This window comes from Allobosea sp. 10L422 (assembly GCF_056395345.1).
The window spans coordinates 55,632-111,919 of sequence record NZ_JBFTJI010000002.1 but is presented as its reverse complement, the minus strand read 5'-3'; the positions used below and the strand labels follow the sequence as shown (position 1 = coordinate 111,919).

Here is a 56,288-nt window from a genome sequence, read left to right as displayed (position 1 = left end):
CCGATGCTCCAGTCGATCGTCGGCGACGGCAGCGCGACATAGAACGGCACGTCGTTGTCATGTGCGGCGAGCGCCTTGAGATAGGTGCCGATTTTGTTGGCGACGTCGCCTGTGGCTGTCGTCCGGTCGGTGCCGACGATCACCATGTCGACCGCACCGCGCTGCATCAGATGCCCGCCTGCATTGTCGGTGATAACGGTGTGCGGCACGCCATGCGCGCCGAGCTCATAGGCCGTCAGAGCGGCGCCTTGGTTGCGCGGGCGCGTCTCGTCGACCCAGACATGAACGGCGATGCCGGCATCGTCAGCCCGATAGATCGGCGCCAGCGCCGTGCCCCAATCCACGGTCGCGATCCACCCGGCATTGCAATGGGTCAGGATATTGACCGGCTGCCCCGCCGGCTTGCGCCCGGCGATCTCACGGATGAGCGGCAGGCCATGCTCGCCGATCGCGCGGCACAGCGCGACATCCTCGTCGCAGATCGCGGCTGCTTCGGCATAGGCAACCTCCGCACGCTTCTCCGACGGCAACCCCGCCAGGATGCGGCCCATGCGCTCCAGCGCCCAGCGCAGATTGACCGCAGTCGGCCGGGTCTCGCCGAGCAGCGTCAGCGCCGCCTTCAAGGCGGCATCCGAGGCATCCGCCCGCATCGCCAGCGCCACGCCATAGGCTGCCGTCGCGCCGATCAGCGGCGCGCCGCGCACCACCATCGAGCGGATCGCATCGGCCGCCTGCTCGGCCGAGCCGAGTGACACCGTCTCGAAGCGGAAAGGCAATCGCGTCTGATCGATGACCACGACGCGCCAGCCATCCTGCGCGAGCCAGATCGTCCGGTAATGCTGGCCGTTGATCTTCATGGGCTCAAGGATCGGTGAAGGATACCAGCGTCCGCACGGGCACGCCGAGCCGGCGGATCTTGTCCGCACCGCCCAGATCGGGAAGGTCGACGATGAAACAGGCGGCAACCACTTCAGCTCCCACCCCACTCAGCAGATTGACGGCCGCTTCGGCCGTGCCGCCGGTCGCGACGAGATCGTCGACCAGCAGGACCCGCTCGCCCGGTTGGACGGCATCACGATGGATCTCGATCTCGTCGGTGCCGTATTCGAGCGCATAGGTCGCTCGCAGCGTCTCGAGCGGCAGCTTGCCCTTCTTCCGGACGGGGATGAAGCCGGCCGAGAGCTGATGTGCCACGGCGCCGCCGAGGATGAAGCCGCGCGCTTCGATGCCGGCAATCTTGGCAATCTTCAGCCCCGCGAAGGGCTGCACCAGCTCGTCCACGGCGCGGCGGAAGGCCCGCGCATCGCCGAGCAGCGTCGTGATGTCGCGAAAGACGATGCCGGGCCGAGGATAGTCCGGAATCGCGCGGATGCTGTCGGCAAGGTTCATGGGCGTCGTCTCGGATAGGGTGACGGACGCCTTGGTCGGACGTCGAGCCGGCTTCGTCAAGGGCGCGGCCATCATTCAGGCCCTGAGCACGCGCCCGGCGACCGCGTCGAGCTTCGCCAGCAGGGCGGGATCGCGGAACGCGGGCGCGGTGATGATCGCATTGTCGAGGGCGTTGTGCGAGCCGGCTGGGCAACGCTCCCGCTCGGCCGGGAAATCGGCGGCGAGCCGGGCAATGAGGCGACGAGCCTTGTCGGCGTTCTCATGCAGCACCGCCACGACCGAGGCAACGTCCACGGCGCCGTGCAGCTCATGCCAGCAATCGTAATCCGTCACCATGGCGACGGTGGCGTAGGTGATCTCGGCCTCGCGCGCGAGCTTGGCCTCCGGCATCGCCGTCATGCCGATGAGGTCGTAGCCGAGGCCGCGATATGTCATCGATTCCGCATAGGTCGAGAATTGCGGCCCTTCCATCGTCACAAGCGTTCCGCCGCGCACGAAGGGCAGCTCCTCCGCTTCCGCCGCCGCCGCGATGCGCCCCTGCAGCGCCGGGCCAACCGGATGAGCGACGGAGACGTGGGCGACGCAGCCCTTGCCGAAGAAGGAGCTTTCGCGACGCGTGGTGCGATCGACGAACTGGTCGACCAGGACGAACAGTCCGGGATAGAGCTCGGCCTTGTAGGAACCGCACGCCGACAGAGAGACGAGATCGGTCACGCCCGCGCGCTTGAGCACGTCGATATTGGCGCGATAGTTGATCTCGGAAGGCGGAATGGCATGGCCGCGCCCATGCCGCGGCAGGAAGACGATCTTGGTCGAGCCGATTCGGCCGATCCGCAGCGCATCCGAAGGTTCGCCCCAGGGGCTGTCGATGCGCTCCTCGCGGAGGTCGCTGAGGCCCGGCAGATCGTAGATACCCGATCCGCCGATGATTCCGAGAACGGCTTCGCTCATGGCTGTTTCCCTGTTGCGGGCGCGGAAAGGACCATCTTTCGATGACGGTCGCAACACAGCGCAGAGAGTTCCGGCGGCACCGTTGCCCGATAGCAAAAAGGCCCCGTCTCCGGGGCCTTTCGCAAGATCGTCATTCCCGGCTCAGTGGGCGGGCGAGCCGTCCGGCATGCGCGACCACACCTTCTTCTTGGTGTAGTAGAGCAGGAACGAGAAGGCGACGAGGAAGAGCATCACCTGCATGCCCAAGCGCTTGCGCGCTTCCAGATGCGGCTCGGCCATCCAGACCATGAAGGCCGCGACGTCGCGCGCATACTGGTCGACCGTTTCCGGCACCGGCGACTTGCCGTCCGGGCCCTTCGGATACTCGACCTGCCCGTCGCTCAGCGGCTTCGGCATCGCGATCAAGTGACCGGGCATATACCGGTTGTAGTTCTGCCCCGGCAGAAGCGTCACGCCGGCCGGCGGCTCCTCATAGCCCACCATCAGGGCATGGATGTAGTCCGGCCCCTGCTCCTGATACTGGGTGAAGATGTCGAAGATGAAGGTCGGGAAGCCGCGCACATAGGTGCGGGCCTTGGCCAGAACCGAGAAGTCCGGCGGATAGGCACCGCCCTGGGCCGCGCGGGCCGCCTGCTCGTTCGGGAACGGCGACGGGAAGCGGTCAGCCGGCCGGCCCGGCCGGTCGAACATCTCGCCCTGCTCGTTCGGGCCGTCCTTGATCTGATAGGTCGCGGCAAGCGCGGCGACCTGGCCGGGCGTGAATTCGGGACCGCCCGGCTGCGACAGGTTGCGGAAGGCGACAAGGCTGGCGCCGTGACAGGCCGCGCAGACTTCCTTGTAGACCTTGAAGCCGCGCTGAAGCTGGGCCCGGTCGAACTTGCCGAAGGGGCCGGAGAACGACCAGCTCAGCGCCGGCGGCTGGAACCCACCTTCGGCCGCCTGTGCCGCCGGCTGGAACAGCGCCAGCGACAGGCCGGCAGCGAGCCCGGTCAGGGCAAGACGAAACGATGTTTTGCTCATGGTTCCGTCAGCCCTTGACGTTCGGTTCGGCAGCGGTGGCGGTCGCGATGCGCGCCGCCGAGCCGTTCTTGGCGGAAGCAGCGAGCACGGCATCGGCGATCGAGGTCGGCAGCGCCTTGGGCCGCTCGAACAGGCCGACGACGAAGAGCGCGACGAAGAAGCCGAAATACAGCACGGTGAAGATCTGCGAGGCGATGACGTAGCCGCCATCCGCCGGCATGGCGCCGAGATAGCCCAGGCCGATGCAGACCAGGACGAAGGCCCAGAAGAGCTGGCGCGCGATCGGGCGGTAGCTCATCGACTTGACCTTGGAGGTGTCGATCCAGGGCAGGAAGGCGAGCACGACGATGGCCGAGCCCATGGCCAGCACGCCGCCGAGCTTGTCGGGGATGGCGCGCAGGATCGCGTAGAACGGCAGGAAGTACCATTCGGGGACGATGTGCGCCGGCGTCGCGGCCGGGTTCGCCACGATGTAGTTGTCGGCGTGACCCAGGAAGTTCGGCTGGTAGAACACGAACCAGGAGAACAGGATCATGAACACGACCATGCCGAAGATGTCCTTGACGGTCGCATAGGGCGTGAAGGGCACGGTGTCCTTCTCGACGTTCTTCACCTCGACGCCGGTCGGGTTGTTCTGGCCGACGACGTGCAGCGCCCAGATATGCAGCACGACGACGCCGAAGATCATGAACGGCAGCAGATAGTGCAGCGAGAAGAAGCGGTTCAGCGTCGGGTTGTCGACCGAATAGCCGCCCCACAGGAAGGTGACGATCGTCTCGCCGATCACCGGCAATGCCGAGAACAGATTGGTGATGACGGTGGCGCCCCAGAAGGACATCTGACCCCAGGGCAACACGTAGCCCATGAAGGCCGTCGCCATCATCAGCAGGAAGATGACCACGCCGAGGATCCAGAGCACCTCGCGCGGTGCCTTGTACGAACCGTAATAGAGCCCGCGGAAGATGTGCACGTAGACGGCGATGAAGAACATCGAGGCGCCGTTCGAGTGCAGATAGCGCAGCAGCCAGCCATAGTTCACGTCGCGCATGATGTGCTCGACGGAGTTGAACGCCAGCAGCGAGTTGGCGGTGTAATGCATCGCCAGGATCACGCCCGTGATGATCTGCGCCACCAGCATGAACACCAGGATGCCGCCGAACGTCCAAAGATAGTTCAGGTTGCGCGGCACCGGATAGGAGACGGCCGAATCATGAGCCAGGCGGATGATCGGCAGGCGGGCGTCGAGCCAGCGTTCGATGCCGGTCTTCGGAACGTAGGAACTGTGACCACTCATGAAGAATGCCTCAAGGCTGTCTCATCTTGGCGGGAAAGCGTCGAGCGCATTGCTCAGCCGATCTTGATCTTGGTGTCCGCGGTGAAGGCGTAAGGCGGAACCGGCAGGTTGAGCGGTGCCGGGCCCTTGCGGATGCGGCCGGAGGAATCGTAGTGCGAGCCGTGGCAGGGGCAGAACCAGCCGTCGTAGTCGCCCTTGGGCTCGCCAGGCGCGGTGCCGAGCGGGATGCAGCCGAGATGGGTGCAGTTGCCGAAGACGATGAGATACTGCTCATGGCCGGCCTTCGTGCGCTGCTGGTCGGTCTGCGGGTCGCGCAACGTGCTGACATCGACGGCGAGCGCCTCGTCGATCTCCTTCTTGGTGCGATGGCGCACGAAGATGGGCTTGCCGCGCCAGAAGATCTTGATTGCCTGGCCTTCGGCGATCGGTGCCAGATCGACGTCGACCGGCGCGCCGGCCGCGACGGTCTGCGCATCGGGAGCGAGCTGGCTGATCAGGGGGACGATGACAGCGCCGATGCCGACGGCGCCTGCAGCCCCGGTCGTAAGCATCAGGAAATCGCGGCGGGTTGTTCCGGTCGATGTATCGGTCGCGTTCGCCACGATCCAATCCTCTTACACGTCTTGCGAGCTGGAACAGCTCGAAATTGTCGCCTCTCGCCCTCATAGGGGCGCGCCACGACCGCCGCAATGCGGCGGTGCGTCACCTCGGGCTCTTTGACATGCAGATTGGACGAAGTCTACTGTCGCGAACCTCCCGCCCATGCATGGCGCACAGTTCGCAGGCGAGGACCTCAGACGGCGAGCTTTTCCGGATCGGCGGCGGCAAGGAAACCACCCGATTGCCGCGCCCACAGCCGGGCGTAGAGCCCGCCTCGCCGGATCAACTCCTCATGGCTTCCGGTCGCCACGATCCGCCCCTGATCGAGCACGATCAGCCGGTCGAGCGCGGCGATCGTCGATAGTCTATGCGCGATCGCGATCACGGTCTTGCCTTGCATCAGCGCGGCGAGCTGCTGCTGGATGGCCGCCTCGACCTCTGAATCCAGCGCCGAGGTCGCCTCGTCGAGAATCAGGATCGGCGCATCCTTGAGCAGCACGCGCGCGATGGCGATGCGCTGGCGCTGGCCACCCGAGAGCTTCACGCCGCGCTCCCCGACGCGCGAATCAAAGCCCTCGCGCCCGTCCTGGTCGCCGAGCCCGAGGATGAAGTCATGCGCCTCGGCCTGTCGCGCGGCGGCGATGATCTCGGCTTCGCTCGCGCCCATCCGGCCATAGGCGATGTTGTCGCCGATCGAGCGGTGCAGCAGCGAGTTGTCCTGCGTCACCATGCCGATCTGCGCCCGCAGACTGTCCTGCGTGACATGGGCGATGTCCTGCCCGTCGATCAGGATGCGCCCGCTTTCGAGCGGGTAGAGCCGGAGCAGCAGGTTCACCAGCGTCGATTTGCCGGCGCCCGAGGGGCCGACGAGCCCGATCCGCTCGCCCGGCTTGATCTGAAGATCGAGCCCCTCGAACAGCCCGGCGCCCCGGCCGTAGTTGAAGCGGATCTTCTCGAAGCTGATCGCCCCCTTGTCGACGACGAGCGGCTGGGCGTCCGGCATATCGCGCAGATCATGCGGCTTCGCGATCGTCTCCATGCTCTCCTGCACCGAGCCGATATTCTCGAAGATGCCGCGCACCAGATGGATCAGCCACCCCGACATCTGCACGAGGCGCAGCACGAGGCCGATCGCGGCGGCGACCGCGCCCGGCGTCATCTCGCCCTGGCTCCAGAGCAGCAGGGCGAGCCAGGCGGTCGCCACGACGAGCAGGCTGTTCATCGTCTGCAGGATCACGCTCACGCCGGTGATCAGCCGCGACAGGTTGAGGAAGGAGGCGTTCCACCGCGTCAACGAGTCGCGGACGGCGGAGCGCTCGGCATCGGCCCGCGCGAACAGTTTGACCGTCAGGATGTTCGTGTAGGAATCGACGATGCGCCCCGTCGTCGTCGAACGGCCGAAGGAATTCGCCTCCGAGCGCTTTTTGGCGCGCGGCACGAAGTAGATCAGCAGCGCGACATAGGCGCCGAGCCAGACGATGACCGGCAGGGCGAGCCAGAGACTGGTCTTGCCGAAGAAGCCGATCGCCACCGTGGCGAAGACCAGCGCGTACCAGAGGTCGTCGATAACCTCGATCGTCGCGCCGCGGATCGACTGCCCGGCCTGGATGACGCGCGCTGAAAGCCGTCCTGCGAAATCGTTCTGGAAGTAACCCAGCGCATGGCCGAGCGTGTAGACATGGTTGCGCCAGCGGATTTGGTTGGTGATCTGCGGCACCACGACCTGATCGACGATGGCGTGGTTGGCGAAATAGATCAGCGGCCGGACGACCACGAGCAAAAAGGCGGCGCTCGCAAGCAGCCAGCCATGATCCCGGAAGATCGTATCGGGCGACTGCGTCGAGAGAAGGTCGACGAACCAGCCGACCATCAGATACATCGCCGCCTCGATGCCGCTGAAGCCGAGGCCGGTGATCATGATCGCCGCCATCCAGCCCTTCACACCCTTGATGTGGTGCCACATGAAKGGCCASACGCCATGCGGCGGCGTCTCCTGCTCGTCGAAGGGAGCGAAGACGTCGATTCGGCTTTCGAGCCAGCGGAAGAGCGGAGCGAACATGTCTGCCTTCCCTGGAGCGGCATCGCGACGGTTTCGAGGCATATGGCCCCCGCCTGTGCGAATGGCCAGCCTGCTTGACGCATATCCGGGCGTCACCGCATGACAGGGCCATGTTGCGTCTCGCCCTCTTCCAGCCGGATATCCCGCAGAACGCCGGCACGATGATCCGCATGGCGGCTTGTCTCGGCATCGCGGTCGATATCGTCGAGCCCGCCGCCTTTGACGTGTCGGACCGGCATTTCCGCCGTTCGGGCATGGATTATCTCGAGCGCGCTGCCGTCTCCCGCCACGATTCCTTCGCGGCGTTCGACCAGTGGCGGCGCGAGGCCGGGCACCGCCTCGTCCTGGCGGAGACGGACGGCGCGACCCCGCTGCCGGATTTCGTCTTCCAGCCCGGCGATATCATCCTTGTCGGACGCGAATCGGCCGGCGTCACGCCCGCGGTGCAGGCTGCGGCCGATGCCAGCCTTCACATCCCGATGCGCCCGGCTTTGCGATCGCTCAATGTCGCGCTTGCGGCGGCGATGGTAATGGGCGAGGCGTTGCGACAGACAGGCGGCTTTCCGCGCCGCGATGGACATGACCATGAACAAGCCCAAGCCCGCTGAAGCTGCGCCCGCCGATCCGGCTGTCGTCGAGGCGATGAAACCCCGCGCGGCGGCGTGGTTCGAGAATCTCCGCGACCGGATCTGCGCCGCCTTCGAGGAGATCGAGGACGAGGCTGCGGGTCCCTTCCCGTCTGAGACCGACCGGCCCGGCCGCTTCGTCCGCACGCCCTGGCAGCGCACCAATCACGACGGAGTTCCCGGTGGCGGCGGCGTCATGTCGATCATGAAGGGCCGTGTCTTCGAGAAGGTCGGCGTTCACGTCTCCACCGTCCATGGCAGTTTTCACCCGGATTTCGCCGGCCAGATCCCCGGCGCCTCCGACGATCCGCGCTTCCACGCCACGGGCATCTCGCTGATCGCCCATCCCTGGAACCCGCATGCGCCGACCGTGCACATGAACACCCGCTTCGTCGTCACGACGAAGCCCTGGTTCGGCGGCGGCGCCGATCTGACGCCGGTGCTGGATGCCCGGCGCAATCAGGACGATCTGGATTCGCGGGATTTCCATGCCGCGATGCGCCGGCCCTGCGACAACTTCCCGGGAGTGGCGGATTATTCCCGCTTCAAGGAGTGGTGCGACGAATACTTCTTCCTGAAGCACCGCAACGAGCCGCGCGGCATCGGCGGCATCTTCTACGACTATATCTGGACCGGCGATCCGGACGCCGATTTCGCCTTCACCAGGGCGGTCGGCGAGGCCTTTCTCGACATCTACCCCAATGTGCTCTGCCGCAATATCGGCAAGCCCTGGACCGAGGCGCAGCGCCAGGAGCAGCAGGTCCGGCGCGGCCGCTATGTCGAGTTCAACCTGCTCTACGACCGCGGCACGATCTTCGGGCTGAAGACCGGTGGCAACGTCGATTCGATCCTGTCCTCGATGCCGCCGACGGTGCGCTGGCCCTAAGGCAGCGCCTCCCGGCTGGCGACGTCGAGCAGTTCGAACTGCGCAGCCCGATCGGACGGGCACCCGGCTTCGATCCAGAGCCGGCGTGCCTCCGCGAGGACCCGTCCGATGCGCTCGCCCTTCGGCACGCCGCGGGCGAGAACATCCTGCCCACGCGGCAGGAAAGCGGGCGTCCGGCCCAATTGGCCGACGAGATCCCGCACGCTCCTGCCGGTTTCGTCATCCGCCGAAGCGGTGAGAAGGGCCAAAGCAGCGGCCGCGGCATCGCTTCCGGCGCGATCCGCGACATGGCGCAGCCGCGCGAGCGACGACAACTTCGCCTGCCCGGCGAGCCCCTCCAGCGCGAGCGCGATTCCGTCGATCCGGTCGAATTCCCCGTTCGAGAGCCGCAGCCGCGTCCGCAAGCGCGGCGCGTCCTCCCGAACCGACAACGCCAGCGCCGCCAGCCGAAAAGCCGGGTCGATGCGGTCGCTGTCCTCATCGGCGATGGCAGCAAAGCGCGAGCGATGCGGCACGCCACCGATCACGGGCATCAAGAGCCCTGCCCCGGCCATCGCTTCGAGCGTGGCGCCCGCGGCCGGAGCGACCAGAAGCTTCATCAACTCGGCCCGGACGCGCTCCCGCGACAGGGCTGCGAGCCCGTCGCGGCCTGCAATGCAGGCGCGCAGCCCTTCCGCGTCGGGCGCGCCCACGCCGTAGCGGGCGTGGAAACGGAAGAAGCGCAGGATCCGCAGATAGTCTTCGCGGATGCGCGTCTCGGCATCGCCGATGAAGCGCACGCGCCGCCCGGCCAGATCGGCAAGACCGGTGCTGTAATCATGCAGCTTGCCGCCGCAATCGAGCCCGAGCGCATTGATGGTGAAGTCGCGCCGCAGCGCATCCTCGGCAAAATCCCGCCCGAACAAGACCTTGGCACGTCGCCCGTCGGTCTCGACGTCGCGCCGCAGGGTCGTCACCTCGAAACTCGTGCCGCCCGAGACCAGCGTCACCGTGCCGTGTTCGATGCCGGTCGGCACGGCCTTGAACCCGGCCTTCCGGCCGCGCCGGATCGTCTCCTTCGGCAGGGCGGTGGTGGCGAGGTCGACGTCATCGGCCGGTTCGCCGAGCAGGAGATTGCGCACGGCTCCGCCGACGATGCGGGTTTCCTCCCCCGCCCCGTTCAGCGCGTCCAGGAGGCGGGCTAGAACCGGTTCGGCCAGGAAGCGGGCGATGGCCTGTTCGTGTCCCCCGGTCATTTGAAGCGGCCGGGCACCAGCACCCCATTCTCCATATGCGGCGGCTCGTAGGCCCCCTCACTGCGCGGCGCGATGAAGCCGGTATAGGTGAGCACCGAGATTGCCAGCACCAGGCCGGCCACAGCGAGCCAGAAGGCGTGCCGGCTCCAATGCGCGACGTCGAAAGGGTTGCGCCGCTGGACGATGAGATAGCCCGCGAAGACGCAGAAGGGCAGGACGAAGAGCAGGACCTCTTCGATGATCGCGCGCAGCATCGGCTTCGTCGTTCCCAGGCGCGCTTTCCGCGCAAGACAATCCTAACCTGCCAGCCGTTCGTAGAGGTTACGGATCATGCCGGCAGTCGCACCCCAGATATAGCGGCCCTCGAACGGCATCGCATAGTAGGTGCGGAAATGCCCCTTCCATTCGCGGCCCTCCCGCTTGTGATTGGCGGGATCGAGCAGGAAGGAGAGCGGCGTCTCGAAGGCCTCGTCGACCTCGTGATGGTTGATCGCCAGCGAGAAAGGCGGCTCGATCAGCGCCACCACCGGCACGATGCGATAGCCCGTTCCGGTCAGATAGGCATCGAGGAACCCCAGCGTTCGGATACGTTCCCGCGACAGGCCGATCTCCTCCTCCGTCTCGCGCAGGGCCGTCACGACCGGCGAACCGTCGACGGCATCGACCCGCCCGCCGGGAAAGGAGACCTGCGCCGAGTGATTGCGCAGCGCCGCGGCGCGCTGGGTCAGGAGCACGGTGGGGCCCGTCTCGCGCGGCACGATGCCGATCAGCACGGCCGCGGGGACAGCGCGCTTCACGTCCGGAATCGGCACCGGCTGCGGCTGGTTCTCGTGGTCGCCGCGCGGCCGGGCGATGAGATCGCCGAGCGACGGCGGCTCGGCGCGCAGCCGCTCGCGCGCCAGCTTGGCGAAAGCATCGGTGCTGAGGTTCAGAGCCTGGCCGTTCACGTCAAATCCCGATGCCTTCGATCTCGCTCGCCGGCAGCGCCGGGTAGAACCGGCCACCCGCCGCCACCCCGAACATCGCCTGCCCATCGGCCTCCCGCACCTCGCCGAGCGCGAGCAGATCATAGGTCAGCGCGCGCGTCAGCCGGGCCCAGAGGCCGCTACGGACATGCACATAAGGCTTCAGGCCGTCCTTCGCAGCCCGCTGGAAACGCAAGGGATGCTCCGGCCCGACGCAGAGCAGATCGTCGACCTGCGTCCGGAAGGCGATGCTCCGTTCGTCCCCCTCGCCGTCGAGCTGCATTTCGACAGCCTGAAACGGCGCATCGTCGACCTTGATTCCGACCTTTTCGACCGGCGTCACGAGAAAGTAATCGTCACCCTCGCGCTTCAGCACCGAGGAGAAAAGCTTCACCAGGGCCGGCCGGCCGATCGGCGTGCCCAGATAAAACCAAGTTCCATCGGCTGCGATCCGCATGTCCAGATCGCCGCAAAATGGCGGATTCCAGCGCTCGACTGGCGGCAATCCGCGCGCCTTCCCGCTGCCCAGCGCGGCCATCAGCCGGTCCATCGCATTGCCCGGAGCCGTCATCGAAAAGCCCGTCTCCACTTGCTGCGGCATATTGATTGCACCGCGTTTCTGCCTTGAACTCCACATAATCGTGAAGCCGAGATGATGTGCACCATTCCATTCGGCGCTTGAGCCGCCGGGGTGGCCCGTCCACACTCAAGGACGGAACACACCGATCGGTTCGGATGGCGGCGCAACGGCCCGCGACAGTGAAGGAGACCGACATGGCGGCGCAAGCCCGCGTGAGCGAGAGCACTTCCCCCATCGATCTCGACAGCGGGATCGTCGAGGCGGCCGAGGCCGCACTCGGCGCCATCGGCGCGGCCCGCAAGGAGATCGGGCAGGTCATCTTCGGTCAGCAGGCGGTGGTCGACCTCTCGCTCGTTACCCTGCTGGCGGGCGGACATGGGCTGCTGGTCGGCGTGCCCGGTCTCGCCAAGACCAAGCTGGTCGAGGCGATGGGCACGGTGCTCGGCCTCGCCGCCCGGCGTGTCCAGTTCACGCCGGATCTGATGCCGTCCGACATCCTCGGCTCGGAGGTGCTCGACGAGAGCGCCGATGGCAAGCGCCATTTCCGCTTCATCAAGGGCCCGGTCTTCGCGCAGCTCCTGATGGCGGACGAGATCAACCGCGCCTCGCCCCGCACTCAATCCGCGCTGCTGCAGGCGATGCAGGAGCACCACGTCACCGTCGCCGGCGAACGCTACGACCTGCCCGCCCCCTTCCACGTCCTCGCCACCCAGAACCCGATCGAGCAGGAGGGCACCTACCCGCTGCCCGAGGCGCAGCTCGACCGCTTCCTGCTCGAGATCGATGTCGGCTATCCCGACCGCGAGGCCGAGCGGCGGATCCTGCTCGAAACCACCGGCGCGACCGAATACAAGCCGTCCCAGGCGATGACCTCGGAGACGCTGATGTCGATCCAGCGTCTGGTGCGCCGTCTGCCGGTCGGTGAAGCCGTCGTCGACGCGATCCTCGATCTCGTCCGCTCCGCCCGCCCCGGCGAGGGCGATGCCACCATCACCGACAAGCTCGCCTGGGGGCCGGGTCCGCGTGCCAGCCAGTCGCTGACGCTCGCGGTGCGCGCCCGCGCGCTGGTCGAGGGCCGGCTCGCGCCGTCCGTGGACGATGTCGCCGCGCTCGCCCTGCCGGTCCTCAAGCACCGCGTCGCGCTGACCTTCGCCGCCCGCGCCGACGGCGAGACTGTCGAGGGCGTCATCGGCCGGCTCGTGGAACGGCTGGGATAGGCCGATGTTGCGCATGCGCGTCCTGGGCCTGAACGAGCGGAAGCCGGCCAAGCCGGTTCTGACGGAATCGCTCGACCTTGCCGCGCGCCTGCCCCGCCTGATCCTCGAAGCCCGCCGCGTCTCCGCCAGCGTCCACGGAATCCACGGTAGGCGCCGCTCCGGCCCGGGCGAAACCTTCTGGCAGTACCGCCCGCTGGTTGCCGGCGAATCCGCCTCGCGCATCGACTGGCGCCGCTCCGCGAGGGACGGCCATCTCTTCGTGCGCGAGCGCGAATGGGAGGCCTCGCATTCGATCTGGCTCTGGATCGACCGTTCGCCCTCGATGGGCTTCGCCTCCTCGCTGGCGATGGCGCCGAAGGTCGACCGCGCATTGGTCGCAGGCTTCGCCCTCGCAGAAACGATGGTCGAGGGGGGCGAGCGCGTCGGCCATATCGGCCTGACGCGGGCGCTGGCCTCGCGCCGCATCGTCGAGCTGCTGGCGCAGGCCATTGCCGCCGATAGCCGCAATGGCGAGGCCGACCTCCCTCCCGGCGCGCCGCTGCCGCGGCTGGCGGATGCCATCATCGTCACCGACGGGCTCTCGCCCTCCGCATCGCTGGCGCAGCGCATCGCCACGATGGCGTCGTCGGGCGCACGCGGCCATCTGCTGCTGATCGTCGATCCGATCGAGGAAACCTTCCCGTTCACCGGCCAGGCCGAGCTCTTCGATCTGGAGGACGGGCTGACGCTGCGCGTCGGCGATGCCGGCGCTTGGGGCGAGGCCTATCGTCAGCGCCTCGCCGCCCATCGCGAAGCGATCACCGAGGCCTGCCGCAAGGCCGGCTGGACCCTGACGCTTCACCGCACCGACCGTCCGGCGAGCGAAGCCGTTCTGCGCATCGCCAGCCTCGTCGCCGCTTCGCGCGGCGTCTCGGGCTTATAAGGGAGCCGCCATGTTCAGCGCCCTCCCCTTGACCTTCACCGCCCCGCTCGCACTGGCCGCGCTCGCCCTGCTGCCAGCGCTCTGGCTGATCCTGCGTGTGACGCCGCCACGGCCGCGCCGGATCGACTTTCCGCCGCTCAAGATCATGGCCGACCTCGTCGCCAAGCGGGAATTGCCGGCGCATACGCCCTGGTGGCTGCTCGCCATCCGCATGGCGGTTGCCGCGCTCGTCATCCTCGCGGTCGCCGGCCCGATCTGGAACCCGCCGCGCGAAGGCGCAGCCCTGCGCGGCCCCGTCTTGCTCCTCGTCGACAACGGCTTCGGCGCCGCCTCCGACTGGCCGGATCGCGTCACCGTCGCCGAGTCGCGGATCGCGGCCGCAACGCGCGAGGGCCGCCCGGTCGCCATCGTCGGACTGGCCGAGGCCCCGGCCGCCATCTCGCTGGCGGAGCCGCGCGTAGCGCTCGACCGGCTGCGCGCGCTGGCGCTCCAGCCACATGCGCCTGATCGAGCCGCGCATCTGCCGCGCATCGAATCCTTCCTCCAGACAGCACCGGAAGCGGAGATCGTCTGGATATCCGACGGCCTCGCGGTTTCCGACGACGGCAGCTTCCAGGCCAGGCTGAAGCAGCTCGCCGACGCAAGACGGCTTTCGATCCATGCCGGCCCCCCGAACCAGCTCGCACTCGCTGCGCCCGACAATCTAGCCGGCGCGCTCAGCGTGAAAGTTCTGCGGCCGACGGCGAGCGCCCCCGCCACCGGGCAGGTCCGCGCGCTCGACCTGAAGGGCCTGCCGCTCGGCGACGCACCTTTCATCTTCGAAGGTTCGAATCTGCAAACCACGGCGCGCCTGACCCTGCCGATCGAAGTCCGCAACGCGGTCTCGCGGCTGGAAATCCTCGGCGAGAACAGCGCGGGCGGCGTCGCCCTGCTCGACGATCGCGCCAAGCGGCGCCGCATCGGCATCGTCTCGGGCGCCACCGCCGACACGGCGCAGCCGCTGCTCTCGCCGACCTACTACATCTCGCGCGCGCTCCAGCCCTTCGCCGAGGTCCGCGAACCGCGCCAGGGCTCGACCGACCCGGTCGGTGAGCTCCTCGCGCAGAATCTCTCGGTCCTGGTTCTGGCCGATATCGGCGCGCTCGACCGCGACACCAGCGCCAAGGTCTCCGATTTCGTCACCCGCGGCGGTGTGCTGCTACGCTTTGCCGGCGCGCGCCTTGCCGCCTCTTCGGACGATCTCACGCCGGTGCGCCTGCGCCGCGGCGGACGGACTTTGGGCGGCGGCCTCTCCTGGGAGACGCCGCGCAAGCTCGCGCCCTTCACGCGCGAAAGCCCCTTCTACGGCCTGACGATCAGCGACGATATCCGCGTCAGCCGCCAGATCCTGGCGGAGCCGGAGGCCGATCTCTCGCGCAAGACCTGGGCGGCGCTGGAAGATGGTACTCCCGTCGTCACCGGCGAGCGGCGCGGCGACGGCCTGATCGCCATGGTCCACGTCACCGCCGACACGACCTGGTCGAACCTGCCTCTCTCCGGCCTCTTCGTGGAGATGCTGCGCAGGGTCGTGAACCTCGCCGGCACCGGCCCTGCCGCCGATGCCCAAAGCGACGAGGTCCGCGTCGAGACGCTCTCGCCGACCCGCGTCCTCGACGGCAGCGGCCGCTTCCGCACCCCGCCGGCCACCAGCCAGCCCGTGCCCCGCAACTATGCCGGCCGCGGCACGCTCGCCCATCCGCCAGGCCTCTACGGCCCTGCCGACGGCACGCTCGCAGTAAATGCTCTCACCCCGAACGACATGCTGGGTGCGCTCGATCTTGCCGGCCTCGGCGCTCCGATCCTGCCGATCGACGAGCCGGTGGCGCGCGACGCCCGCCCGCCCCTGCTGGCGTTGGCTTTGCTGCTGCTGATCGCGGATACGCTGGCGACGCTCTGGCTCGGCGGGCGGCTCGGCTTCGGCCGCGCCCGCAAAGCGACCGCGGCGGCCGCGATCCTCATCGCATTGGGCTTCGCAGGCGGCTTGGCGCCCGACAGCGCTCGCGCCCAACCCGCGCCGAGCCCGCAAGCGGACACGCGCCCGCCGATTCCCCGCGCGCTCCTCGCCAATGGGGCGGTGACGCGGCTCGCTTATGTCGTCACCGGCGACAGGGCCGTCGACGACATGTCGAAGGCCGGTCTCGCCGGGCTCAATATCGTCCTCGGCGCGCGCACCGCGCTGGAACCGGGCGAGCCGGTCGGCGTCAATGTCGAGCGCGACGAACTCGCCTTCTTCCCGGTGCTCTACTGGCCGGTGGTTGCCGGCCGGCCGATCCCCTCGGCCGAGACGCTGCGCAAGCTGGAAGCCTATATGAAGGGCGGCGGCCTCGTGATCTTCGACACGCGCGACGCCATGAGCGCCCGTCCCGGCGGCGGCACGACGCCGGAAGGCGACCAGCTCAAGCGCATGCTGCAGACGCTCGACATTCCCGAGCTCGAGCCGCTGCCGCGCGACCACGTCCTGACCAAGACCTTCTATATCCTCGACGAGCTCGTCGGCCGCTACGACAGCGGCACGACCTGGGTCGAGACGCTGCCGCCCGCAGACAGCGACGGCCGGCGCCCGGCACGCGCCGGCGACAATGTTTCGCCCATCATCATCACCGCCAACGACCTCGCCGCGGCCTGGGCCATCGACAAGCGCGGTGAAGGGCTGGTGCCGCTCTCCGGCGCCGATCCGCGCCAGCGCGAGATGGCGCTGCGCGGCGGCATCAACCTCGTGATGTACGCCCTCACCGGCAACTACAAGGCCGATCAGGTCCATGTTCCGGCTCTGCTGGAAAGGCTGGGCCAGTGATGCCCCTTCGTATTCCCTCAGCCCTCATCCTGAGGAGCCGCGAAGCGGCATCGCGAAGGATGCTCCAGACGTCTCAAGAACCTTCTGGACCATCCTTCGAGACGCCATTCCTCCTGGAATGGCTCCTCAGGATGAGGGCTGAGGGTCGGAAATCGGAAGGATCGCGCTGATGTGGAGCGTTTCCTTCGCCCCGCTCGTGCCGCTGCCGCTCCTGATCGGCCTCGCCGTGCTGGCGGCGCTGGCGGCCGGCGCCGCCCTCGCCCTCGCCGGCCGCAGCGCCATCCTGCGGGCCCTGGCACTCATCGTACTGACGACGGCTCTCGCCGATCCCTCGCTGGTCTTCGAGGAGCGTGAGCCGGTCAAGGACGTCGTCCCGGTCGTGGTCGATCGCTCGGCGTCGAACCGCCTCGCCGACCGTTCGGCCCAGACCAATGCCGCCGTGGCCAAGGTCGAACGGCAATTGCGCGGCATCCCCAATGTCGAACCGCGGATCGTCGAGCTGCGCGACGCACAGGGGTCGAGCGACGGCACCCGCCTCTTCGAGGCCCTGGCCTCGAGCCTCGCCGATGTTCCCTCCGAACGCGTCGCCGGCGCCATCGCCATCACCGACGGCCTCGCCCACGACACGCCGGCCAATGCCGAGGCTCTCGGCCTGCGCGCGCCGCTCCATATCCTGACGACCGGCCGCAATGCCGAGATCGACCGCCGCATCATGCTGGTCGATGCGCCACGCTTCGGCATCGTCGGCAAGGACCAGGTCATCCGCCTGCGGGTGGTCGACAAGAACGGATCGAGCCGCGCCGGCCTCACCATTCGCCGCGACGGCGAGATCATTGCCCGCCGCGACGTCGCGACCGGCCAGATCGTTCAGGTGCCGATCCGCATCGATCGCGGCGGACCGAACGTCGTCGAGATCGAGGCCGCGCCGCTCGACAACGAGCTGACGCTCGCCAACAACCGCGCTGTCATCACCATCGAGGGTGTCAGGGACAAGCTGCGCGTGCTGCTGGTCTCGGGCGAGCCCCATCCGGGCGAGCGTACCTGGCGCAACCTTCTCAAGGCCGACGCCAATGTCGATCTCGTCCACTTCACCATTCTCAGGCCACCGGAGAAGCAGGACGGCACGCCGATCAACGAACTCTCGCTGATCGCTTTCCCGACGCGCGAGCTGTTCCAGGTCAAGATCAAGGAATTCGACCTGATCATCTTCGACCGCTACGCCAACCAGTCGATCCTGCCGCTGCTCTATTTCGAGAATATCGTCCGCTATGTCCGTGACGGCGGCGCATTGCTCGTCGCCGCCGGCCCTGAGTATGCGGGATCGCAGACGCTGGCACGCACCCCGCTAGGCCAGATCCTGCCCGCCCTGCCGGACGGCAGCGTCATCGATGAGGCCTATCGCGCAGAGGTCAGCGAACCCGGCAAGCGCCACCCCGTCACCCGCGACCTGCCGGGCTCGGAAGTCTCGCCGCCACGCTGGGGCGAATGGCTGCGCATGGTCGGCGCGCAGGCGCGCGCAGGCGCCTCTCCCGTCATGACCGGGCCCGGCGAGCGGCCGCTGCTGATGCTGGCCCGCGAACAGAAGGGCCGCGTCGCGCTCTTCCTCTCAGATCATGCCTGGCTCTGGGCGCGCGGCTTCCGCGACGGCGGCCCCTATCTCGACCTGCTGCGCCGCCTCAGCCATTGGCTGATGAAGGAGCCGGAGCTGGAGGAGGAGGCGCTGCGCGCCACCGCGCGCGGCGGCGCCATCGAGGTCGAGCGCCAGACATTGAGCGACAACCCCGCGCCCGTGACCATCACCGGCCCCGACGGCCAGTCGCGCTCCGTCCCGCTCGAAGCGGGACGGCCGGGCCTGTTCACCGCGCGCATCCCGGCCGGCGATCAGGGCCTTTACCGGTTGACGGCCGACAATCTCACCGCCTTCGCCAGCGTCGGTCCCGAGAATCCACGCGAGCTGATGGAAGTCGTCAGCGACCCGGCTGCGCTCCAGAACCTGGCACAGGCCACCGGCGGCTCCTCGCGCCGCATCGGGCACGAGGGCGATTCCGGCGTCAGCATTCCGCGCATCGTGCCGGTGCGTTCCGGCAGCCAGTTCGCCGGCAATGACTGGATCGGTCTCAGGATCAGCGATTCCGGCATCGTRCGCGGCGTGCAGGTCTCGCCGCTCTTCGTCGGGCTGATCGGCCTTGCGATCCTGTTCGGCGCGCTCGTGGCCGGCTGGCTCGGCGAGAGCGGGCGCCGCTTCAAGCGGCAGGCGTGAACGCCACTCCTGAGCAGGCCGAAGGCCTGAGCCCGGGATGACGGCGTGAGCCTTTCAGCCCCCCGCCCGCGCGGACGTAACGGGGCCGCGGCGATCGTTGAGCACGCCTTCGACCAGCTCCAGCGCCAGGAAGCGCGCGGGATCGGCCGGTCCCGGCAGAACGAGCTGGCCCGGCGGCAACACCTTGAAGCCGAAGCGCGCATAGTACGGCGCATCGCCGACCAGCAAGATCAGGTCGTGGCCGGCCTCGCGCGCGGCTTCGATCGAGCGGTTCATCAGCGCGGACCCGATGCCCCGGCCGTCGAAGGCGGGGTCGACCGTCAGCGGCCCGAGCATCAGCGCCTTGTGGCCGCCGGCGCGGACGGGCGTCACTTTCACGGAGCCGACGAGAAAGGTGCCGACATGGGCGGCGAAGGAGAGCGCCGGATCGGGCGGCACGCCTTCGCGCAGGCGGAAGGCGGTTCGGGCGAAGCGGCCCGGGCCGAAGGCGCGCTCATGCAGGCGCTCGATGGCAGCGGCGTCCACGGGCAATTCGTGGCGGATGGTCAGCGGCAGGGATGTCATGGCAGCAGGCAGAGCAAGAGTGGCGAACGGCGGAGGCAGGCGCGTGCGGGCGCGCTGCCGGAAGGCGCTTTCAGCGCGCCGGTCGTCGCAGGTCGCGAAGGCAGTACCCATTGCTCATGGAAAGCGCCTGTAGCAGAGGCGGATAGGCCCGTCCATCGCGCTTTCGTTCTACCAGTCGGCCGCGGCCGGCGTGCCCGTCATGATTTCCGCCAGCCGCCGCCTCGTCGCAGGCGTGGTCCCCTCTGGCAGGCGATCCAGGGGGAAGAACCCGGCCTCGGCGATTTCCCTGTCCGGCAGCCTGACGCCTTCGACGATGAAGGAGCGGATGACGAAGAGGGCGACGTGATCGCGGCGCGAGATCCGGCGGTTGAAAAAGACGCCGTGGAGGGTCGGCTGCCCGGTGATCCTTATGTTGCCCTCCTCCGCGACTTCGCGCTCAAGGGCATCCCACATCGTCTCGCCGACCTCGACTCCCCCACCCGGCAGGTACCAGCCGGGGATGTAGCCATGCCGGACCAGGAAGACCTCGCTGCGCTCGTTGAGTACCGCGGCGCGCACGCCGAAGGTCATGCTGCGGGAAAGCCGGAAATAGACATGCAGCACCGCGGTGAGCAGCCGATGCCGGAGTGTCCGCGGGATCTCGGTATCGGCTGGCGGATGGGGCGCCTGCGATTGCATCGGAACGACTCTCAAGGCTGCGTTAATTGTCTATGCAAAAAACGCATAACGGACCGTCAACCAAGTCGATTGCCCTGTCACAAACGCGCCCCAAATGAGGGTCACACAGCCGCCGCATCCGCTAGGAACCACCAACATGCTGCTCTCGTTCATCGTTTCTTACCTGAAGGCCAAGCCGGCCTATGTCTGGAAGCCCGCCGTCACCCTGACCGATTCCCGTATCGTGTCGGAACTCACCGGCGCCGCCAACTGAAGCTTTCCGCATCCCGTCAGCCGAGGCGCATCAACGGCGCGCTTGACTGACGGCGGGCGGGAAGGGCAAGCGCTGGAGCGTGTTCAAGCTCGCGCATCTGTCCGACCCGCATCTCGGCCCGCTCGCCGGGTTTTCGCTGCATCAACTGCTGGGCAAGCGCGCGACCGGTTACGTCAACTGGCGTCGCAAGCGCAGGCACGCCCATGACATGGATGTCCTGGCCCGCATCGTCGCCGACATCCACGCGCAGCAGCCGGACCACACCGCCTGCACCGGCGACGTCGCCCATATCGGGCTGCCCGACGAATTCAGGACCGCCATCGCTTTTCTGGACACGCTGGGTCCGCGTGAGACCGTCAGCTTCGTGCCGGGCAATCACGACGCCTATGCGCGGTCCTCGCTAAAGCCGTTGGCCGGGCTGCTCGCCCCCTGGTGCGCCGATGATGACGGGCGTGCCGGCTACCCCTGGTATCGCCGCCGCGGGCCGGTCGCGCTGATCGGCGTCAACAGCGGCGTGCCGACCTTGCCGCTGATGGCGACGGGGCGTATCGGCAGCGAACAGATGGAGCGGATCGCTGCCCTGCTCGACCGCGCCCGCGAAGAGCACCTCATCCGCGTCGTCCTGATCCACCATCCGCCCTATGTCGGCGGTGCCAAGCGCGGCCGTGAACTGGTCGATGCCGCCGCCTTCGAGGCCATGCTGAAGCGCAAGGGCGCCGACCTCATCATCCACGGGCACAATCACAGCTTCTCGCTGGCCTGGCGCCCCGGGCCAAACCATGATGTTCCGATCGTCGGCGTGCCCTCGGCCTCGCTCGGCCTGCTCGGTCATGGCGAGCTCGGCACCTGGCATCTCTTCCATATCGCGGGAGACGCTGCTGCACCGCAGATCAGGCTGGAACAACGCGGCTTCGAGCCTGACGGCACGGTCGTCCTTCGCCAGGAAATCGCGCTCCTGGGTGAGCGCGCCTAGCTACCTCTCCATTCTGAAGCGTTGGAGAATTCGTCAGCGCGAGACGCATGGCGCGCCGTTCGAGAACCGGCGCGCAGCAGACTTTCGTCCGTGAGCACCGGAAGCACAGAACGGCGCGTTGGGCGGCCGCTATGGCGGATCGGCCGATGCTTCAGACGCAGCGGCCGCCGTCGACCGCGAGCACCGAGCCCGTCACCATGTCCGCCTCGTCCGAGCAGAGGAACAGCGCGGCATTGGCGATGTCCTGCGGCGTCGAAAACCGGCCCCACGGGATCGAGGCGGTGAACTGAGCGCGCCGCTCGGGCGTGTCCTCGCCCATGAAGGTGGCGAGCAGCGGCGTCTCGCCGGCCACCGGCGCGATTGCGTTGACGCGGATCTTGTCCGGCGCAAGCTCGACCGCCATCGACTGCGAGATCAGGTTCGCCGCGCCCTTCGAGCCATTGTACCAGGTCAAGCCCGGTCGCGGGCGCAGGCCCGCGGTCGAGCCGATGTTGAGGATGACGCCGCCGCCATGCTCGCGGAAATGCGGCACCGTCGCCCGCGCCATCAGATAGATCGACTTCACGTTGACCGCGAAGATCCGGTCGAACTCCTCCTCGGTCACCTCAGTCATCGGCTTGTTGCGATGGGTGGTGCCGGCATTGTTCACGACGATGTCGAGCCGCCCGACTTTGGTGAGGATCTTCTCGACCGCCTTGTCAACGCTCTTGGCCTTGCCGACATCGCAGGTCACGGCGAAGGCCTTGCGGCCGATCGCCTTGGCGGCTTCCTTGGCCTTGTCGCCGTTGATGTCCAGCACCGCGACGCGCGCGCCCTCGCGCACGAAGGTCTCGGCGATGCCGAAGCCGAAACCCTGCGCCGCCCCGGTCACCAGCGCCGTCTTGCCTTTCAGTCTCATGGATGTTCCTCATGCTTTGCGATTGCGCGATGTTTGAAACGATTGAGCGAGTCGGTAAATGCGCTTTCATGCGCAGCCGGATACGGAAATCGTATGGGCGAAGTCGTCATTCTCGGGCGAAGCGAAGAGCAGACCCGAGAATCTCATGACGAGAGGGCGGTGGTTTCCGTCATGCTCGGGTCCAGCCCGAGCATGACCGCGGGACCTTAAGCCCCGATCTCCTCGCGCAGCATCTCCAGCTCCAGCCAGCGCTCCTCGGCATCGCCGATCTCGCGCGCCACCTCTTCCAGCCGCGCCGTCGCCTTGGCGAAAAGCTTGGGATCGCGCGTGTAGAGATCGCCCGCCACGGCAGTGTTGAGCTTTGCGGCTTCCACCTGCAGGGCCTCGATCTTCTTGGGCAATGTCTCCAGCGCGTGCTTCTCGTTGAAGGAGAGCTTGCGCTTGGACGCCGGCGGGGCCTGTACGGGGGCACCCGTAGTCTTTGGCGCCGCAGCTGGCGCTTTCTCCAGCACTCGCACCTTGGCGCCGACACCGCGACCGCGCTGCGCCAGCATGTCGGAATAGCCGCCGGCGAATTCGGTCCAGACGCCGTCTCCGTCCGAGATCAGCACGGCCGAAACGACCCGGTCGATGAAGTCGCGATCGTGGCTGACCAGCAGCACTGTGCCCTGATAATCGGCCAGCAGTTCCTGCAACAGGTCGAGCGTTTCGAGGTCAAGGTCGTTGGTCGGCTCGTCCAGCACGAGCAGGTTCGACGGTTTCGCCAGCGCCCGTGCCAGCATCAGCCGCCCGCGCTCCCCGCCCGAGAGCGCGCCGACCGGGGTGCCGCGCTGGATCGGCTGGAACAGGAAGTCCTTCATGTAGGAGACGACATGGCGGGGCTGGCCGCCGACCATCACCTGGTCCGAGCCGCCACCCGTCAGTGCATCGCCAAGCGGCGTCGCCGGATCGAGGCTTTCGCGGCGCTGGTCGAGCGTCACCATCTCCAGCGCCGTGCCGAGCTTGACCGTGCCGCTGTCGGGCGCGAGCGCGCCGGTCAGCAGGTTGATCAGCGTCGTCTTGCCGGCGCCGTTCGGGCCGACGATACCGATCCGGTCGCCACGCGCCACGCGCAGCGACAGGTTCTTGATGATAACGTTGTCGCCATAGGCCTTGGCGACGTCGATAGCCTCGATGACCAGCTTGCCGGAGGTCTGCGCCTCGCTCGCCTCCAGACGGACATTGCCGACCGCGCTGCGGGCCGTGCGGCGCTGGTCGCGCAGCGAATGAAGCTCACCGAGCCGGCGCTGGTTGCGGGTGCGCCGGGCGCTGACGCCGTAGCGCAGCCAGTCCTCCTCGCGCGCGATCTTGCGGTCGAGCTTGTGGCGGTCGAGTTCTTCCTGCGCCAACACCTCGTCGCGCCAGGCTTCGAACTCGCCGAAGCCCTTCTCCATCCGCCGCGTGACGCCGCGGTCGAGCCAGATCGTCGCGCGCGACAGCGAGGTCAGGAAACGCCTGTCGTGGCTGATCAGCACCATGGCCGAGCGCAACGACTTCAGTTCCTGCTCCAGCCATTCGATCACCGGCAGGTCGAGATGGTTGGTCGGCTCGTCCAGCAGCAGGATGTCAGGCTCCGGCGCCAGCACGCGCGCCAACGCCGCCCGGCGCCCTTCGCCGCCCGACATCGAAGCCGGATTCTCCTGCCCGGTCAGGCCGAGCTCTGTCAGGAGATACTGGGCGCGATAGGCGTCGTCACCCGGCCCGAGCCCCGCCTCGACATAGGCGAGCGAGGTCCGGTAGCCGGTGAAATCCGGCTCCTGCGGCAGATAGCGGATGGTCGCGCCAGGCTGGACGAAGCGGTCGGCGCTGTCGGGCTCGACGAGGCCGGCCGCAATCTTGAGCAGGGTCGACTTGCCCGAGCCGTTGCGGCCGACCAGGCAGACGCGCTCGCCGGCCGAGACCGCGATCTCGGCAGCTTCGAGCAAAGGCTGTCCACCGAAGGTAAGCGCGACGTCGCGCAAATGCAGCAAGGGGGCCATGGTCCGTCCTGTGTTCCGGCCTGCGGGATAGACTGCCGCCGCCGCCCTGTCACGTCCGCAGGCGATGGCACGGCCCTTGCCAGCGCCGTTCCGCCCCCTATCGTGAGGCGCAGCAGCCCATGAGTCCGAGAGCCATGCCCAGCGAACGCCCCATCGGGATCGGCCATAATGGCGGTCCGCCGCTGAAGGAGCGCAAGCGCCGTTCCTCGAGCGGATCAGGCAATATCGGCCGCTATTTCGACTGGCGCTTCGCCCATCGCAAGGCCTGGAAGAAGCCGCGCGAGATCGCGCTGCGGCGTGAGGAGAAGGCATCTGCCCTCGGCCTGACCTATGAGGAATATTCGCTCGAGATCATGGAGCGCGGCTATTATCCGCAGCCCGAGCATGTCGAGACGATCAAGTCCAAGCGGGCACAGCGGCGCAAGGATGGCGGCGTGGTCGGCCAGTCGCTGAAGGGCATGAAGCTGAACTGAGTGGCGCCGTTATTCGCGGGCGAAGCCCTCGGGTCCGACCGTCGGCCGGCCCAGAGATAAACCCCGCGCAGACCCGAGAATCTCATGAAAGGGAGCTCCGGGGCCCCTTCCTGCCGGAGATCATCGGGTCAAGCCTGAGCAGGACGGCCGCCTCTGCTTTCCAACCAGCGCCGCACAAGCCGCGTCGCCGGCTTCTCGAAGAAGCGATAGAGCAGGACTGCCGCCACCACGGCGCCCGTAAGTGCGAGTACGATGAAGAGCAGCGGCGCGTGGAGCCCGATCCGCAACGCGACCTCGCGCATGCCCCGGATCACGAAGGGATGGACGAGATAGAGCGCATAGGAGGCATCGCCGACCGCCGCCAGCGCCTTGACCGGCCACACCGGCACGATGCCTTCGCGCCCACAGCCCGCGGCCAGCATCAGCAGGACGGCCGCGCCGCCGCGCCATAGCACGCTGCTCCATGGGCCATCCGTGCCCGGCAGCTGCGCGGCCGCGATCAGCAGGGCTACGCCCCCCGCGGCGACCGCAACGCGCAAGGCGCCATGCAGGCGAAGCCCTCTGCGCCGCAACACGGCAATGCCCATGCCGGCTGCGAATTCCAGAACGATCGGCTGCCCCCAGAATCCGAAAGGCAGCGACAAGGGTCCGCCCAGGCTCTCCCCCCCGACCAGTACCGCCAGGACCAAAGTGACAGCCGGCAAGGTCCAGCCTTTCGGCAAGATGAGCCCGAGCGCGAACAGCGCGTAGAACAGCATCTCGTAGTTCAGCGTCCAGCCCAGCGAATAGACCGGCTGAACCAGGCCCTGCGTCGAGACAACCGGCCAGAACAGATAGGAGCCGAGGATCTGCGTGAAGCTCGGCACGCCCGAATTGAGCGCCGCCGGCACGACGAGGCCGACGAGCAGAAACAGGGTCGTCATCGCCCAATAGAGTGGGACGATGCGCGCCAGCCGGCGCTTCAGGAATTCGCGCCAGGCGCCGGGCCGCCCGAACAGGTCCTGCGAGGCATGGACCATGATGAAGCCGGAGACGACGAAGAAGATGTCGACGCCGGCCATCCAGGGCAGCAGGTCGCTGCGGCTGAAGCTCAGGCCCGCCCGCTCGGCCAGCGCGGCGGCGTCCGGCTGCACGTGATGAATCGCGACCATGAAGGCCGCGAGCGCGCGCAGGACCTGGATCGAATAGATGGGCTGCACGCGAACCTGTCGTGAAGCAGTCGGATGAGCGGGGCGCTCAGCCAAACCACAGCCGCTTCGGATCGTCGAGCCCGAAACGATGGAGATTGGCGGCAATCGCGGCGAGCCCCTGCTCGGCGGCGTCCTTCGTGGTGACGACGTGCAGAGCAAAGCGCGCCGCGAGATCCTCCATCGGCGGCTTGCCAGCAAAGGCGGCGCGAACCGCCGCCCGGTCCGCGAGCGGCAGCAGATGCGGCGCGATTCCACCCGCGATGAAGACACCGCCCGTCGCCTTGAAGACGAGGGCCAGATCGCCGGCGACACGCGCCAGCAGCCGCCAGAAGCAGACCACCGCCATCAGCGCTGCCGGATCGCCGTCATGGGCGAGGCGGGAGACGTCGGCAGCGCTCACCTCCGCCTCCAGCATGCCCGAGGTCCGCGCCACGGCCCGGTGCAGGCGCACGAGCCCGTCGCCGCTCAGCAGATGCTCGACGGTGAGGCGCGGTATGCCTTCGCTCAAAGCCGGCCAGAGCCGCTGCTCGGTCTGGTCCTCGGGGCCGATGCCGATATGGCCGGCTTCGGTCGGGATCAGCATGCCGCGTTCGCCATGTGTCAGCAAAGCCGCGGTTCCGAAGCCAGTCCCCGGACCCAGCACCAGCCGCACGCCTTCCCGCTCCGGCCTGCCCTCGATCAATGTGGCGACGTCGTGCGGGCTCAGGACGGCAAGGGAAGCCGCCAGGGCCTCGAAGTCGTTGACCAGCAGGCCCTGCGTCAGCCCGAGAGCCTCCGCGATCCGCGGCCCATCGAGATTCCAGACAGCATTCGTCAATTGCGCCTGCCGGCCGTCGAGCGGCCCGGCGACGGCAAGCACGGCCGAACGCGGCTTCTCCGGAGCCTCCGCGAGCACTGCGGAAAATGCCGCCTCCGCCGTCGGATAGCTGCCGGTGCCGATCCGCGCCAGCGGCTGGTGGGGGCTGTCCGGGTCTGGGACCAGCGATAGCCGGCAGTTCGTGCCGCCGATATCGGCGACCAGCACCGGATAGGATATCGACGGCGGGCGCATCAGAGCGGCTTCCGCCAGGGCGCGAACCAGCCGAGACCTTCGAGCGTGCCGCGCTCGGGCCGATATTCGCATCCGACGAAGCCGTCATAGCCGAGCGCATCGAGCTCAGCGAAGAGGGTCGGATAATCCGGGCCCGAGGCGTCGGGTTCGTGGCGGCCATTGGCGCGAGCGATCTGGACATGGCCGACGAGCGGATAGAGCGCCTTCAGCCGCGCCGAGACATCGCCGTGGATCAACTCGCAATGATACATGTCGAATTGCAGCCGGACGTTCGGCCGGCCGGATTCGCGCACATAGGCCGCAGCCTGATCGAAGTCGTTCAGGAAGTACCCCGGCATGTCCTTGCCATTGATCGGCTCGAGCAGGAGGTCGACGCCGTGCTCCGCCAGCTTGTCGGCGGCGTAGGCGAGCGAGGCGCGGTAGGTCTTCTGCGCGATGGGATCGTTGGGATCGGCGAGCCCTGCCATCATATGCAGGCGCTTGACACCGGTCTCGTGCACATAAGCCAGCGCCGTTTCGACCGAGGCCTTGAACTCGTCCTCGCGACCAGCCAGCGCCGCAATGCCGCGCTCTCCTTTGGAGAAATCGCCCGGCGGCAGGTTGAACAGAGCCTGCGTGAGCTCTCCGCCGGTCAGCGCGAGCCCGATCTGCTCGGGGGTATGCTCATAGGGAAACAGGAATTCCACGGCCTCGAAGCCGGCCTCCGCGGCCGCTCTGAAACGGTCGAGGAAATCCCATTCGGTGAACATCATCGAAAGGTTGGCGGCAAAACGCGGCATGAAGGTCTCTGCGGAATAAGCGGTAGCAATCACGGCAAGCTAGCGCGCTGCGCCGGCCGCGTCATGACCAAACGCCGCAGGGAGGGGATGCGTTCCGATGCCGCCCCTCGGCGGCTACTTCTTTTCCGGCTTCGGCGGCGGATTCGGATCGGCCGAGAAATGCCGGAAAACCATGTCGGGAGAGGAGGTGTTGTGACGCGAATGGGTGGTGCGCCCCATCCAGATATCGGTTGCCTTGCCACCCTGGAACGGCATCAGGGCCTCCTCCCGCCAGCCCTTGGCGCTGGGCTCGCGCACCGCGATACGGGCGACGTCGTTGTTGAACTCGGTGACGTACATCGAACGCAAGGCGACAAAGGCCCTGCCCCCCGTCACCGGCTTGTCGAGGACGGCATCCAGCACCATCCGGTTCTCGTCGACGCTGTCGAGTCTCAGGCTACCGGCGGACCCGTCCTTGAAGTTCAKCTTGAAGGTCAGGGTCTTAGGATCGAATTCGATCTCCTTGATGTTCACGACCGGGCGCCCATCCTGCTCGATCGGCCCGAACAGGAAGGAGGAGCCGTAGGAGGAGAAGCCGAGATGTTCCGGCGGCAGCGGCCGGGCGCGCCAGTAGCCGTCCTGCGGATAGACGACCAGTACCTCGTAGGACTTGTCCTTGCCGAGCTTCCAGAGCTGAACGAGATGCAGCCCCTTCTCCACCCGGTCGCCGACGCGGAAGGTGGTGTCGGCCGGCCGCCAGAAAGTCGGGAAGGTGTAGCCGACCAGCCAGTAATCGATCGTTTCCCAGAAGGTGATGCGGCGCGGCGGTATCGGCGGCGTGAAGGAAGGATCGCCCTTCATGTCGCAGTTCGCCCAATCGGCATCCCAATTGTCGCGCACGAGTCCCGCGATATAGGCCGGATGCGCGGCTTCGATCTGGAAACGCCGCACCTCAGGCGAAATCGCCTTGATCGTGACGTTGTCCTTCTCGGCGCAGAGCACGGGCTCGGATTCGTTCCTCACCTCGACGGCGACGTCGCCCGCGGCCCGCGCAATCGTCAGGGAGGCGAGAAGCGCGACCGAAACCGCGAGCGGGCGAAGAAGGCTGAGCATGGCAATCCCTGGCGAGTGATTTCGGGAGCAGCGTAGCGACGCAAGATGAACGCCGGCTGGCCGCATGGCCTCACCTGCCGGGCAGTGCGGGCGAAACCGAAACAGGTTCTGGCTTGCACTGCAACGCCGGTATTGGCCGATGGTTGCCAGGGTTTCATTGTCCGGGATGGCGGAGGCGATCGATGCAGATGCCGCCTCTGCACCCCGTCTTCAGCCTTGAAGGATGGCGTAGACATCGCCCGAATTGGCCGCATGAGGCAAACCGCGCAGATAATCGCCCATGGCATCCGCGCTCGCGGGCTCGCCGAGCTCCAGCCTCTGGCTCTCGCCGATCGCGACGTTGAAGCGATAGGGGCCGAGCGTCTCCAGTACGGCGAGGCAGGCCTCCGCCACCTCGCGTTGGATCGTCGTGAATTCGAAGGAGATCACCGGCACCGCCTTGGTCAGCCCCGCGAGCACATGCGCCTCGAAGCCCTCGACATCGATCTTCAGAAGCTTGGGCAGGCCGTGGCGCAGGATCAGCCGGTCGAGCGTGGTGCAGGGCACGCTGATCTCGTGGTCCCAGACCTGCCCCTCCCAGCCGCGCGCGCCGGACGCGGCGCCGATGAAGGCGGCCGACGCCGTCGAGACCGTCGGGTTCGCGCTGTTGATCCTGAGCGCGATCGAGCCCTCGTGATCGCCGCAAGCGGCTGCGATCAGCGTCACCAGCGGGTCGCGCCGGTGGATCAGGCGGATCACCCGAGCCGGTCCGGGCTGCGGCTCCAGCGCCACCACGCGCGCGCCGAGCCTGCGGAACGAGGAAATCCGGTCGCCGACATGGGCGCCGATGTCGAAGGCGAGATCGCCCGGCCGCAGGAAAGTCCCATAGAGCTGGTCCATCGCTGCGTTGCGCTGCTTGTCGCCGTGATAGATGCGCAAGGAGCGCGACAGCGCCTTCACCGTTCCCTTCGGATAGACGGTGGCGTTCATGCGCTGTCCCCGTCGCGGATGGCAGCCAGTACGGGCGGCATGTCGAAATCCTCGGGGATTGCGCAAAGCCCGTGGCGGGCCAGCCAGGCACCCGCAGCCGGCCAGGCGGTCAGCATCGCGAACGGGATCGCGAGCAGATAGCCGGCCGTGAGGGGCAGGGACCAGATCAGCACGGCCGGCGCGATGACGCCGAGCCCGGCAAACAGATAGATCCCGAACAGCAGATGCGGCCATAATCCCGCGAAGGCCGTGGCGAAGCTCAGCGCATGGGCATCGCGCGCCTGCCCATTCCAGCCGATCCGCGCCTTGCCAAAAGCGAGGCCGATCATGAACAGCGTGGTGCGGAAGCTCGAGACCGCGCCCTGGAGGAAGGCGAACAGTGTCTCGATCAGCGCCGAGAACAGGAAACGCACCGCGCCGCCATAGCGCCGCACGCCGCCGCGCGTCAGCAGGATGTCGGCGAAGCCGGCGAGCTTGGGCGAGAGATACATGGCCAGGAACAGAACATAGAGCCCCGCCGTCAGCGCTGCCGGATAGTCCGCGATCGTCCGGTCCTCCATGGCCTTCAGCGGCAGCAGCGCGATCATCAGCGTCCAGGCCGGCAGACCGAGGAACATCAGGACCGCCCAGACCAGCTGAAACCGGCTCATCGGCTTGAGATGGGCTAAGTCGAGCAGCTTGAGGTACTGCAGATTGCCGAGACACCAGCGCAGGTCGCGCTTGGCGAATTCCAGCATGGTCGGCGGATTCTCCTCCCAGCTCCCGCCCTCGACCGGCAGCACGCGCACCTCGAAGCCGGCACGGCGCATCAGCGTCGCCTCGACCTGGTCGTGGCTCATGACGGCGCCGCCCAGAGGTGGTCCTCCGGGCAGCACAGGCAGATCGCAGTGGTCGCGGAACGGCGCGATCCGCACCAGCGCATTGTGCCCCCAGAACGGCCCGCAATCCCCACCCCACCAGGCCGAGCCCATCGTGTAGGGCCGCATGCCCTGGCGCATGCCGAACTGAAAGATGCGGGCGAAAGCGGAGCGGCTGGGCATTCCGACCACGAGACTCTGCAGGATTCCGAGCTTTGGATAGGCCTGCATCATTCGGGCCATGCCCAGGATCGCCTCGCCTGACATCACGCTATCGGCATCGAGCGGCAGCATCAGCACGTAGCGCTCGCCCCAGCGCTCGCAGAAATCCCGGAGATTGCCGGCCTTGAAGCCGTCATTCTCAGCGCGGCGTCGATAGATCAGGCGTGCGGGCTCGCCGAGTTCTCGCGCCCAGGCAGCGGCAAGATCCTGCTCTGCGGCGGCGACAGCCGGGTCATTGGTGTCGGACAGGACGAAATAGTCGAACCAGATGCCCTCACCCGTCTCGTCAAGGCTCCGCTTCACCACCTCGAGCCGCCGGAAGGCGCGCGCCGGATCCTCATTGCGCAAGGTCATCAGCACCGCGGTGCGCAGCGAGAGCGGCGTCGCCCGCTGCCCGGCGGCGGCGAAGGGCGCGACCTCGGCAAGCCCATCCTTGCGGCCATGCAGCAACCACAGCCCGATCGCAGCGTTCCAGAAGCCCAGCACGGTCCAGGGTGCCCCGACAAGGAAGGCGACGAAGATCGCCACATCCGCAACCGTCCAGCCGCCCGCCCCCAGCACCTGAGCAAGCCCCGCCAGCAACAGGATCAGTGTCGCGAGATTGAGCAGGAGAACGAGGAGGCGCCGCCGCCGGAGGACCATTGCGTCCTGCAGGCCGGCCGGCGTCAGGCCGATCGCTTCGTCCCCTTGCGTCACCCGCTGGAACGTGTTCGGACCGGGACGCTGGTTCGTGGCAGTCTCTGTCATGGGGGCAGACAGGCTCGGACGGAGGGCAGACGCGATGGCGCGGGAGCTAAAGCCTGCAACCACGATTGACGCAAGGGCCAAGGCCCTCGCGCTTTGGTATATAGCCCCCCGTGAATGCAAGCTGAATGATGTGGCCCTGCCGCTGCCTGGTCCGGCAGACTGCCTCGTCACCACATTGTGGAGCGGCCTGAGCCGCGGCACCGAGCGGCTGATATTCGAAGGCCGCGTGCCGCCTTCCGAACATGAGCGCATGCGCGCGCCCTTTCAGGAGGGTAATTTTCCCTTCCCGGTCAAATACGGCTACTGCGCCGTCGGCCGCGTCGATGCCGGCCCGCCGGACATGCTAGGCCGCATCGTCTTCTGCCTGCATCCGCATCAGGACCGTTTCATTGCACCGCGCAGCAGCCTGATACCGGTTCCCGACAGCGTTCCACCCCGGCGCGCCATCCTCGCCGCCAACATGGAAACGGCCCTGAACGCCCATTGGGACGCCGGCTCCGCCCCGGCCGACCGGATTGTCGTGGTGGGCGGCGGCGTGCTCGGCCTGCTCGTCGCCTGGCTCGCCGCACGCCTGCCGGGAGCCGACGTGACGCTGGTCGATGTCGAGCCCGGCCGCGCAGGGCCGGCCGCCGAACTGGGCTTTGGCTTCGCCATGCCGGACGCAGCGCCGCGCGACGCCGATCTCGTCTTTCACACCAGCGCGACGGCGGCCGGCCTCGCTACCGCCGTGGCTGCGGCCGGCACCGAGGCGCGGATCGTCGAAATGAGCTGGTATGGCGAGGGAACGGTGCCGGCGACCCTCGGCTGCGCCTTCCATGCGCGCCGTCTGCAGCTCGTCTCGTCGCAGGTCGGCATGGTCGCCGCCTCGCATCGGGCGCGCTGGGACCACGCACGACGGGCGGCAGCGGCGATGACGCTCCTCGCCGACGACCGGCTCGACGCTGTAATCACCGAGGAGATCCCCTTCCGCGATGCACCGCAGCGCATCCCGGAACTGCTCGCGCCGGGCGCCGCTGGCCTCACCGCCGCGATTTGCTATGAAACGCGGCCGTGACCGCGCCCGCTTCGGGCGTCTCTCCAGGAGATCGCATGTTTTCCGTCGAAGTCCGCGACCGCATCATGATCGGCCACTCCTTGCCCGATCCCTTCTTCGGTCCCGCGCAGAACATGCATGGAGCGACGTTCGTGGTCGACGTTGCCTTCTTCCGCGAGACGTTGAACCGGCAGAACGTGGTCGTCGACATCGGCGCCGCGCTCGACATGCTCGGCAAGACCCTGAAGCCGCTCAACTACCAGAATCTCGACGCCCTGCCGCAATTCGCCGGGGTCCTGACCACCACTGAATTTCTCTGCAAGCATATCTTCGACGCCATGTCCGCCGCCGCGAAATCCGGCGCGCTCGGCGCCGATGGCGCCGGCCTGTCGAAGATCCGCGTGACGCTGCACGAGACCGACCTCGCCCGCGCCAGCTACGAGGGCGTGCTGGGGTGAAGGGCATCGTCTTCGCCATCCCCGGCAATATCGATCTGCCGACCGGCGGCTACGGCTATGACCGCCGTCTCCTGCGTGAATGGCGCGAGATGGGCGTCGAGGCTCGGCATCTGGCCTTGCCGGGCGGCTTTCCCTTCCCGACCGAAGCCGATCTCGCAGCGACGGAATTGCTGCTGGCGGCGAGCGCGCCGGACGACATCCTGCTGGTCGACGGTCTCGCCTTCGGCGCCTTTCCCGAAGCGTTCGCCGCGCGCTTCGCCGACCGGCTGGTCGCGCTCGTCCACCATCCGCTGGCGCTCGAAACGGGCCTCGAAGCCGCCCAGGCAGCCGCGCTGCGCGCGAGCGAACGCGCCGCTCTCGGCCATGTCCGCTCCGTGGCGGTGACGAGCCCCGCGACGGCAACGGTTTTGAGCACGGAGTTCGGCGTCCCCGAGAGCCGCATTTTCGTCGCCGTTCCCGGCGTCGATCCCGCGCCGCGCGCCACCGGCAGCCACGGCGATCAACCCCTGCAGCTGCTCGCAGTCGGCTCCCTGATTCCGCGCAAGGGTTACGATGTCCTCATCGAGGCGCTGATGCGGATTGCCGACCGCGACTGGCATCTCACCATCGCCGGCTCTCCCGATTACGCCCCCGAAACCGCGGCCGCGATCGAGGCCCATATCCGCTCCGCCGGGCTGGCGGACCGCATCTTGCTTGCCGGGGCCGTGCGGCCGGACAACCTCGGTGAACTCTATGACAAAGCTGACCTATTCGCCATGCCCTCGCTCTATGAGGGCTACGGCATGGTTCTGACGGAAGCGCTGGCGCGCGGCCTGCCGATCGTCTGCACGCTGAGCGGCGCGGGCGCGGATGCCTTGCCGGCCGATGCGGCTCTCAAGGTGCCGCCCGGCGACGTTGCGGCACTTGCCAATGCGCTTGCGAGGCTGATTGATGCGCCGGCTGAGCGCCGGCAGAGGGCCGATGCGGCATGGGCGGGAGCCGGCGCCTTGCCACGCTGGCACGATGCGGCCCGCATCGTCGCGCGGGCATGTCTGGGCGGCGGCAGCCGGGAGGTGGGTTGATGGCTGGATTTTCTCCGGAATGGCTCGCCTTGCGCGAGCCTGCGGATCATGCCGCGCGCAATCCGCAGGTGCTCGCCGCGGTCGGCTCGTATTTCTCCGACAGGCCTTCGCTGTCCATCCTCGATCTCGGCTGCGGCGCAGGCTCGAATCTGCGCGCCTCCTACGCGGCCCTGCCCGACCGTCAGCACTGGACACTCGTCGATCACGATGCCGACCTGCTTGCCCATGCCCGCAGCCGCCTGGCGGATTGGGCCGATGAAGCGCGCGAGCAGGGCGAGGAACTCGTCCTCGCCAAGGGGGAAAAACTGATCGGCGTGGACACGCGCCGCGTCGACCTCAACAAGGATCTCGACTGGGTGCTCGGCTGGCGGCCAGACCTCGTGACGGCCGCCGCCCTCTTCGACCTCACCTCGCGGCGCTGGATCGAGCGCCTCGTCGCCGCGCTCACGAGCCAACGCCTGCCGCTCTATGCCGTGCTGACCTATGACGGCCGCGAGGCTTGGCAGCCGGAGCACCCCGCCGATGCCGGCATGCACGCCGCCTTTGTCGATCATCAGCGTGGCGACAAGGGCTTCGGCCCCTCCGCTGGCCCGGCGGCCTGCGAGATCGTGGCCGAGGCCTTCCGCAAGGCCGGCTTCGCGGTTTCGATGGGCGACAGCAGCTGGCTGATCGATGGCGCTCGCGCCGATCTGCGCGCGGCCCTGGCCGAGGGCATTGCGCAGGCCGTGCGCGAAACCGGACGGGTCGATCCCGCGACCGTCGAGAGCTGGCTTGCCGCACGCAGCGAGGCCGGATCGGCGCGGATCGGCCATCAGGATCTCTGGGCGCGCCCGGTCTGAGGCTTCACCCCGAAAACGAGCCGGATCGCCATCTTCCCTCCGGAGCGATTGCGCGCCTTAGCCGGTTCCCGGCCACATCCGGCGCAAAACGCCGTCCTTGCGGATGATGCGGTGGTAGAGCACCGCGGCGATGTGCAAAATCGCAATTGCGCCGAGCGTCAGCGCAAGCTTGCCATGGATGCCGAGCACCTGCTTGGCCGCCGCTTCATTTGGCCCAGCCAGCGCTGGCAGGTTGAACAGATCGAACACGGTGAGCGCCGGAAACAGCGAGACGCCGATCCAGCCCAGCAGCGGGACGACGAGGAGCAACCCGTATAGCAGCCAGTGGACGAGATGCGAGCCGGCCTTCTGCCACCATTCCAGCGTCGGTTCATCCGCCGGCGCGCCATGCAGAAGGCGATAGACCAAGCGCCCTGCCGTCAGCCACAACAGCAGGAATCCGGTAAGCTTATGAGCGCTGTAGAGGCCGTTGGTCAGCCCGTCCCAGAGGTTCAGGACGTTGCCGCGATAGCTCATCGTCACCCCAACCGGGATCATCACGAAGACCGCAACCACGGTGATCCAATGCAGGGTGCGGGCGGTCGCGCTGTAACCGCCGGGCGCCATTTCCGCCGACATCGGCCGTTCTCCGGGTGTTGCCGCAAGGGAAAGCATTCATCCCACGTTCAAGCGTACCAACCTATACGACACTGCTCCGGTCAGGTTCCCGTTTCTCGTTCCCGAGCACTTGCGTGCCATGGAACCGTGCCCTGCCGGGAACGTTGCTGGAAGGGCGAACCAAGAACCCCTATATCCTTTTCCCATGGTGCCTCTGACGCTCCTAGGCCGCTTGCCGGCCCAATCTGACGGACTTCCCGATGCCTGAGTCGCGTACGCTCTTCGGCCCCTCCCTCGAAACTGCGCTCGTGAGGGTGGACCGGGCCATCGCCGAGTTTCGCGCCGGCCGCCCCGTCCTGCTGCGGAACGGTGACCAGCGCGCGCTCGTCCTCTCTGCTGAATTGGCCGAAGAGAGCCTCGTGCAGGGTCTCGATGAGCTGGCTCATGGCGGCGGGCATCTTGTCCTCAGCGGTGCGAGGCTGCGCCGGCTTGGCGCAAAGGGGCGCAGCGAAAGCGGCGTCTTTGCGCTGCCCACGATCGATCTTGGCCGCGTCGAGACGCTCGCCCTAAAGATCGATGCGCGGATGGATGCGCCGATCGCGCCCGCCTCCGGGCTCGACGAGGCCGCGCTGGAATTGGCCCGCCTGTCGCTCGTCCTCCCGGCCGTCGTGGTCGTGCGGGTCGACGCTGCCGACATCGCCGATGAGCCGCTGGTCGAAGTCGCCATCGAAGCTATCAAAGGCTATCGCGCCCAGCAGGCCGCTTCGCTGAAGATCGTCGGTCGCGCGCCCGTGCCGCTCGAAGGCGCGCCGGAGACCGAGTTCGTCGTTTTCCGCGGTGGCGAGGGGCTGCGCGATCAGGTCGCGATCATCGTTGGCAAGCCCGATCTTTCGGGGCCGGTGGCGGTGCGTCTGCACTCGGCCTGCCTCACGGGCGATCTCTTCGGTTCGCTGAAATGCGATTGCGGCGACCAGCTGCGCGAGACCGTGCAGTGGATGGCGGAGAACATAGGCGGCGTCCTGCTCTATCTGGATCAGGAAGGCCGCGGCAACGGCATCTCCAACAAGATGCGGGCCTACAAGCTGCAGAGCCAGGGCTGGGACACCTATGATGCCGACGAGGTGCTCGGCTTCGATCTCGACCAGCGCCATTTCGATTTCGCCGCGACCATGCTGAAGCAGCTTGGCGTCTCCAGCGTCGTGGCGCTCACCAACAATCCCCTGAAGATCAGCGCGATCGAGGCGGCGGGTCTCGAGGTTGCCGCCAGCCAGCGCGTGCTGGGCCGCCCGAACGCCCACAACGTCCGCTACCTCGCCTCCAAGCGCGACCGCGCCGGCCACTTCATCGACATGGACGCGCTGATGGCGCGTGCCGCCCCGACGGATTGACGGTGCATCCGATCGCGGTCAGGCCAGGCTGATGCCGGTGCCGGGGACGACATCATTCGAGCACGATCCGACACGCTGGCCGCTTGCCAGCGTGTTCTGCATCGTGTTTCTCGGCTGGCTGGCCCTGTCCTGGCCCTGGCTCTCCGGCGCCGTCACCATCCCCTGGGACGCCAAGGCCCATTTCCACCCTCAGCTACAATTCCTCGCCGATAGCTGGCATCGTGGCCTGTCCCCCTTCTGGACGCCCTACGTCTTCTCCGGCTCGCCGCAAATTGCCGATCCGCAGTCGCTGATCTTCTCGCCCTCCTTCGCGCTGATCGCCGCGCTCAATCCCGCGCCCGATTTCCGCTGGAGCGACGGAGCCGTTCTCGGAACGCTGCTGGTCGGTGCGCTGGCGATCGTCCTGATCTTCCGTGACCGTGGCTGGCATCCGGCCGGCGCGGTCGTCGCGGCCCTCTCCTTCGCCTTCGGCGCCGCCGCCGCCTGGCGGATCCAGCATGTCGGGCAGGTGCTGAGCCTCGGCTATTTCAGCGTCACGCTCTTCCTGCTCTCCCGTGCGCTGGAGCGCGGCTCGATAGGCTACGGCTTCGCCGCCGGGCTGGTCTCGGGCTTCATGGTGCTCGGCCGCGATCAGGTCGCGCTGATCGGCGTCTACGTCCTCGCCGGTCTCGTCATCGCCGCGATCCTGATGGCGCGCGATCCCTGGCGCGCCTTCCGCGCCAGCCTGTTGCCGCTGCTCGCCGGCACGCTAGGCGCCATTCTGGTCGCCACCATTCCCATCCTCCTGACCGCCTTCATCGCGCAGGAGTCGAACCGTCCCGCGATCGACTTCGTCGAAGCCGGGAAGGGCTCGCTGCACCCCGCGGCGCTGCTCACTGGCCTGATCGCCAATCTCTATGGCGCGGCCGGGCCGCTCGCGGATTTCTGGGGCGCGCCGAGCCCGGCCTGGGAAGCCCGCTTCGGCCCACTCGGGCTCTTCCTCGCCCGCAATATGAGCCAGCTCTATCTCGGTCTGTTGCCGATGGGGCTGGTCCTGACCCTCGGCCTCATCCGCGGCGCGCTCTGGCGGCGCGAGATCGTCGCGCTCAGCGTCGCCGCGCTCATCGTGCTGCTCTATGCGCTCGGGCGTTACACGCCCGCCTTCCGGCTCCTGTTCGAACTTCCCGGAGTGAGCTTCTATCGCCGCCCGGCCGACGCGCTCTTCATCCTCGGCGCTCTCATCGCCATCCTCGGCGGCTATCTGACCCACCTCGTCATGACCGGCACGGCGCCGAAGGCGCGCCCGTGGCAGATCGCCCTGGAAGCGCTGATCTTCGCCGGGGCGCTCGCTCTCGCCCTCTGGCTCGCCTGGACGGTCGGGCGCATCCCGGTCGCGATCACGCCGCTCGTCATTGCGCTGCTCTGCGGGCTGCTCACGCTCGGCGGCCTGGTTGCCGCGCGCGGGCTGGCGCAGCGCGGCTCGGCATTGGCGGCGACCGTCGTACTTGCCGCGATCCTCACCATGGATTTGGCGGTCAATAACGGCCCCAGCGAATCCACTGCCCTGCCGCCGCAGATGTACGACGTGCTGCGGAAGGACAGCGCGAACGAGACCATCGCGCTGCTCAAGCGCGAGACCGCCCGCACTGCCGCTCCCGACCGGCGCGACCGCATCGAGCTCGCCGCCATCGACTTCCACTGGCCCAATGCCAGCCTCGTCCACGAACTCGACAACACGCTGGGCTACAACCCACTGCGCCTCGGCCTCTACAGCAAGGCGACCGGCGCCGGCGACCAGGTCGCCCTGCCCGACCAGCGCACCTTCTCCGCCCTGATGCCGGGCTATCGCTCCCTGCTGGCTGACTTGCTGGGCCTGCGTTTCATCGCGACCGGCGTTCCCGTCGAGCAGATCGACACGCGGCTGAAGCCCGGCGATCTCAAGCAGATCGCCCGGACCAAGGACGCCTATATCTACGAGAACCCGCGCGCCTTGCCGCGCGTCCTGCTGGTCACCGAGGCGCAGAAGGCCGATTTCGACGCCATATTGACGACCGGCCAATGGCCGACCGGCTTCGATCCGCGCCGGACCGTCCTGCTCGACCGCGACCCGCCGCCGCTGGCCACCGGCGCTATCGGGCCGGCCAAGGTTGCGATCCGCGATTACGGCACGACCACGGTGACGCTCGCCGTCGATGCGCCCCGCGGCGGCTATCTCGTCCTCAACGACGTCTGGCACCACTGGTGGCGGGTAGAGGTCGACGATCGCCCGGCGGAGTTGCTGCGCGCCAATGTGCTTTTCCGGGCCGTCGTCGTCCCGCCCGGGAAATCCACCGTTCGCTTCGTCTTCCGCCCGCTCGAGGGCCTCTACGAGGACATCCTCGCACGGCTGCGCAATCACTAGGCTTAGGAACCGCTGCCGTCATTGCGGGGCGGACCGGAGGTCCGAGCCCGGAACCCATGAACACGGCGCTCCCGTCATGGTCGGCCTTGTGCCGACCATCCACGTCTTCCTCGGTCGCGGGTGGTGTTCAAGACATGGATGCTCGCCACAAGGGCGAGCACGACGATTCTGGAACCGCGTCGTGGTCATGGGTTCCGGGCTCAGGCCTTCGGCCTGCCCCGGAATGACGGCGGTGGTGCAACAAGGCCAGCTCGGCCAAGCGTCCACCTGAGGCCCCGCCTCAGGCCAGCGCGCCCATCGCGGCGATCGGCCGTACAGGCAAACCGTCCAGCACCTTGGCGAGCCCGGAAGGATCGACCTCGCCGCCATGCATCGTCTCGTCGCGATGGATGCCGCCGGCGATGAAAAGGCTGTCGAAGCCCATCAGCCTCGCGCCGGCGAGATCGGTCCTGACCGCGTCGCCGATCACCAGGACCTTGCCGGGTTCGACAGGGCGGCCGCCGCGCGCCTCGGCGGCGGCTGCGAGCGCGAGGTCATAGGCCGGCCGATAAGGCTTTCCAGCCCAGGCGACGGTCCCCCCCAGCGTTTCATAGATCGCCGCGAGCGAACCGGCGCAGGGCAGCAGATCCTCGCCGACATGCACGACGAGATCCGGGTTGCCGCAAATGAAAGGCAGGCCGCGCCGGGCGAAGCGCTCGAGCAGCGGCCGGTACTGTTCCGGCGTCTCGGTGCGGTAATCGTTGAGCTCGGTCGCCACGATGATGTCGGCCTGCTCTTCGTCGACCAGCTCGACATCGAGCCCAGCGAAAACCGCCCGGTCGCTTTGCCAGCCGATATGGTAGACGCGCTTGTGATGGCTCTCCGCGATCAGCGCACGCGTGACGTCGCCGGACGTGACGAGCCGGTTCCAGGCCTCGCGCGGCACGCGCTTGGTGTCGAGCAGCCCGGCCACCTGCGTGGACGGCCCGGGGGCATTGGAGAGCAGCGCGACCGTACCGCCCAGCTTCCGGAAGGCGATCAATGCCTCGCAGGCCGGCTCCAGCGCCCAGAGCCCGTCATGAACGACGCCCCAGACATCGCTGATCAGCACATCGTAGCGGGCGAGGAGATCGCCCGCGCGCTTCAGAACGGGAACGGTCATTAGCTCTTGGCCTCGGCAGCGATACGCGCTTCGACCTCGTCACGGCGCGGCAGCGGCGCGACGGCGCCATAGCCCTGCGTCGAGAGCGCCGCGGCGACATTGGCATAGGCGCCCGCCGCGAAGGCATCCCCGGTGCGCAGATATTCGGCGAGGAAGGCGCCGTCATAGCAGTCGCCCGCCCCCGTTGCGTCGATGGCATCGACCTTGATCGGGCGGAAACGCTCCCTGCGCACCGGCGTCGCAACCAGCGAGCCTTCGTGGCCGAGCGTCAGCGCGACGACCCGCGCGCCCAGGCCGAGATAGAAATCGACGATGGCGTCGGGATTGTTGAGCCCGGTGAGCTGCGTCGCATCGTCGAGGCCCGGCAGAACGATGTCCGCCATGGCGCAGGCGGCATGGATGATCGCCCGCGCGCGCGTCAGCGGCCAGAGCTTCAGGCGCAGATTGGTATCGTAGGCGGTGAGAACACCGGCCTTGCGCGCCGTCTCGAAGGCCTCGAACACCGCATCGCAGGCGCTGGTCGAAATGGCCTGGCTGATGCCGGAGGCCTGGATGATGCGGGCCGAGCGGATGAGATCGCGCGGCAGGTCGCGCGATCCGTAGAGGCTCGCGGCCGAACCGGCGCGCAGATAGGAGAAGACGTGGCCGGACGGGCCGTGATCGACGAAATAGAGCCCCGTCGGAGCGGTCGCATGCGTCGAGACATGGGCATCGTTGACACCCTCCCGCTTCCACAGCGCCCGGATCGAATGGCCGGCGCTGTCGTCGCCGAGCGCACCGAGATACCCCACCGATAGACCCTGCCGGGCCGCCGCGACGGCACAATTAGAGGTGTCGCCGCCATGCCCGAACAGGAAGGCCCCGGTCTCCGCCCGGGTGGCGTTGAACTCGCCGAGCGGCTCGCCCAGGCACAAGAGATCGATTTGGCTGTCCGTCACGATTTAAAACCATTCAGGTGGCACCGGCGCGCCGGGAGGCCCCGTCTTCCTAGAGCATCGGGCCGAAAAGTGGAATCCACTTCTCGGAAAAATCCGATGCCCGAACAAAGAGATAGATCGTCGCTTCCGATCCGACAGAGATGCAAGGCGATCTGCAACATCGACGAGGAAAGGGGAAACCGCTTTTCGGTGCTGCCCGGACCGCGCGACGAACGGCGCGGCCGATTCCGCGCTATTCGGCCGCCTCACGCTTCGGCGATAAGCTCATCAGGCGGTCCGCCAGCCGGACGATCTCCTCGCGCAAGGCCGAATTGGCCTGCGCGCCCGATGCCGCTCTGCGCAGGTCCGACATCTCGTCCAGGAGCTGATTTCGATCTTCGCGGGCCTGGCTGAGGGCTCCTTGCAGCGTTTGAAGCTCGGCATGCACAAGCTCGATCTGACCATCCCGTTCGCGCTGACTGTCCTGCAAGGCGGTGATCTCTTCCTGTTTGCGCCGGCGCAGATCGACCAGCTCATCCTTGGCAGCCGCAAGCGCCAGTTCCAGGGCATCCACCCGGTCTTGCAGCGTCTCTTGATCGGCCATCGTCTGCTCCAGCCTCACGCCGAGCTGCCGCGCCTCGACAGCCGCCGCGCTGGCGCGCGCATCGGCCGCTGCCAACCCAGCTTCAGCCTGCTCGGCACGTGCGGAGAAGGCACCGGCCCGCACCTGTTCGCCGTCGCGCTCGCCCGTCATCGTTTTCAATGACGCCTCGCTGCGGCCCAGCGCATCCTCGACTCCCGCCAGTCTCCCGGCAAGCTCGTCGCGCTTGCCCTGGAGGACCATGATCTGGGTGCGGTCCTCCACCAGCGCCAAGCGCAGCTTCGCATGCTCGTCACGGATCCCCGCCAGTTCCGTCTCGCGTTCGGCGAGCAGCTTCTCGATCCGCCCGACCGTCTCGCGTTCCCGCGCGAGCTCGTCGTCGCGCATGCTCAGATCCGCGCCGGTGCCGGTCAGAGCTTGCCGTGTCTCAGCCAGGCTCTGCTCCAGGCTCGCCAGATCCGCGAGCCGCTTCTCCAGCGCCGCGGCCGTTTCGCCATGGCCGGTCTGTTCCTGTTCGAGGGTGCTGCGCGTGTCGCCAAGCTCGGCCCGGGTCGTAGCGAGCAGGTTTTCGAGTTCCGCGATCCGTGTGTCGCGCTCGCCACGCTCGCGCTCCAGCCGGCCGATCGTCATGTCGCGGCGGCCAAGCTCCTGCATCGCCCCGGCCTTGGCCGCAAAGCCACGCTCGGCCTCTTGCTCGACGGAGCGCATGCGCAGGGCGAGTTCGGCGCGCAGATGGTCGCGGTCAGCAGCGATTTCACCCAGGGACAGCGGGAACGCAGCCTCAGCCCGCTTGCGCGCCAGCCGATCGGCACGGCGAGCAAGCGCCGGCACCGCGGCCAGCGCGAGCAGGGCCGCGCAAAGGAAGCCGAGCGCGAACAGCATGGCGGCTTCGATCAAAACCCAGGTCTCCCGAACCAGGCGTGGACACAGGCGATGGCCGAATCTGCCACGCCCGCGCCGCCAAGGCCAGTTCTAGTCACCCGCCCGAGATCGGCGGGCTAGAATGGATTCCACGTCGCCTGCGGCGTGAACTTGAGATAGCCGAGATTGACGCCGAGCCGCCAGCCGACGCCGGTGCGAATCGGCACGATGGTGATGCCCTCCGCCGTCATCGCGGTGAAGCCGAAGCCGCCGATGAAATAGGCCGAGCCGTCGACGCCGGCGAAGCGCTGGTAGAGCGCGTCCACCGCTGGCAGATTGTAGGCCAGCATCATCGTGCGTGCGCCTTCGCCACCGAAGTCGAAGCCGATCGACGGCCCCTGCCAGAACACCCTGCGGTCGCCGGCATTGCGGGTGTAGAGCTGGCCCTCGCCGAAGCGCAGCCCACCGACGAAGGCGCCGGAGGCCTCCTGGCCAAGCACATAGCCATTGGGCTCGCCCCAGCGCCGCACGGCCTCCTCGATGGTGAGCGCAAGACCTCGCGACACGTTGCCGAAGAACTTGTGGCCGGACGTGACCAGCTCGTTCTGCGAGAAGGAGCGCTGCTCGTTGTAGTTCTGCGCAAAAGCCGGGGCCGACAGACCGGTGAGGCCCGTTCCGGCTACGGCGAGACCGCTCTTGATGAGACTGCGGCGGGTCTGGTTCATATGCTAGATCTCCGGACAGAGGGTCTGGCCAGGCCGGACGCCAGAACGGTTTGATCGCCCGGGCTCCCGGCGCCGGCCTCGGTGGCCGGGCAACCTGTTCCGGGCAAGCGCGATGCGGACCGGACGGCGGGCCGATTCTGGGCTATCCGCCGCTCGCACCGGCGTCGAAAAAACGACGTCCGGCGAAAACGAATCATTTCGGTAACCAGTTTGATACGCTGCAAATCTATCCAAGGCGTGAAAATTCCGGAGAGCCGAGCGGCCCGGGATGCGGGATTGCGAGGATTTGTGGGGATGAAGGCCGCAACAAGGCGACGCTGGAGCGCGACCTGCGCCGGCATTGCCATTCTCTTCCTCGTCGTCTCCATGACGTCCGCCAACACCACCTCCGCCGAGCCGGTTGTTCCGGCTTCGACGGGGGCACCGGGGCTGCCAGCCGGTCTGCCCAGCCTGCCCGCACTTGGCAAAGTGATGCAGCGCGACCTGCGCACCGGCCTTGCCATCAACGGCTTCGACCCGGTGTCCTATCGCTTAGGCAATGGGCCCTCGGCCGGCCTCGCGGACCACGAGCTGATTCATGAGGGCATCGTCTGGCGCTTCGCCTCGCAGGCCAATCTCGAGGCCTTCCGCGATGCACCGGGCGTCTACGCGCCCGCTTTCGGCGGCTTCGACCCGACGGGCGTCGCCAATGGCGTCGCTGTCGAGAGCGATCCCAGCCAATACGCGATCATCGGCTCGCGGCTGTTCCTGTTCCGCTCGGCGGAAAACCGCCAGCGGTTCCTGCAGGGCGCCGCGCTCCTGGCCCAGGCCGAAGATCGCTGGAAATCGGTGCTGCGTTTCGTCGCCCGCTGAGGTCTCCGAGAGGCCTTTTGGAGACCCGAGCCCTCATCCTGAGGAGCGCCGCAAGGCGGGTCTCGAAGGGGATGGCCCAGATATCTCCGGAGCCTCCTGGAGCATCCTTCGAGACGCCATTCCCAAGGGAATGGCTCCTCAGGATGAGGGCTCGGGGAATTCTCAAAAAGGCTCTCAGCAGCCGGTATCACCGGCGATGGCCCGCCGCGCCAGCGCCTCGCTCGACGCCGCCACGAAAGGCGGATTGCGGAACTGCCGCTCGCTCACGCCGTAATGCGGCAAGGCGCCGTCAAGCGTCAGCACCACCCCGCCCGCCGCCGAAAGAATGGCGTCGCCGGCCGCGATGTCCCATTCCATGGTCTGGCCACAGCGGACATGGAGATCCGCCTCGCCCGAAGCGATCATCCCGAACTTCACCGCCGACGAGACGGGGATGCCCTTGTGGCAGCACATCGACGCGGCGATGCCGTCGCTGCGGCCGTCGCCATGGAAGCGGCTGACCAGCGCCACCGGCCCGTCGCTGGGCAAGGCACGCACCGCCGCGCGGCGCGCTTCCCCGAGCACGGTGCCGTCGGCGGCGAAATCCTGCACATAGGCGTGCTGGCCGGCGAACCAGAGGCGGCCGATGGCCGGAGCAGCAATCGCGCCCGCGATCGGCCTGCCGTCACAGACCACCGCAATCGCGACGCAGTAGCTGTCGCCGCCGGCCAGGAACTCGCGGGTGCCGTCCAGCGGATCAAGCAGGATGAAGACCTCTCCCGGCGCGACGCTGTCGGCCGTTTCCTCGCTGATGACGGGGAAGCCGGGGCAAAGGCGCGCGAGCGCATCCTTCGCGGCATGGTCGGCAGCCAGATCCGCGGAGCAGACCGGCGAGCCATCCTGCTTGAGCGTCACATCGCGTGCCGCCCGCTTCGCCAGCAGGACGGTCGAACTGATCCTGGCAGCTTCCGCAAGCTTGCGCCCAAGCCCGTCGCAATCGCGCAGGCGGGCATCGTCGCGGCCGATCATGGCGGCCCATCCTTCGAACATTGGCCCGGTATATGGCGATTAACCACATGAAAACCAAGATGACAGCATATCTGGCGGCATTGCCGCCCTACCCTCGGCGCATCGCCATCCCAGGATTTCGCCCCCATGACCGCCATCTCGCTCGACTCGCTCGATCTGGCCGCTCTTCTTTGCAGCCGCGTCTGCCATGACGTGATCAGCCCGGTCGGCGCGATTGTCAACGCTCTGGAGGTTCTCGAGGAAGACGATCCCTCGATGCGCGACTTTGCGCTCGAGCTCATCAAGAAGAGCGCCCGCAACGCCTCCGCCCGCCTGCAGTTCGCGCGCCTCGCCTTCGGCGCAGCCGGCTCGGCCGGCGCGATGATCGATCTCGGCGATGCCGGCAACGTCGCCAACGGCTTCCTGAACGACGAGAAACTGTCGCTCGACTGGGATGCGCCGCGCGCCCTGCTGCCGAAGAACCAGGTCAAGCTCCTGCTGAACCTGCTGGTCATCGCAGCCCAGGCGGTGCCGCGCGGCGGCAAGCTTGTCTCGCGAGCCAGCGTCGAGGGTGAACAGGGCAGCTTCGAGATCAAGGCCACGGGCTCGCATGCCCGCATCCCCGCCCATGTCGAGGAACTGCTCGCCGGCAATGCGCCGGGCGGCACGATCGACGCCCATGCCGTCCAGCCGGTCTATACCGGCATGGTGGCGCGCGCCGCAGGGATGGAGGTTTCCGTCTCGATCGACGGCGAGACCGTGACCATCAAGGCAGCCAAGGCGGCCTGAAACCGAAATCAGTCGACGGGCGATCTCAACCGATCATAAACCCTTCTCGTGCTTTGGTTCCTGGAGGGTTTCGCGTTGAGTGATGTTCCTGCATGGACGAGTTGCTGCAAGAGTTCCTGACCGAGACCGGCGAGAACCTCGATACGGTCGACCGGGAGCTCGTCCGCTTCGAGCAGGACCCGAACGATCGGGATATCCTGCGCAACATCTTCAGGCTGGTTCACACCGTCAAGGGAACCTGCGGCTTCATCGGCCTGCCGCGGCTCGAGGCGCTGACCCACGCGGCCGAGTCGGTGATCGGGCAGTTCCGTGACGGCGCGACGGTGAAGCCGAGCGCCGTCACCGCCATTCTCGAAACCATCGACCGCATCAAGGACATCCTCGCCGAGCTGACCGAGAAGGGGCAGGAGCCGGAGGGCGACGACAAGACGCTGATCCACGAATTGCAGGCTCTGGCCGACCGCGCCAGGGGCGAACTCGACCACGCGTACCCGGCCGAGGAGCCGATCGATCCCGTCGCCGCCTATCTCGCCCGGCATGGCCAGGCTGACGCCAAGGCTGCAACGGACGACATCGTGTTTCGCAGCGCACCGGAGCCGCAGCGCGACCGCAACGGCCGTATCGAAAGCGGCGAAAGTCCCACGCATTCCGAAGATGGCCCGTCATCCCCGCGAAGCGGCGGCCCGGCGACCTTACGGGTCAATGTCGACACGATCGAGCATCTGATGACCATGGTCTCCGAGCTCGTTCTGACGCGCAACCAGCTCCTCGATGTCTCCCGTCAGCAGGAGGACGCCAAGCTCAAGGCGCCGCTGCAGCGCCTCTCGCTGATCACCGCCGAGTTGCAGGACGGCGTGATGAAGACCCGCATGCAGCCGATCGGCAACGCCTGGTCGAAGCTGCCGCGCATCGTCCGCGACCTCAGCACCGAACTCGGCAAGCGCATCGAACTCGTGACCGATGGGGCGGAAACCGAACTCGACCGCCAGATCCTCGACCTGATCAAGGACCCGCTCATCCACATGGTCCGCAACTGCGCCGACCATGCGATCGAGCTTCCGGCGGAACGCCGGGCAGCCGGCAAGCCCGAACAGGGCACGATCCGGCTTTCCGCCTATCATGAGGGCGGCTCCGTCACGATCTCGATCGCGGATGACGGGCGCGGGCTCGATGTCGGACGCATCCGGAACAAGGCCATCGCCCGGGGCCTTGCGACCGAAGCCGAGATCGAGAAGCTCGGCGACGCCCAGATCAGCCGCTTCATCTTCCTGCCCGGCTTCTCGACCGTGGATAATGTGACGGCGGTTTCCGGCCGCGGCGTCGGCATGGATGTGGTCAAGGCCAATGTCGATTCGATCGGCGGGATGATTGACGTCGCCAGCCGTCCCGGCTTCGGCACTACCATCACCATCAAGATCCCGCTGACGCTGGCGATCATCTCCGCCTTGATCGTGGTGGCGGGCAATGACCGCTATGCGATCCCGCAGATCGCGGTGCGCGAGCTCGTGCGGGTGAAGGCGGGGGACGACAACCGCATCGAGGAGATCAACGGCGCTCCGGTCCTGCGGCTGCGCGGACGGCTGCTTCCGATCATTTCGCTTCCCGAGCTGATGGGCGCGCCCAAGGCCGCTGACGGTGAGGGCTTCATCGTCATCACCCAGATCGGCGAGCGGCAATTCGGGATCCTCGTCGACAGCGTCTTCCACACCGAGGAAATCGTGGTGAAGCCGATGTCGAGCAAGCTGCGCCACATCCCGCTTTTCTCCGGCAATACCATCCTCGGCGACGGGGCCGTCGTGCTGATCGTCGACCCCAACGGCGTCGCCAGCCTGGTCGGCGCTGTTCTGTCGGGCGAGGCCGAGGCGAAGCCGCACGCCGCGGCCCCTCATGCCCAGGCCAGCGAGAAGACGACGATGCTCGTCTTCCGCACCGGAGCCGGCAGTCTCCAGGCCCTGCCTCTGTCGCTGGTGACAAGGCTCGAGGAGGTCGACGCCGAGCAGTTCCAGCGGGGCGGCGGCCGCACTTTGCTGCATTATCGCGGGCGGCTCGTACCCGTCACGCCGCTCGCGGAAACGCAGTTGCGCAGCCAGGGCATCCAGCCACTCGTCATCGTCTCGGACGGCGACCTGACCGTCGCGCTTGCGGTCGATGCCATCGTCGATATCGTCGAGGACAGTTTCGACCTCGAAATGGCCGCCAGCCACGAGCGCGGCGTGATCGGCTCGGCCATGATCCGGGGCCGCGCCACCGATATCGTCGATCTCGCCCATTACCTGCCGCTGAACGAACCCGGCTGGTTTGGCGTGCGGCGCAGCTCGGCTCCATCCGCCCGTGTCCTGCTGATCGAACCGTCTGATTTCCTGCGGGAAATGCTGAGCCCGATCCTGAAGGCGTCCGGCCACGTGATCACCATGGCGGCCGATTTCCACCTTGATCCCACTGCAGCCGCCCAGCCGTTCAGCATCGTCCTGCTCGATCTCGATCGGCAGACCGAAGCGGCGTTCGACTTCGCCACCGCGCTGCGGGCGCAGGCCGGCAGCGAGCGCCTGCGCATCCTCGGCCTCACCACTTGCGCGACCCCCGACCTGCACATGCGGGCCGTACAGGCCGGCCTCGACGATATCGTTGCTAAATTCGATCGCCGTGCCCTGCTGAGCGAGCTGAATGCCGGCAGCGCAGATATGAGGCAGGCAGCATGACCCTTCCGGTGCCCGACACGGCGCAGCAGGCGGCGTCGACCAGTTTCGGCGACTCGCTCGACTACGTGACGATCCGCATCGGCGAGCAGTTGCTCGGGCTGCCGATCGGCCGCGTACAGGACGTCTTCATCACCGACCGCATCACGCTCGTCCCTCGCGCACCGAGCGAGATCGTCGGTCTGCTGAATCTGCGCGGACGCATCGTCACGGCGATCTGCCTGCGCAAGCGGCTAGGCAGGATGGTTCCGGAGGCGCAGGGGCAAGGCGAGCTGACGGCGATTGGGATCGACCATCGCGGCGAGGCCTTTGCCCTCATCGTCGACGCCGTCGGCGAGGTGATCCGGCTGGACCGTTCCACCTTCGAGCCGTTGCCCGTTCATCTCGACCGCGTCTGGACCGCGTTGGCGACCGGCGTTCACCGGCTCGCCGACGAGCTCCTCGTCATACTCGATCTCGATGCAGTCCTCGATCTCGACCTTCCCGCCGCGGCCTGAGGCGCGGCCCCAAAGCTTTGGAGACAGACCATGAAGTACTGCCTCGTCGTCGATGACTCAGCGGTAATCCGCAAGGTCGCACGCCGTATCCTGGAAGGTCTTCAGTTCCGCATCGCCGAAGCCGAGGATGGGGCACGCGCCATCGATGCCTGCAAGGGCGAGATGCCCGATGCCGTGCTGCTCGACTGGAACATGCCGATCATGGACGGCTACGAGTTCCTGCGCACGCTGCGCCAGATGCCCGGCGGCAAGCGGCCGAAGGTCGTCTTCTGCACCACCGAGAACGACATCGCCCATATCGCGCGCGCCATGCATGCCGGAGCAGACGAATACATCATGAAACCCTTCGACAAGGAAATCGTGGCGTCCAAGTTCCATCAGGTCGGCCTGCTCTGAGCAGTCCGGCGGGGGCGGATGCCCGATCTCCGTCGGACGGCACTGCCGATCCAGTAAGCAGCATGAGCATGATGGCGTCCCGCCTCCCCCTTCCGGCCCCACCGACCCGGCACAAGACGGTCGTGATCGCCGACGATTCCGTTGTCGTGCGCGGGCTTTTCGCCCGTTGGCTGGGGGAAGCCGGCCATTTTCACGTCGTGGCGGTGGCCGGCGACGGCGAGACGGCCGTGGCCCATGCGACGCGCTACAAGCCGGACGTCATGGTGCTCGACCTCGACATGCCGGGCGTCGACGGCGCTGCGGCACTGCCGCAGATCCTCAAGGAAAGCCCCAATACCGGCGTCCTCCTCGCCGCCACGCTGAACGAGCGCAACACCCGCATCGCGCTGGAATGCATGACCAAGGGCGCGATGGACGTCGTCTCGAAACCTGACAGCCGCGCCGGCATGACGCTGTCGCTGGATTTCCGCAGCGAATTTCTGCTCAAGCTCGGCAACATCGCCCATACGCCGGCACGCCCCGGCTCGCTGCCGCCTGAGGTCGACATCGTCGATCTTCCGCATGGCGGCCCCGTCAATCTGCGCCCCCTGGTTTCGGTGATGCCGCGCTATCTCGTGATCGGCGCCTCGACCGGCGGGCCGCGCGCCGTCGCCAAGGTGCTGTTCGATATCGGCGAAGGCCTTCACGACCTGACGACGCTGGTCGTCCAGCATATGCCGCCGCTGTTCACGGCCTCCTTCGCCGAGCAGATCGCGAGCCACATCGGCGTGCCCGCGCGAGAGCCCTTCGACGGCGAGCGCTTGATGCGCGGCACCGTCTATGTCGCGCCGGGAGGGCGCCATCTCGGCATTGACCGCCGGCTCGGGCACATCGTCGCGCGGATCGGCGACGAGGCGCCGGTCAACTTCTGCCGGCCCGCCGTCGACGTGCTGTTCAACGATGCCGCCCGCCATCTCGGCGCTGCGACGATGGGGCTCGTTCTGACGGGTATGGGTAGCGACGGCACGGAGGGCGCCGGTGCCCTGCGCAAGGCCGGCGCGGCCGTTCTGGCCCAGGATGAGCCGAGCAGCACGATCTGGGGCATGCCGGGCGCGGTCGTCCGTGCACGCCATGCCAGCAGCGTGATCGCGCTCGACGAGATCGGCGCCTCGATTCGCTGCCTTGTGCGCGGAGTGCAGCCGGCATGACCGAGACCGATTTCGCCTTCCTGCGCCTGCTGCTGCAGCAGCGCTCGGGCCTGTCGCTGACGCCCGACAAACTATATCTGGCGGAAAGCCGCCTGAGCATCCTGTGCCGCCGGCGGGGCATCGCCGATATCGCGACGCTGATCGGCCAGTTGCGGCTCGGCCGCGATCGCGTGCTTGAAAGCGCTGTCGTCGATGCGATGACGACGAACGAGACGCTGTTCTTCCGCGACCGCATGCCGTTCGAGCTGTTCCGCGACGTGATCCTGCCGGAACGCATCGCGGCGAACGCCGCCAGCCGCTCGCTGCGCATCTGGTGCGCCGCCGTATCGAGCGGACAGGAGGCCTATTCGCTGGCCATGATCATCGACGACCTCGCCGAGCGCCTCGCCGGCTGGAAGGTCGAGATCATCGGCACCGACATCTCCTCCGAGATCCTGGAGAAGGCGCGCTCGGGCATCTACAGCCAGTTCGAGGTACAACGCGGCCTGCCGATCCAGATGCTGCTCAAGCATTTCGAGCAGCGCGGCGACAAATGGCAGATCTCGGAGCGGCTGCGCCGCATGATCGATTTCCGCCATCACAATCTGCTGGAGCGGAACGATCATTTCGGCCGGTTCGACGTCATCTTCTGCCGCAACGTGCTGATCTATTTCGATGTGCCGACGAAGGTGAAGGCCCTGGAGTTGCTGGCGCCGCGCCTCGTCCCCGACGGAGCTTTCGTTCTCGGCGCAGCGGAAACGGTCCTCGGGCTAGCCACCAGGCTGACCTGCGATCCCGAGCACCGGGGCCTCTACCGCCAGGCTGCTCTCGCCGCGCAGCCGCGCAACGCCGCGCCGCTTGCCAATCGAAGCTTTGCGCCACCGCTGGCGAGCTGGCGCGCCTGAGCGCCGGACATCGCCACATCGGCGTCGTCGGCAGTCGGCCAAAACAAAAACCCCGCCTCGCGGCGGGGTCCCGTCGACCTGTCGTGTACATCCGACGATCAGGTCAAAACTTGTATGCCATCGCTTCGTGACTGCCCGATGACGGGCCGGCGACGGGGATGCGTCAGGCCGTAATGCGCTCGTCGACCTCGGAAGGTTCGCGCAGCACATAGCCGCGGCCCCAGACGGTCTCGATGTAGTTCTTGCCGTCCGACGCGTTCGCCAGCTTCTTGCGCAGCTTGCAGATGAACACGTCGATGATCTTGAGCTCTGGCTCGTCCATGCCGCCATAGAGATGGTTGAGGAACATCTCCTTGGTGAGCGTCGTGCCCTTGCGGAGCGAGAGCAGCTCCAGCATCTGGTATTCCTTGCCGGTGAGGTGGACGCGGGCGGCGTCGACTTCCACGGTCTTGGTGTCGAGGTTGACGACCAGATCGCCGGTCGTGATGACCGACTGGGCGTGGCCCTTCGAGCGGCGCACGATCGCATGGATGCGGGCGACCAGCTCGTCCTTATGGAACGGCTTGGTGAGATAATCGTCGGCGCCGAAGCCGAGGCCCTTCACCTTGTCCTCGATGCCGGCGAGGCCGGAGAGGATCAGGATCGGCGTCTTGACCTTGGCGACGCGCAGGCTGCGCAGCACCTCGTAACCCGACATGTCGGGCAGGTTCAGGTCGAGCAGGATGATGTCGTAGTCGTAGAGTTTGCCGAGATCGACGCCCTCTTCGCCGAGATCCGTCGTGTAGACGTTGAAGCTCTCGGATTTGAGCATGAGCTCGATGCTTTGAGCGGTCGCGCTATCGTCCTCGATCAGCAGAACCCGCATGTCCACGTCCCCAATTTCGCCCGCAGGGCAGGTTAACCGTTGCTTTCGCCCGGACCTTCCCGGCCCTTGGCGACGACGCACTTGCCCAATGAAACGCCACGCGACACGCTACGAGGAAACTGGTTAACAAACCGTGATTCCCGAGCGCAAGCGCTTCCTCGGAGAAAGTGAACGATCCTTGTCGAGGTGAGTCGAATTTGACACGGATCGATGAACTCTCACCCGCGAAAAGCGCCCTTTCGCGGAGGGATGCTGCGAGAAACGGGGCCAAAGGGCCCTGCGACACGCGGCAGCCTCGATCTGCAGTGTTAATCACAGAGCTTAACGGCTGGTAAATGAGCGCAATTTGTTAGGAACCATTACCAAATCATCCACAAGGGCGATTTGCCCCCCCCCTCGCCGACCGGCAAGGACGTCATCGCATCATGAATTCCCCCTCGCACGGCCATGACCGTCTTTCGGCCCTCGCCTCCGCCATCGAGCACATCGAGGGGGTGAGCATCTATGGCCGCGTCATCGGCGTGCGCGGCCTTCTCGTCGAGGTCGCCGGACCGATCGGCGCGATGAGTCTGGGTGGCCGTGTCGGCATCGAGATCGCCGCCGGCACCCGCGTTCCCTGCGAGGTCGTCGGCTTCTCCGGCGAGAAGGCGCTGGTGATGCCCTTCGGCGGTCTCGACGGCGTGCGCCGTGGCTGCCCGGTCCATGTCGACCGCGCTCAGCCCGGCCTGCGCCCCACCCCCGCCTGGCTCGGCCGCGTCGTCGATGCGCTCGGCCGGCCGGTCGACGGCGGCCCGCCACTGCCGCAAGGCGATACGCTCTATGCCTTCCGCAACGATCCGCCGCCTGCGCATAAGCGGCGGCGCGTCGGCAGGCCACTCGATCTCGGTGTCCGCGCTCTCAACGCCTTCCTGACCTGCTGCATAGGCCAGCGCATGGGCATCTTCGCCGGCTCCGGCGTCGGCAAGTCGGTCCTGCTCTCGATGCTGGCCCGCTATGCCCAGGCCGACGTCAACATCATCGGCCTCGTCGGCGAGCGTGGCCGCGAGGTGCAGGAGTTCCTGCAGGAGGATCTCGGGCCGCAGGGCCTCGCCCGCTCGATCGTCGTCGTCGCCACCTCCGACGAGCCGGCGCTGATGCGCAAGCAGGCGGCGCTGACCACGCTGACGCTGGCAGAGTATTACCGTGATCGTGGCCTGCAGGTGATGTGCCTGATGGACTCGGTCACCCGCTTCGCGATGGCGATGCGCGAGATCGGCCTCGCGGCAGGCGAGCCGCCGACGACAAAAGGCTACACGCCGACCGTCTTCGCCGAGCTGCCGCGCCTGCTGGAGCGAGCCGGCCCCGGCACAGAAGACGGCGCGATCACCGGGCTCTTCACCGTGCTGGTCGACGGCGGCGACCATGATGAGCCGGTCGCGGACGCGGTGCGCGGCATCCTCGACGGCCATATCGTCATGGAGCGCTCCATCGCCGAGCGCGGCCGCTATCCCGCCGTCAACATCCTGAAATCGGTTTCGCGCACCATGCCCCGCTCCTGCGATCCGGCCTATTACCCGACCGTGCAGAAGGCCCGCGCGACGCTCGCGACCTATGCCGACATGGAAGAACTGATCCGGCTCGGCGCCTACCGCCAGGGCGCTTCGGCCGAGGTCGACGAGGCGATCCGCCTGCATCCGGCGCTTGAGGCCTTCCTCAAGCAGGCCAAGGACGACGCGACCCCCTTGCCCGAATGCTATCAGCGCCTCCACGCGATCATGAGCGGCAGCGCGTGACGCCGGTTCGTCCTCACAGGAAACCCTATCGATGATCGGCTCGGCTCTGATTGGCGTCGTCACCCTTATCCACATCTACATCGTCATTCTGGAGATGTGGCTGTGGGATACGCCGCGCGGCCACAAGGCTTTTGGACTGACGCCTGAATTTGCGGCGCGCTCCAAGGTGCTGGCGGCCAATCAGGGGCTCTATAACGGCTTCCTCGTCGCCGGCCTCGCCTGGGGACTCTGGCTCGGTGCCGGGGGCTTCGCGATCAAGCTGTTTTTCTTGGCTTGCGTCCTCGTAGCCGGCCTCTTCGGCGCAGCAACTGCCAGCCGCAAGATCCTCTACATCCAGGCGCTGCCGGCGGCCCTCGCCATCCTCGCCCTGCTGATGGGTATCTGAGCCGCTTCAGGCCCGCGCCATCATCCGCACCAGGGCGAACATCGCGGCGAACCCGATTGCCTGGATCGCAGCGGAAACGATCAGCGTCAGGTCGGCTCCAAGCCGCTCGACCATCACTGCGAAGAGCAGCGGCGCGGCGGCAAAGGCCATGTTCTGGGGCACGGTGAGCTTGCCTAGCATCGCGGCGAAGCCGTTCCGGCCGAACAGGGCGAGTGGCAATGTTGCCCGTGCCACCGAAATCACGCCCAGCGCCGCGCTGAACAGCATGACGAAGCCAGCCGCGGCGCCAATCGTCATCGGAACGAAGGGCAGCACCAGGCATAGCGCCGGCCCCAGCATCAGGCCGAGCAGGGCGGTCTTCTCCGCCGGCAGGCGCTCGCCGACAGTGGCATCGATGGCGCGCGCTGCGATCGTCGCCGGCCCGCTCAGCGTCGCGATCCAGACGGCTTCCGCCTGCGTCAGCCCGGCCTCCTGGAACAGCGTGATCAGGTGCAGCGGCAGCCCCCAGGACACCAGCCCGCTCGCCGAGAAGGCGAGCGCCACAAGCCAGAAAGCCGCCTTGCGGGACGAGGACGGAACGCGCCCTTCCTCGCCGGCCGAGGGAACCCCGGTCACCTTCGCCGCCGGCTGCACGGGCTGGAGGCGCGGGACTGCGGCGTAGATCGGCAGCACGATCACGATCTGCATCGCCGCGAAGACGAGCACGGTGATGCGCCAGCCGAAAGCATCCATCAGAACTGCGGTCAGTGGCCAGAACACGCTGGAGGCAAGACCCGTCACCAGCATCATCAATCCGATGACGCGCCGGGTCCGCTCGCCCATCAGCTGCGCGATCGCGACGTTGCCGACATTGGCGAGCGACATCGCATGTCCCAGCCCAATGACGAACCAGCTCGCGAGATAGCTGACCGGCCCCTGTGCGGTGGCGAGAACGGCGAGCCCAAGCGCGCAGATGACCGCGCCGACGCACATCGAGCGGCGCGTGCCTTCGCGGTCGAGCAGGCGGCCGATCGCCGGAGCGACCAGCGCGCCGGTGATCAGCAGAATGGTGATGCCTCCGAAAACGATCTCGGCATTGAGGCCGAGATCGCGGTCGAGCGCGCTGACCAGCACGGAAGGCGAATAGAAGGTCGAGCCCCAGCCGATGATGCGCGTGAGGGCGAGGCCGAAAAGCAGGGGGCCGTGCCCGCCGAAACGAGGAAAGGCAACCAAGACAGGACATCCGCTGACAACGGGCCGAATGGCCGCTGGCTCAGTGACTAGATCATCGCGACAGGCCGCGGCAGGAGCCGCGACGCGGCTTGAGCATGCAGAAAAAGCAGCCCGTCTCGGTAAGGAAAGGTCAACCTCCTTGCGCCATGCTGCGCCACGTCTCG

The 56,288-nt window shown here is 67.3% G+C and carries 52 protein-coding genes (1 of these 52 only partly in view); 23 read left to right on the top strand and 29 right to left on the bottom strand.

The genetic code is table 11. The annotated features are described in order from the left end of the window. From mtnA to AC1DEZ_RS04810, 7 genes are all read right to left on the bottom strand, one after another. Positions 1–857 carry the 5' portion of an S-methyl-5-thioribose-1-phosphate isomerase gene (mtnA, locus tag AC1DEZ_RS04840; RefSeq protein ID WP_476778857.1) on the bottom strand. It extends 253 nt beyond the left edge of the window, so the window shows 857 of its 1,110 coding nt (coding positions 1–857); it begins with the start codon at positions 855–857; its stop codon lies off the left edge, out of view. A gap of 4 nt (positions 858–861) precedes the next feature. Beyond that, positions 862–1,389 carry an adenine phosphoribosyltransferase gene (locus tag AC1DEZ_RS04835; RefSeq protein ID WP_441511974.1) on the bottom strand — a complete coding sequence of 176 codons (528 nt, stop codon included), beginning with the start codon at positions 1,387–1,389 and terminating at the stop codon, positions 862–864. A gap of 75 nt (positions 1,390–1,464) precedes the next feature. Further along, the gene (locus AC1DEZ_RS04830) at positions 1,465–2,340 is read right to left on the bottom strand and encodes an S-methyl-5'-thioadenosine phosphorylase (protein ID WP_476778856.1); all 876 of its coding nucleotides are present in this window, start codon (positions 2,338–2,340) and stop codon (positions 1,465–1,467) included. A 141-nt stretch (positions 2,341–2,481) separates the two neighbouring features. Further along, complete coding sequence (locus AC1DEZ_RS04825) at positions 2,482–3,360, bottom strand: cytochrome c1 (protein ID WP_476778855.1); 879 nt, start codon at positions 3,358–3,360, stop codon at positions 2,482–2,484. 7 nt (positions 3,361–3,367) lie between these two features. Beyond that, entirely contained in the window at positions 3,368–4,654 is a 1,287-nt protein-coding gene (locus AC1DEZ_RS04820) for a cytochrome b (protein ID WP_441511971.1), read from the bottom strand. A 53-nt stretch (positions 4,655–4,707) separates the two neighbouring features. Continuing rightward, entirely contained in the window at positions 4,708–5,256 is a 549-nt protein-coding gene (gene petA / locus AC1DEZ_RS04815; protein WP_441511970.1) for a ubiquinol-cytochrome c reductase iron-sulfur subunit, read from the bottom strand. A 191-nt stretch (positions 5,257–5,447) separates the two neighbouring features. After that, entirely contained in the window at positions 5,448–7,313 is a 1,866-nt protein-coding gene (locus tag AC1DEZ_RS04810; protein WP_441511969.1) for an ABC transporter ATP-binding protein, read from the bottom strand. Positions 7,314–7,423: 110 nt separating this feature from the next. Between AC1DEZ_RS04810 and AC1DEZ_RS04805 the strand changes: the two genes are divergently transcribed. After that, on the top strand, positions 7,424–7,921 hold the full coding sequence (locus AC1DEZ_RS04805) for a tRNA (cytidine(34)-2'-O)-methyltransferase (RefSeq protein ID WP_476778854.1): 498 nt from the start codon (positions 7,424–7,426) through the stop codon (positions 7,919–7,921). Further along, entirely contained in the window at positions 7,893–8,825 is a 933-nt protein-coding gene (gene hemF / locus AC1DEZ_RS04800; protein WP_476778853.1) for an oxygen-dependent coproporphyrinogen oxidase, read from the top strand. Before AC1DEZ_RS04805 ends, hemF begins: the two co-directional genes overlap by 29 nt. On the opposite strand, the gene AC1DEZ_RS04795 is transcribed toward hemF, so the two are convergent. Genes AC1DEZ_RS04795 through AC1DEZ_RS04780 form a run of 4 tightly spaced genes read right to left on the bottom strand, consistent with a single transcriptional unit; the run spans position 8,822 to position 11,596 of the window. After that, the gene (locus tag AC1DEZ_RS04795; RefSeq protein WP_476778852.1) at positions 8,822–10,060 is read right to left on the bottom strand and encodes a CCA tRNA nucleotidyltransferase; all 1,239 of its coding nucleotides are present in this window, start codon (positions 10,058–10,060) and stop codon (positions 8,822–8,824) included. The two genes, hemF and AC1DEZ_RS04795, sit on opposite strands and share 4 nt — an antisense overlap. After that, positions 10,057–10,314: a DUF6111 family protein gene (locus AC1DEZ_RS04790; RefSeq protein WP_476778851.1), complete on the bottom strand. Its 258-nt coding sequence runs from the start codon at positions 10,312–10,314 to the stop codon at positions 10,057–10,059. Before AC1DEZ_RS04790 ends, AC1DEZ_RS04795 begins: the two co-directional genes overlap by 4 nt. Positions 10,315–10,356: 42 nt before the next feature. Next, positions 10,357–11,007: a CoA pyrophosphatase gene (locus tag AC1DEZ_RS04785; RefSeq protein WP_476778850.1), complete on the bottom strand. Its 651-nt coding sequence runs from the start codon at positions 11,005–11,007 to the stop codon at positions 10,357–10,359. 1 nt (position 11,008) lies between these two features. Next, a complete protein-coding gene (locus AC1DEZ_RS04780; protein ID WP_476778849.1) occupies positions 11,009–11,596 on the bottom strand; it encodes a DUF1285 domain-containing protein in 588 nt (195 codons plus the stop codon). Between the two features lie 203 nt (positions 11,597–11,799). Here AC1DEZ_RS04780 and AC1DEZ_RS04775 point away from each other — a divergent pair, with 203 nt between their 5' ends. From AC1DEZ_RS04775 to AC1DEZ_RS04760, 4 genes are all read left to right on the top strand, one after another. After that, entirely contained in the window at positions 11,800–12,822 is a 1,023-nt protein-coding gene (locus AC1DEZ_RS04775; RefSeq protein ID WP_476778848.1) for an AAA family ATPase, read from the top strand. A gap of 13 nt (positions 12,823–12,835) precedes the next feature. After that, on the top strand, positions 12,836–13,744 hold the full coding sequence (locus tag AC1DEZ_RS04770; RefSeq protein WP_476779339.1) for a DUF58 domain-containing protein: 909 nt from the start codon (positions 12,836–12,838) through the stop codon (positions 13,742–13,744). A gap of 10 nt (positions 13,745–13,754) precedes the next feature. Continuing rightward, on the top strand, positions 13,755–16,577 hold the full coding sequence (locus AC1DEZ_RS04765) for a DUF4159 domain-containing protein (RefSeq protein WP_476778847.1): 2,823 nt from the start codon (positions 13,755–13,757) through the stop codon (positions 16,575–16,577). Between the two features lie 169 nt (positions 16,578–16,746). Then, entirely contained in the window at positions 16,747–18,837 is a 2,091-nt protein-coding gene (locus tag AC1DEZ_RS04760) for a hypothetical protein (RefSeq protein ID WP_476778846.1), read from the top strand. Between the two features lie 54 nt (positions 18,838–18,891). Here AC1DEZ_RS04760 and AC1DEZ_RS04755 read toward each other — a convergent pair whose 3' ends face one another. Both AC1DEZ_RS04755 and AC1DEZ_RS04750 read right to left on the bottom strand, forming a co-directional pair. Next, positions 18,892–19,401 (bottom strand): GNAT family N-acetyltransferase, encoded by a 510-nt coding sequence (locus AC1DEZ_RS04755; RefSeq protein WP_476779338.1) that lies wholly within the window; start codon positions 19,399–19,401, stop codon positions 18,892–18,894. A gap of 168 nt (positions 19,402–19,569) precedes the next feature. Further along, a complete protein-coding gene (locus tag AC1DEZ_RS04750; protein WP_476778845.1) occupies positions 19,570–20,079 on the bottom strand; it encodes an NUDIX domain-containing protein in 510 nt (169 codons plus the stop codon). Between the two features lie 332 nt (positions 20,080–20,411). On the opposite strand from AC1DEZ_RS04750, the gene AC1DEZ_RS04745 reads away from it, so the two are divergent. Next, complete coding sequence (locus AC1DEZ_RS04745) at positions 20,412–21,305, top strand: metallophosphoesterase family protein (RefSeq protein ID WP_476778844.1); 894 nt, start codon at positions 20,412–20,414, stop codon at positions 21,303–21,305. Positions 21,306–21,456: 151 nt separating this feature from the next. On the opposite strand, the gene AC1DEZ_RS04740 is transcribed toward AC1DEZ_RS04745, so the two are convergent. Continuing rightward, the gene (locus AC1DEZ_RS04740) at positions 21,457–22,203 is read right to left on the bottom strand and encodes an SDR family oxidoreductase (protein WP_476778843.1); all 747 of its coding nucleotides are present in this window, start codon (positions 22,201–22,203) and stop codon (positions 21,457–21,459) included. Positions 22,204–22,409: 206 nt separating this feature from the next. Then, positions 22,410–24,221: an ATP-binding cassette domain-containing protein gene (locus AC1DEZ_RS04735; RefSeq protein ID WP_476778842.1), complete on the bottom strand. Its 1,812-nt coding sequence runs from the start codon at positions 24,219–24,221 to the stop codon at positions 22,410–22,412. Positions 24,222–24,355: 134 nt separating this feature from the next. Here AC1DEZ_RS04735 and AC1DEZ_RS04730 point away from each other — a divergent pair, with 134 nt between their 5' ends. Next, positions 24,356–24,694 (top strand): hypothetical protein, encoded by a 339-nt coding sequence (locus AC1DEZ_RS04730; protein ID WP_441511954.1) that lies wholly within the window; start codon positions 24,356–24,358, stop codon positions 24,692–24,694. Positions 24,695–24,822: 128 nt separating this feature from the next. Here the strand turns inward: AC1DEZ_RS04730 and AC1DEZ_RS04725 are convergent, their stop codons facing one another. From AC1DEZ_RS04725 to mdoH, 6 genes are all read right to left on the bottom strand, one after another. Next, positions 24,823–25,893 (bottom strand): acyltransferase family protein, encoded by a 1,071-nt coding sequence (locus tag AC1DEZ_RS04725; protein WP_476778841.1) that lies wholly within the window; start codon positions 25,891–25,893, stop codon positions 24,823–24,825. A gap of 37 nt (positions 25,894–25,930) precedes the next feature. Next, positions 25,931–26,935, bottom strand: a complete 1,005-nt coding sequence (locus AC1DEZ_RS04720) for a glucokinase (RefSeq protein ID WP_476778840.1) — start codon at positions 26,933–26,935, stop codon at positions 25,931–25,933. After that, entirely contained in the window at positions 26,935–27,714 is a 780-nt protein-coding gene (gene otnI / locus AC1DEZ_RS04715) for a 2-oxo-tetronate isomerase (protein ID WP_476778839.1), read from the bottom strand. Before otnI ends, AC1DEZ_RS04720 begins: the two co-directional genes overlap by 1 nt. Before the next feature lie 114 nt (positions 27,715–27,828). Then, positions 27,829–28,806 carry a hypothetical protein gene (locus AC1DEZ_RS04710; protein ID WP_476778838.1) on the bottom strand — a complete coding sequence of 326 codons (978 nt, stop codon included), beginning with the start codon at positions 28,804–28,806 and terminating at the stop codon, positions 27,829–27,831. Positions 28,807–29,016: 210 nt separating this feature from the next. Continuing rightward, a complete protein-coding gene (locus AC1DEZ_RS04705) occupies positions 29,017–29,775 on the bottom strand; it encodes an FkbM family methyltransferase (protein ID WP_476778837.1) in 759 nt (252 codons plus the stop codon). Beyond that, on the bottom strand, positions 29,772–31,601 hold the full coding sequence (mdoH, locus tag AC1DEZ_RS04700; RefSeq protein ID WP_476778836.1) for a glucans biosynthesis glucosyltransferase MdoH: 1,830 nt from the start codon (positions 31,599–31,601) through the stop codon (positions 29,772–29,774). Before mdoH ends, AC1DEZ_RS04705 begins: the two co-directional genes overlap by 4 nt. A 250-nt stretch (positions 31,602–31,851) precedes the next feature. Here mdoH and AC1DEZ_RS04695 point away from each other — a divergent pair, with 250 nt between their 5' ends. Genes AC1DEZ_RS04695 through AC1DEZ_RS04680 form a run of 4 tightly spaced genes read left to right on the top strand, consistent with a single transcriptional unit; the run spans position 31,852 to position 34,992 of the window. Continuing rightward, entirely contained in the window at positions 31,852–32,655 is an 804-nt protein-coding gene (locus AC1DEZ_RS04695) for a zinc-dependent alcohol dehydrogenase (protein WP_476778835.1), read from the top strand. 35 nt (positions 32,656–32,690) lie between these two features. Beyond that, a complete protein-coding gene (locus tag AC1DEZ_RS04690) occupies positions 32,691–33,092 on the top strand; it encodes a 6-pyruvoyl trahydropterin synthase family protein (RefSeq protein WP_476778834.1) in 402 nt (133 codons plus the stop codon). Beyond that, positions 33,089–34,153, top strand: coding sequence for a glycosyltransferase family 4 protein (locus AC1DEZ_RS04685; RefSeq protein ID WP_476778833.1), 1,065 nt, complete (start codon positions 33,089–33,091; stop codon positions 34,151–34,153). Before AC1DEZ_RS04690 ends, AC1DEZ_RS04685 begins: the two co-directional genes overlap by 4 nt. After that, positions 34,153–34,992 carry a class I SAM-dependent methyltransferase gene (locus AC1DEZ_RS04680; RefSeq protein WP_476778832.1) on the top strand — a complete coding sequence of 280 codons (840 nt, stop codon included), beginning with the start codon at positions 34,153–34,155 and terminating at the stop codon, positions 34,990–34,992. Before AC1DEZ_RS04685 ends, AC1DEZ_RS04680 begins: the two co-directional genes overlap by 1 nt. Before the next feature lie 57 nt (positions 34,993–35,049). Here AC1DEZ_RS04680 and AC1DEZ_RS04675 read toward each other — a convergent pair whose 3' ends face one another. Next, a complete protein-coding gene (locus AC1DEZ_RS04675; RefSeq protein WP_476778831.1) occupies positions 35,050–35,610 on the bottom strand; it encodes a cytochrome b in 561 nt (186 codons plus the stop codon). Positions 35,611–35,849: 239 nt separating this feature from the next. Between AC1DEZ_RS04675 and ribA the strand changes: the two genes are divergently transcribed. Beyond that, positions 35,850–36,977: a GTP cyclohydrolase II RibA gene (gene ribA, locus AC1DEZ_RS04670; protein ID WP_476778830.1), complete on the top strand. Its 1,128-nt coding sequence runs from the start codon at positions 35,850–35,852 to the stop codon at positions 36,975–36,977. A 31-nt stretch (positions 36,978–37,008) separates the two neighbouring features. Continuing rightward, positions 37,009–39,357: a glycosyltransferase family protein gene (locus AC1DEZ_RS04665; protein ID WP_476778829.1), complete on the top strand. Its 2,349-nt coding sequence runs from the start codon at positions 37,009–37,011 to the stop codon at positions 39,355–39,357. 280 nt (positions 39,358–39,637) lie between these two features. On the opposite strand, the gene AC1DEZ_RS04660 is transcribed toward AC1DEZ_RS04665, so the two are convergent. The 4 genes from AC1DEZ_RS04660 to AC1DEZ_RS04645 form a co-directional block, all read right to left on the bottom strand. Next, positions 39,638–40,498, bottom strand: coding sequence for a TIGR01459 family HAD-type hydrolase (locus AC1DEZ_RS04660; RefSeq protein ID WP_476778828.1), 861 nt, complete (start codon positions 40,496–40,498; stop codon positions 39,638–39,640). Continuing rightward, the gene (locus AC1DEZ_RS04655; RefSeq protein WP_476778827.1) at positions 40,498–41,436 is read right to left on the bottom strand and encodes a sugar kinase; all 939 of its coding nucleotides are present in this window, start codon (positions 41,434–41,436) and stop codon (positions 40,498–40,500) included. The genes AC1DEZ_RS04660 and AC1DEZ_RS04655 overlap by 1 nt, the downstream gene beginning before the upstream one ends. A gap of 232 nt (positions 41,437–41,668) precedes the next feature. Then, a complete protein-coding gene (locus tag AC1DEZ_RS04650) occupies positions 41,669–42,913 on the bottom strand; it encodes a hypothetical protein (RefSeq protein WP_476778826.1) in 1,245 nt (414 codons plus the stop codon). 101 nt (positions 42,914–43,014) lie between these two features. Further along, complete coding sequence (locus AC1DEZ_RS04645) at positions 43,015–43,602, bottom strand: DUF1134 domain-containing protein (RefSeq protein WP_441511937.1); 588 nt, start codon at positions 43,600–43,602, stop codon at positions 43,015–43,017. Between the two features lie 81 nt (positions 43,603–43,683). Here AC1DEZ_RS04645 and AC1DEZ_RS04640 point away from each other — a divergent pair, with 81 nt between their 5' ends. Beyond that, complete coding sequence (locus AC1DEZ_RS04640) at positions 43,684–44,454, top strand: YHS domain-containing (seleno)protein (protein ID WP_476778825.1); 771 nt, start codon at positions 43,684–43,686, stop codon at positions 44,452–44,454. 174 nt (positions 44,455–44,628) lie between these two features. Here AC1DEZ_RS04640 and AC1DEZ_RS04635 read toward each other — a convergent pair whose 3' ends face one another. Beyond that, positions 44,629–45,462 (bottom strand): 3'(2'),5'-bisphosphate nucleotidase CysQ family protein, encoded by an 834-nt coding sequence (locus AC1DEZ_RS04635; protein ID WP_441511935.1) that lies wholly within the window; start codon positions 45,460–45,462, stop codon positions 44,629–44,631. A 126-nt stretch (positions 45,463–45,588) separates the two neighbouring features. On the opposite strand from AC1DEZ_RS04635, the gene chpT reads away from it, so the two are divergent. The 6 genes from chpT to AC1DEZ_RS04605 all read left to right on the top strand — a co-directional run bounded on the left by chpT (position 45,589) and on the right by AC1DEZ_RS04605 (position 51,890). Further along, on the top strand, positions 45,589–46,230 hold the full coding sequence (gene chpT, locus AC1DEZ_RS04630; RefSeq protein WP_476778824.1) for a histidine phosphotransferase ChpT: 642 nt from the start codon (positions 45,589–45,591) through the stop codon (positions 46,228–46,230). Positions 46,231–46,322: 92 nt separating this feature from the next. Next, entirely contained in the window at positions 46,323–48,929 is a 2,607-nt protein-coding gene (locus AC1DEZ_RS04625) for a chemotaxis protein CheW (protein WP_476778823.1), read from the top strand. Next, positions 48,926–49,423, top strand: a complete 498-nt coding sequence (locus tag AC1DEZ_RS04620) for a chemotaxis protein CheW (RefSeq protein ID WP_476778822.1) — start codon at positions 48,926–48,928, stop codon at positions 49,421–49,423. Before AC1DEZ_RS04625 ends, AC1DEZ_RS04620 begins: the two co-directional genes overlap by 4 nt. A 30-nt stretch (positions 49,424–49,453) precedes the next feature. Beyond that, positions 49,454–49,819, top strand: a complete 366-nt coding sequence (locus AC1DEZ_RS04615; protein WP_038359309.1) for a response regulator — start codon at positions 49,454–49,456, stop codon at positions 49,817–49,819. Between the two features lie 68 nt (positions 49,820–49,887). Further along, positions 49,888–51,006: a chemotaxis-specific protein-glutamate methyltransferase CheB gene (gene cheB, locus AC1DEZ_RS04610; RefSeq protein ID WP_441511931.1), complete on the top strand. Its 1,119-nt coding sequence runs from the start codon at positions 49,888–49,890 to the stop codon at positions 51,004–51,006. Continuing rightward, positions 51,003–51,890: a CheR family methyltransferase gene (locus AC1DEZ_RS04605; protein WP_476778821.1), complete on the top strand. Its 888-nt coding sequence runs from the start codon at positions 51,003–51,005 to the stop codon at positions 51,888–51,890. The genes cheB and AC1DEZ_RS04605 overlap by 4 nt, the downstream gene beginning before the upstream one ends. A gap of 163 nt (positions 51,891–52,053) precedes the next feature. Here AC1DEZ_RS04605 and ctrA read toward each other — a convergent pair whose 3' ends face one another. After that, complete coding sequence (ctrA, locus tag AC1DEZ_RS04600; RefSeq protein WP_441511929.1) at positions 52,054–52,755, bottom strand: response regulator transcription factor CtrA; 702 nt, start codon at positions 52,753–52,755, stop codon at positions 52,054–52,056. Between the two features lie 425 nt (positions 52,756–53,180). Between ctrA and fliI the strand changes: the two genes are divergently transcribed. Both fliI and AC1DEZ_RS04590 read left to right on the top strand, forming a co-directional pair. Beyond that, a complete protein-coding gene (gene fliI / locus AC1DEZ_RS04595) occupies positions 53,181–54,527 on the top strand; it encodes a flagellar protein export ATPase FliI (RefSeq protein ID WP_476778820.1) in 1,347 nt (448 codons plus the stop codon). Positions 54,528–54,558: 31 nt separating this feature from the next. Then, the gene (locus AC1DEZ_RS04590; protein ID WP_476778819.1) at positions 54,559–54,912 is read left to right on the top strand and encodes a DUF1304 domain-containing protein; all 354 of its coding nucleotides are present in this window, start codon (positions 54,559–54,561) and stop codon (positions 54,910–54,912) included. Between the two features lie 6 nt (positions 54,913–54,918). Here the strand turns inward: AC1DEZ_RS04590 and AC1DEZ_RS04585 are convergent, their stop codons facing one another. After that, positions 54,919–56,124, bottom strand: a complete 1,206-nt coding sequence (locus AC1DEZ_RS04585) for an MFS transporter (RefSeq protein ID WP_476778818.1) — start codon at positions 56,122–56,124, stop codon at positions 54,919–54,921. Positions 56,125–56,288 lie beyond the last annotated feature (164 nt).

Coding starts and splice junctions, on each gene's coding strand:
- AC1DEZ_RS04675 (WP_476778831.1), bottom strand. CDS start 35,610: ATGTCGGCGGAAATGGCGCCCGGCGGTTACAGCGCGACCGCCCGCACC.
- cheB (WP_441511931.1), top strand. CDS start 49,888: ATGATGGCGTCCCGCCTCCCCCTTCCGGCCCCACCGACCCGGCACAAG.
- chpT (WP_476778824.1), top strand. CDS start 45,589: ATGACCGCCATCTCGCTCGACTCGCTCGATCTGGCCGCTCTTCTTTGC.
- otnI (WP_476778839.1), bottom strand. CDS start 27,714: ATGCCGCGTTTTGCCGCCAACCTTTCGATGATGTTCACCGAATGGGAT.
- ribA (WP_476778830.1), top strand. CDS start 35,850: ATGCCTGAGTCGCGTACGCTCTTCGGCCCCTCCCTCGAAACTGCGCTC.
- AC1DEZ_RS04615 (WP_038359309.1), top strand. CDS start 49,454: ATGAAGTACTGCCTCGTCGTCGATGACTCAGCGGTAATCCGCAAGGTC.
- AC1DEZ_RS04590 (WP_476778819.1), top strand. CDS start 54,559: ATGATCGGCTCGGCTCTGATTGGCGTCGTCACCCTTATCCACATCTAC.
- AC1DEZ_RS04680 (WP_476778832.1), top strand. CDS start 34,153: ATGGCTGGATTTTCTCCGGAATGGCTCGCCTTGCGCGAGCCTGCGGAT.
- AC1DEZ_RS04660 (WP_476778828.1), bottom strand. CDS start 40,498: ATGACCGTTCCCGTTCTGAAGCGCGCGGGCGATCTCCTCGCCCGCTAC.
- AC1DEZ_RS04790 (WP_476778851.1), bottom strand. CDS start 10,314: ATGCTGCGCGCGATCATCGAAGAGGTCCTGCTCTTCGTCCTGCCCTTC.
- mdoH (WP_476778836.1), bottom strand. CDS start 31,601: ATGACAGAGACTGCCACGAACCAGCGTCCCGGTCCGAACACGTTCCAG.
- AC1DEZ_RS04665 (WP_476778829.1), top strand. CDS start 37,009: ATGCCGGTGCCGGGGACGACATCATTCGAGCACGATCCGACACGCTGG.
- AC1DEZ_RS04625 (WP_476778823.1), top strand. CDS start 46,323: ATGGACGAGTTGCTGCAAGAGTTCCTGACCGAGACCGGCGAGAACCTC.
- AC1DEZ_RS04695 (WP_476778835.1), top strand. CDS start 31,852: ATGCGCGCGCCCTTTCAGGAGGGTAATTTTCCCTTCCCGGTCAAATAC.
- AC1DEZ_RS04820 (WP_441511971.1), bottom strand. CDS start 4,654: ATGAGTGGTCACAGTTCCTACGTTCCGAAGACCGGCATCGAACGCTGG.
- AC1DEZ_RS04645 (WP_441511937.1), bottom strand. CDS start 43,602: ATGAACCAGACCCGCCGCAGTCTCATCAAGAGCGGTCTCGCCGTAGCC.
- AC1DEZ_RS04740 (WP_476778843.1), bottom strand. CDS start 22,203: ATGAGACTGAAAGGCAAGACGGCGCTGGTGACCGGGGCGGCGCAGGGT.
- AC1DEZ_RS04720 (WP_476778840.1), bottom strand. CDS start 26,935: ATGCGCCCGCCGTCGATATCCTATCCGGTGCTGGTCGCCGATATCGGC.
- AC1DEZ_RS04735 (WP_476778842.1), bottom strand. CDS start 24,221: ATGGCCCCCTTGCTGCATTTGCGCGACGTCGCGCTTACCTTCGGTGGA.
- AC1DEZ_RS04635 (WP_441511935.1), bottom strand. CDS start 45,462: ATGATCGGCCGCGACGATGCCCGCCTGCGCGATTGCGACGGGCTTGGG.
- AC1DEZ_RS04835 (WP_441511974.1), bottom strand. CDS start 1,389: ATGAACCTTGCCGACAGCATCCGCGCGATTCCGGACTATCCTCGGCCC.
- AC1DEZ_RS04765 (WP_476778847.1), top strand. CDS start 13,755: ATGTTCAGCGCCCTCCCCTTGACCTTCACCGCCCCGCTCGCACTGGCC.
- AC1DEZ_RS04690 (WP_476778834.1), top strand. CDS start 32,691: ATGTTTTCCGTCGAAGTCCGCGACCGCATCATGATCGGCCACTCCTTG.
- AC1DEZ_RS04795 (WP_476778852.1), bottom strand. CDS start 10,060: ATGACCGGGGGACACGAACAGGCCATCGCCCGCTTCCTGGCCGAACCG.
- AC1DEZ_RS04620 (WP_476778822.1), top strand. CDS start 48,926: ATGACCCTTCCGGTGCCCGACACGGCGCAGCAGGCGGCGTCGACCAGT.
- AC1DEZ_RS04770 (WP_476779339.1), top strand. CDS start 12,836: ATGCGCGTCCTGGGCCTGAACGAGCGGAAGCCGGCCAAGCCGGTTCTG.
- AC1DEZ_RS04750 (WP_476778845.1), bottom strand. CDS start 20,079: ATGCAATCGCAGGCGCCCCATCCGCCAGCCGATACCGAGATCCCGCGG.
- AC1DEZ_RS04830 (WP_476778856.1), bottom strand. CDS start 2,340: ATGAGCGAAGCCGTTCTCGGAATCATCGGCGGATCGGGTATCTACGAT.
- ctrA (WP_441511929.1), bottom strand. CDS start 52,755: ATGCGGGTTCTGCTGATCGAGGACGATAGCGCGACCGCTCAAAGCATC.
- AC1DEZ_RS04825 (WP_476778855.1), bottom strand. CDS start 3,360: ATGAGCAAAACATCGTTTCGTCTTGCCCTGACCGGGCTCGCTGCCGGC.
- AC1DEZ_RS04775 (WP_476778848.1), top strand. CDS start 11,800: ATGGCGGCGCAAGCCCGCGTGAGCGAGAGCACTTCCCCCATCGATCTC.
- AC1DEZ_RS04780 (WP_476778849.1), bottom strand. CDS start 11,596: ATGACGGCTCCGGGCAATGCGATGGACCGGCTGATGGCCGCGCTGGGC.
- AC1DEZ_RS04705 (WP_476778837.1), bottom strand. CDS start 29,775: ATGAACGCCACCGTCTATCCGAAGGGAACGGTGAAGGCGCTGTCGCGC.
- AC1DEZ_RS04805 (WP_476778854.1), top strand. CDS start 7,424: ATGTTGCGTCTCGCCCTCTTCCAGCCGGATATCCCGCAGAACGCCGGC.
- AC1DEZ_RS04605 (WP_476778821.1), top strand. CDS start 51,003: ATGACCGAGACCGATTTCGCCTTCCTGCGCCTGCTGCTGCAGCAGCGC.
- fliI (WP_476778820.1), top strand. CDS start 53,181: ATGAATTCCCCCTCGCACGGCCATGACCGTCTTTCGGCCCTCGCCTCC.
- AC1DEZ_RS04730 (WP_441511954.1), top strand. CDS start 24,356: ATGCCCAGCGAACGCCCCATCGGGATCGGCCATAATGGCGGTCCGCCG.
- hemF (WP_476778853.1), top strand. CDS start 7,893: ATGACCATGAACAAGCCCAAGCCCGCTGAAGCTGCGCCCGCCGATCCG.
- AC1DEZ_RS04755 (WP_476779338.1), bottom strand. CDS start 19,401: ATGACATCCCTGCCGCTGACCATCCGCCACGAATTGCCCGTGGACGCC.